Origin of the sequence: Mesorhizobium sp. C277A, assembly GCF_040324395.1 — a bacterium.
Taxonomy (GTDB): Bacteria; Pseudomonadota; Alphaproteobacteria; order Rhizobiales; family Rhizobiaceae; genus Mesorhizobium.
Map to the genome: position 1 here is coordinate 3,375,297 of NZ_JAMYVW010000002.1, position 53,925 is coordinate 3,429,221.

Below are 53,925 nucleotides of genomic sequence, written 5' to 3' on the forward strand. Positions count from 1 at the left end.
CAATGAGCAGTTCGGTCGACGGCATTTTTTGTCCCCTAGCTTGCGGGCCTCGAATAAAGCGGGCCGCTCCGCGGTCTCACTATGGCGTCGTGGTGCTTCATCGACAGCCCGGCTGCCCTCCCTTATAAGGACCGGAAACGCAAGCAACCAGAGGCCTTCATGATCATCGTCACGGGCGGGGCCGGCATGATCGGCTCCAACATCGTCGCCGCACTCAATGCCGAAGGCCATGATGACATCCTCGTCGTCGACGACCTCACCGACGGCCACAAGATCGCCAACCTGGCCGATTTGCAGATAGCCGACTATCTCGACAAGGACGAATTCTTGGCCACCTTGGAAGCCGGCGACCTAGGCCGCGTCGAGGCCGTCTTCCACCAGGGCGCCTGCTCGACCACCACGGAATGGAACGGCAAGTTCATGATGGACGTGAACTACGCCTTCTCAAAGCGCTTGCTGCATGGCTGTCTTTCGCTGCGCATACCGTTCCTCTATGCCTCCTCGGCTTCCGTCTACGGCGGCGGTTCGGAGTTTCGCGAGGATCCCGCACTTGAGCGGCCGCTCAACGTCTACGCCTATTCGAAGAAACTATTCGACGACTATGTCAGGCGCACCGTGTTCGACACCGATCATTCGCAGGTCGCGGGCCTGCGCTACTTCAACGTCTATGGCCCGCGCGAGGCGCACAAGGGCGCCATGGCCTCGGTCGCCTTCCATCTGTTCAATCAGGTCGGGCGCGGCGAAAACCCAAAGCTGTTCGGCGCCCATGACGGCTTCGGCCCCGGCGAACAAAGCCGCGACTTCATTCACGTCGGCGATGTCGCCGACGTCAATCTGTGGCTGTGGAAGCGCGGCTCGAGCGGCATCTTCAACTGCGGCACCGGCCGCGCCCAGCCGTTCCGCGCCATTGCCGAGACCGTGATCGATACGCTGGGCCAGGGCGAGATCGAGTTCATCGAATTCCCCGATCACCTCAAGGGCAGCTACCAGAGTTTTACCCAGGCTGATATGTCCCGCTTGCGCGCAGCCGGCTATAATGGGCAATTCCGCAGCGTGGAAACTGGCGTCAGAGACTATGTCGAATGGCTGAAAGCCCAACGATCCTCGTGATCGGCCCACGCTGGGTGGGCGATATGGTCATGGCTCAGTGCCTGTTCTCGGCATTGAAGGAGCTCCATCCCAACGCCGCCATCGACGTGCTTGCCCCGGCCTGGGCGGCCCCGCTGGTCAAGCGCATGCCCGAGATTCGCCAGCAGATCGATTTCCCGCTGCAACCCGGCGCGCTTGAATTCATCATTCGCCGCCGCTTCGGCCGCCTGCTGCGCGGCCGCTACGACATGGCCTACGTCCTGCCGGGTAGCTGGAAATCGGCGCTGATCCCGTTCTTTGCCCGCATTCCGCGCCGTTTCGGCAATTTGCGCGAAATGCGCTATGGCCTGCTGACCGACATCTTGCCGCTGCCAGATGCCGTCAAACGGCACACCGCGCAGGCCTATTTTGGCCTCGCCCAAGGCGGACATTTCCGGCCGCCGCGGCTCACTGTCGACGCCGGCAATCAGAAAGAGCTGCTCGCTCGCTTCGCACTTCAGCCGGGAAAATTCGTCGCCATGATGCCCGGCGCCGAATTCGGTCCGGCCAAACGCTGGCCTAGCGAAAGCTATGCCGGCCTCGCCAGAGAGATGATGGCGAAAGGATTCAAGGTCGCGTTGTTCGGCTCGAAGAACGATCGCGACGTCACCGCCGAGATCGCAGCACTCGCGCCCGGTGTCGTCGATCTGGCAGGAAAGACGCGGCTGGAGGACGCCATCGACCTGATCGCCGCGGCCAGGCTGGCGGTGTCCAACGACAGCGGGCTGATGCATGTCGCGGCCGCCGTCGGCACGCCGGTCGTTGCCGTCTACGGTTCGACCTCGCCGGAAAACACGCCGCCGTTGGCTGAACAGCGCGAACTGATCTGGTTGCATCTGTCCTGTTCGCCCTGCCACCGGAAGGTCTGTCCGCTCGGCCACCTCAACTGCCTGAAGACGCTGGACGTTGCCCGAGTGGCAGCGGCGGCGGACAGGTTGCTGGAACTCCCGGCCGCCGCATGAAGGTGTTGATCGTCAAGACCTCCTCGATGGGCGACGTCATCCACACCTTCCCCGCCGTCGAAGATGCACGCCGCAAGCGCCCCGATATCGCCTTCGACTGGTGCGTCGAAGAGGCCTTTGCCGGCATCGTCGCGCTGCATCCGGCGATAGCAAAGATCCATACCGTCGCCATCCGGCGCTGGCGCAAGCATCTGTTCAACGCCGGCACATGGCGGGAGGCGACAAGCTTGCGCCGCGCTCTGCAAGCAGGCGAGTACGACCTCGTCATCGATGCGCAGGGGCTGCTGAAATCGGCCCTGGTGGCGAAACAGGCAGCGGCACCAATCGCAGGTTTCGACCGCGCAAGCGCGCGGGAGCCCTCGGCAACGTTGTTTTACCAGCGCAAATACGCCGTGCCGCGCAACCTGCACGCCATCGAACGCACGCGCCGGCTGTTCGGGCTGGCGCTCGGCTACGAGCCCGATCTTTCGGCGCTCGCATCCGGGATTGTGCCGCCTCCCGGCGGCCTGGCCGGCATTGACGGCAAGACGGCCTTCCTGCTGCACGGCACCAGCCGCGAGGACAAGAAATGGCCCGCCGAAGACTGGATCGAAACGGCTCGCCTGCTGGTTGGTAGCGGAATGACGCCGGTCACCACCTGGTCGAACGAGCGTGAGAAGGCGGTGGCCAAGGCGATCTCGAAAGCCGTGCCGTCAACGATCGTGGTGCCGAGATCGCCGCTGGCAGACATTGCCGCGATCCTTGGCCGCTCGACGCTGGTTATCGGCGCCGACACCGGTTTGACCCACCTCGCCAGCGCCTTCGGCCTGCCGACGGTCGCGGTGTTCCTGGCGACCGAGCCGGGTTTGACCGGCCCGCGCGGGCAATATGCCTCAACGTTGCTGGCCGCAGCGGGGGAGCGCCTCATGCCGGCACAGGTGGTGCCGGAAGCAGAAAAGCTATTAGCCCTTAAGCTCCAAGCTTCGGCATAGGACCTTCCAGCAATTCTGAGGTGCTAGATAAATTGCACCTGGACGATCTCATAACCCCTGGCGCCGCCGGGGGCGTTGACCTCGATGGCGTCGCCGACTTCCTTGCCGATCAGCGCGCGCGCGATCGGCGAGGAGATCGAAATACGGCCCGATTTCACATCCGCTTCCTGGTCGCCGACAATCTGGTAGGTCTTCTTTTCCTCGGTGTCCTCGTCGACCAGCACCACCGTGGCGCCGAACTTGACCTTGTCGCCGCTAAGCTTGGTGACGTCGATCACCTCGGCCCGAGCAATATAGTCTTCCAGTTCGTTGACACGGCCCTCATTGAGGCTCTGCGCCTCTTTGGCGGCATGATATTCGGCATTTTCGGACAGGTCGCCATGCGAGCGCGCTTCGGAGATCGCCTCGATGATACGCGGCCGCTCTTGCTGCTGGCGCCAGCGCAGTTCTTCCTTCAATGACGCGAACCCCTCGCCTGTCATCGGGACCTTGTTCATGATGCCTGACCTTTCCTGCCGCCACCCCCGCATTTCGGGGAAAGCCTTGTCGATGGGTATAAAAAGAAAACGGGTCCGGCAGCCTCGGGCTAACGGAACCGTTTCACCGCAATTTTCCCCAATATAGCGATCCTCGCGCGTTTTTCACGCTGAAAAAGCAGGCTTTTTGAAAAATCATGAGCCGACTTGCGCAATTGCCGTCACGGCATGTGCAGCGTGTTGCAGTTGCGACAACAAAAACCGGCTGCGATTGCTCGCAGCCGGCCCAGAGAAGCCGTTGGGGTGGGGTCAGCTTCTCATGAAATGGTAGATCTGTTCGGCCAGCATGCCGTATTCGCGCGAATCTTTGCCCGTCCGCTTCTCGATCTCGGCCAGCTGCGCCTGGGCGCCGGCCAGATCGCCGATCTGCAGATGGGCCTCGCCGAGATATTCGCGCACCAGCGTGTAATCCGGGTTGATGCGGAGCGCTTCCTCGTAATAGCCGAGGCCGACGGTGACACGGCCGGAATGGCGATGCGAATAGCCGAGATAGTTGAGGATGCGTGGATCCTGCTTGTTGGCGGCAAGGCTGAGCACGGCGATCGCCTCATCATAACGCCCGGCCATGGCCAGGTCGTGACCAGCATCGTAGATGTTGTCGTCGTCCAGCATGCCGTACTTCGGCGCGACGCATTTCTGCTTTTTCTTGTCCCAGACCTGCCCCTTCTTGCACTGGGTGGTGGTCTCGGTACCACCGCCACCGCCGCCGGCCGCAAACACCGGAACCGCAAAGAACTGCAGCGCCACAAGCGCCGCAGCCGCCTGGATCAACACTCTTTTATGCATCGAAGCCTCCTTGAGGGATAATGACGATCTTGAGGGATAATGACGATAATGAAAAGCTAACGCCGGGATGCAGACTTTTCATCCCGGAAACCCGCAGCCGCCGAAACTATTTGTGCGGCCGTGCCTAACCTGAATTCGGTCAAAGGCGGGAGCCAGGGATCAGAACATGACGTGACGCGCGCTGCAAATCCGCTATCATTCCGGAAATGATCAGCGGGGGTGCCCGAGAGTGCAACAGCGCCGTGAGCGGGAATGGGAGCTATCGATCGGCCCGGACACCGTGCGCCTGTTCATTCTCAAGGCAAAGGGACTGAGTGCTGCCGTCAACGAAGACTATGCCGACGGTGCCGAGCATGAGGTCGAGCTCGATGGTGAATCACATGCCAATCACCACCATGACGGTCTGGCGGAGGAAAGCGCGGAAGACCTCACCGAGGAAGAGCTGCGCGAGCTGATCAACGACCTCAACGTCGACGAAGCGGCCGAGTTGATCGCGCTGGCCTGGGTCGGCCGCGGCGACTATGACGCAGCGGAATGGTCCGATGCGGTTGCCGCCGCGCGCGACCGCGCCAACAAGCGCACGGCGAAATACCTGCTCGGCATGCCGCTTTTGGCCGACTGGCTGGAAGAAGGGCTGGAAGCGATTGGCGCGTAACGGCGTGGTTACCGTTCGTGATGGGCCGCAGGCAACCTCCGGGCGCTCGCGCCGTTGAGGAGGATGGGGTCGCTTGTACTTTCCCGAACATGCAGAGTTGCACTGGTCATGGTCGTCACGGCTCTGCTGCTGACGCCCCTGCTGACGCAAGCCGACGCCAAACAGCGCAAGAAGCATTACACGCCGCTGTCACAGCGGTTGGAGCAGCTGTTTTCACCGCGGGTCGACTCGCATCCTAAGCCGCGCAGTAAGCACCGCCAGAAGCCCAGTCCAAAGCGGCACATCACGCCAAAGCAGGTGGAACAAAAGACCCCGGATAAAAAGCCCTCGCCCGCCGATGTTCCGGTGCAGCCCTCGCGCGTTGTCCCGCTGCCCGAGGCGCGTCCTTCAGAGGCGCCGAAGACCGGCGCGGCACCGATCGAAAAGCAAAAGGCCGAAGGTCCGAACCCCCTTGGCGCGCCCAACCGGTCCAATGACGATCGATTCAACGAAGAAAAGTCCCGCTTTAAAAAGCAGGCGCGGCCCGGACCGTCAGCCCCGAAGCCGTCGACCGATAGGCAAAGCGAGCCCGAGCCGCCGGCCGCGGCGCCGATTCCGACACAAAAGCCAGACACTTCGGAACCTGAAGCTCAGCCGCCGGCCGTTGCCCCGCAACCACCTGAAAAACCCGATGCCGGCGACAAGAAGATGCTGCCCGATGCGCGCTCGGCCGAAGTGCCCGATGCAAAAATGCCGGCGGCGGAAGTCGCCTGTCGCGAGCGGCTGATGGCCCTTGGTGTCGAATTCGAGGAGCATAAGGCGGAAAGCAATCCCGACATCGGCTGCTCGATCCCCTATCCCCTGGTGCTGAAGTCGCTCGGAAAATCCATCGCCATCGGACCCACGACCGAACTCAACTGCCCGATGGCCGAGGCGGCAGCCCGCTTTGCCGCCGAAATCATCCAGCCTGCGGCGAAAGCCGAGTTCGGCGCCGACCTGAAATCGATCAACCAGGCATCGGCCTTTGTCTGCCGGCCGCGCAACGGCACGCGCCATCTGTCGGAACATGCCTTCGGCAATGCGCTCGATATTGCCAGCTTCACGTTGTCGGATGGCAGAAAGGTCGAAGTCGGTCCAACGCCGCCCGAGAAGGACGGCAAATTCCTCAATGCGGTGCGCAAGGCCGCCTGCGGACCGTTCAAGACCGTGCTTGGGCCGGGCGCGGACCCGGACCATTCCCTGCATTTCCATCTCGATCTCGAACCGCGCCGGAATGGTGGCACTTTCTGCCAGTAATGGCCCTCCAGTGATCGTCATGCCGGTGATGGTCTGGCTGCCGCATTTCGGCCGCAGGCATGAACGTGGACGCTGAGTTTTCCTTTACCCTTGATCGTTAAAATCCCATCGATCAAGGACAGGATTCCGCCCATGGCCGCAATATTTCGCGCCGCCGCGAAGGCAAAAAGCGCAGCGATACTGGCCACCGGTCTTGCGCTGGCCGCCGTTTCGGCTTGCAACACTGGCAGCGTGCTGTCGCTGCAGCCGGCCGTCGATGTCGGCTCGCAGACCGCGGCCGTGCCGCAATATGAAGGCATGCAGAAGCTCGTCCCGTCCAATCCCTATATGACTGCCGCCTATCCGCGCATGGACGAGCCGATGTCGGAGCCGCAGCAGATGCCGGCCAGCGAAACCGATTGCCGTGGCGAGCTGAAGCGCCTTCGCGTCGTCTACACCGATGTCCAGCCGATCCATGAGGGACAGTGCGGCATAGACTGGCCGGTCAAGGTCTCCGCCATCGGCGGCATCCAGATGAAGCCCGCCGCGACATTGACCTGCGACATGGCCGCAAGTTTCGCCGCCTGGACCAGCAACGAACTGGTTCCTTCCGCCCGCTGGCGCTATTTCTCGGGCGTCAAGACCATCCACCAGGGCTCAAGCTATTCCTGCCGCAACATCGCCGGCGAAGGAGTCCTGTCCGAGCACGGCAAGGGAAACGCCCTCGACGTCATGAGCATCGAGCTCAACAACGGCGACGACATCGACGTGCGCAAGCCCGGCCTGTTTGCCTTCCGCACCCGCGGTTTCCTCAACAATGTGCGCGCCGACGGCTGCCAGTATTTCACCACCGTGCTCGGTCCCGGCTACAATTACGATCACCGCAACCATTTCCATTTCGACATCAAGAACCGCAAAAGCGGCTACCGCGCCTGCCGCTAAGGCGTTTCACCGTTCAGAAATCAGTCGGGATTGGCGTTCCCGGTGGAAGCGATGATTTGCTCGGCCACCAGATCCTGGATGCGCCAAAGGTTCCTGTCGCGGATACCGCTCTCTTCCAACTTGCTGACGGTTCGGAACAGGTATTGAGCCGACGAGCCCCAATGCCCGGCAGCCCGCGCCAGCGTGTCGGCAACCTGCTCCAATGGCAGCCGGCCCGCATAGGCCCTGCCGTCTGGCGCGGCGACGAAAGCCAAGGCCCGCAACGGCCCATCCTTGGTCTTGACCTTGATCCAGCATGGCACGTTAGTCGGCGGGTTGGCATCGATCTCGCGGCGCATCAACTGGCCAAGTTGCCCGACATGGTCTTCCGCGGGCAGCCGATAGACGATGCCGTTGCAGCTGCCGCCTCGATCGAGCGCCAGCATCAGCGCCGGCAAATCACGGGTTCCGCGCCAACGGGTCAGCGTCAGGCAGAACGAGCGGTGCCATCCTGGCGCCGTGGCCGGGCGCTGCTCGACATGGGCGAATTCGGGGTTCCAGATCAGCGACCCGTAGGCAAAGACCCATAGCGCTTCAGGCCGATGCTCCGACAGAAGTTGCTCGACAAGACTATCGAACTCCGCGTCCGTATGCTCGGTTGTTCCGGGCTCGGGACCCGCATCCGGTTCGACACGCTCGACCCTTGCGACAAGGTCCGCGGTCAATGCCATCGAGCTGCGACCCACCGGCTTCTTATCCATTGCTGCTCACCCCACGCAAAAACGATGGCCGACGATAGAACGGCTGCTCGCCGCTGGCCATTGATTTTCAGGGTCCGTCAGGCACAGATACCGCACGGATCGAGCCGCTTTCATGAGCCGACGAAGCCTGCAACGACGCGCATTGACCTGGCTCGCCGCTCTTCTGGCGGTCTGGCTGGCCCTCGCCTATGTCGCTGCGCCGGAATTCTGGACGGTTCGCGACCGCGGCTTTCGCACGCAGACTTTCGAGATGGTGACACACACGCCGCAAGGCATTCCGGGCGACCCGATCAATATCGGCCTTGTCGGTACCGAAAAAGAGATGGTCCATGCCTTCGCCATGGCCGGATGGGATACGGCCGATGGCGTGACGCTAAAGACCGCGATCGAAATCGGTGAGAGCGTGCTGTTCGACCATCCCTATCCTGACGCCCCGGTCAGCCGGCTGCTGTTCGAAGGCCGCGCCCAGGATCTCGCCTTCGAAAAGCCGGTCGGCGGCAGCGCCGACCGGCGCCATCATGTCCGCTTCTGGCGCAGCGATGCGACCGGCGACGACGGCCGAACGCTCTGGATGGGCTCGGCCAGCTTCGACCGCGGCGTTGGTCTCAGCCACGATACCGGCGCCATCACCCACCATATCGCCCCTGACATCGACGCCGAGCGCGATCTCGTGATCCACGACCTGTCGGCGGCCGGCATGGTGATCTCGGTGAGCGACATCCCGGGCATCGGCGCCACCAGGACCGGACGCAACGGCGGCGGCGATCCCTATTTCACCGACGGCAAGGCTGTTGTCGGGGTGCTCAGGCAATTCCCCTGAACCACTGTCATTTTCCAAAAATCATCGCGGACTATTTTCCTGCGGCCCGCCGCAATGCTATTGAGCCCTGATGCTATACGTCGAAATCGCCACCGTGGTCGTCCTCATCTGTGTGAACGGCCTTCTGTCGATGTCCGAGCTCGCCATCGTGTCGTCGCGCCCGGCGCGGCTCAAGGCGATGATCGACCGGGGCGTCAATGGCGCCGGGCGTGCGCTGACGCTCGGCTCCAATCCCGGCAAATTCCTGTCGTCAGTGCAGATCGGCATCACTCTGGTCGGCGTGCTGTCAGGCGCCTTCTCCGGCGCCACGCTGGGCGACAGGCTGTCGGTGTACCTGGCCTCGACCGGCATGCGCGAAAACATCGCCGATCCGCTCGGCGTCGGCATTGTCGTTGCGATCATCACCTATTTCTCGCTGATCGTCGGCGAACTGGTGCCCAAGCAGATCGCGCTGCGCGATCCCGAGCGTGTTGCGGCCCGCGCGGCGCCTGCGATGACCATCCTCGCCACCGTCTCGGCGCCGCTGGTGTTCCTGCTCGACATTTCCGGCCGCGCCATATTGTGGTTGCTCGGCCAGCGCGGCGAGAGCGAGGAAAAAGTCACCGACGAAGAGATCAAGATGCTGGTCGCCGAGGCCGAGCACCACGGCACCATCGAATCTGACGAGCGGCGCATGATCGCCGGCGTCATGCGGCTCGGCGATCGCGCCGTGCGCGCCGTGATGACGCCGCGCACCGAGGTCGACTGGATCAATTTGCAGTCCGATGAGGGTGCCATCCGCAAGCTCTTGATGGAGACCCAGCATTCGCGCCTGCCGGCCGGCGATGGCGGCGTCGACGTCATGGTTGGCGTTGTTCAGACGCGCGACGTGCTGGCCGCCCTGCTTGCCGGCCGCGCACTCGATCCGCGCAAGCATGTGCGCGCCGCCCCCATCGTCTACGATCAGGCCGACGCGCTGGATGTGCTGCAGAAGCTGAAGGAATCCGACGTGCCGATGGCGCTGGTGCATGACGAATACGGCCATTTCGAAGGGATCGTCACGCCTGCCGACATTCTCGAGGCCATCACCGGCGTCTTCCGGGCCGATACCGACGCCGGCGACGAGGAAAACGCCGTCAAGCGCGAGGACGGCTCATGGCTGCTCGCGGGATACATGCAAGCCGACGAGATGGCTGACGTTCTCGGTATCGACCTGCCGGAAAATCGCGATTACGAGACCGTCGCCGGTTATGTGCTGTCGCACATGCACCATCTGCCGGCGACCGGCGAATGCGTCGACGCGCAAGGCTGGCGTTTCGAGGTCGTCGACCTCGACGGCCGCCGCATCGACAAGCTGATCGCCACCCGGCTGCCCAGCGGCCATCGCGAAGTGGTGCGTTGACGCTCTGCCGTCAAAGCGAATAGCGCCCTCAGACCGCGGCTTCGATCGGTTCGGCAAGCTTCGGATTGGAGCGCGAGGCGATCAGGCAACTGGCCACGATCAGGGCCGCTCCAGCCAGCGTGGTCCAGGTCGCCGCCTCGTCGAAGAACAGCCAGCCAAACACGATCGCCCAGATGAAGGCGGAATACTCCGTCGGGATTAGATATTGCGCTTCGGCCCGCGCGTAGGACCAGCTCATCAGGAACTGGCCGGAGAGCGACAGCGCCGTCACCCCGGCCAGTGGAAGCAAGAGATTGCCCGGCAGGGCAACCGCGAGCCAGGGAGCGGCGGGGAGAAGGACGGCGGCAACGCACAGGTTCTGGAACAGCATGATCTCGACTGGTTTGGCCACCAGCGCCTGCCGCCGCGAGAGGATCAGATTGTAGGCGTAGAACACCGTCGATGCGAGCACCGCCACCGTGCCAAGCAGGGCATCCCCGGTATAGTTCCCTTGCCCGAACTGTCCGGCCATGATGATGACGACGCCGGCGATGCCCGCCAGCGACGCCCAGATCGCCTGGCGCTGTATGCGTTCGCCCAAAAGCAGCGCCGCCAGCAGGAGAGCGAACAGCGGCGCGACGAAACTAAGCCCGATCCCATCCGCTAGCGGCAATCTGGCAAGGCCCCAGAAGAACGACAGCAGAACGATGCCCACGATCACGGCGCGCAGCGCGTGTAGCCGCAGCACGGAAGGCGTGGGAAGGGAACGCGGCCCCGCCGCCCAGGCCGTGCCCGCGACCACGCTCGCAAGCATGCTTCGCCACAGCACCGTGTTGTAGACACCGACGGCGATGACCAGGATTTTCATCGCCGCATCCATGGCGGACAGAAGGAAGATCGCAAGTGCACAGACCAGCACCGGGGTCATGGGGGAAACGACGCCTGACAGGCTGGGTGACTTCACGGGGCATGCTCATGTGATGGATCGCAGCCGGATATATCAGGGGAGGACGGACAGGCCAGATGGCAGGGCCGTGCATATGGCGGTCCAACCGATCTTCGCAGCCCCTCGATTTGAATTCGGTGCGTTGGCAGCGCCTTTCGCTATCGGCCCCAGCCTGCCCTCACCCATGATTGATCCGCTGGAAGAATGGCAAAAGCAGCCAAAGCCTCTATATCGATTGTCATGGATGCATCGAACGAACACGCGCTAAACGACGAGCTTCTCCAAGATATCCAGCGCCTGTCCTTCGAGTATTTTCTCAACGAGGCCAACCCTGCCAACGGCCTGGTCGCCGACCGCAACACGCCAACGTCGCCTGCCAGCATAGCCGCTGTCGGGCTCGCTTTGTCGTCCTATCCCGTCGGTGTCGAGCGCGGTTTCATGACGCGCGATGCCGCAATCGAGCGGACGCTCGCCACGCTTCGCTTCTTCTGGAACGCCCCGCACGGGCCGGAGCCCGATGCCACCGGCTACAAGGGTTTCTACTATCATTTCCTCGACATGAAGACCGGCCGCCGCGTCTGGAATTGCGAACTGTCCACGATCGATACCGCACTTCTGCTTGCCGGTGTTCTGGCTGCCGGCGCTTATTTCGACGAGGACGATGAGCTCGAACTGGAAATCCGCAAGCTTGCCGATGCGCTCTACCGCCGTGCCGACTGGCGCTGGGCGCAGAACGGCGGCGCCACCGTCACCCATGGCTGGCGGCCTGGAAAAGGCTTTCTGCGCTACCGCTGGGAAGGATTTGACGAGGCGCTGATCCTGTACGTTCTGGGTCTCGGTTCGCCGACCCACTCGCTGCCGCCCGAGAGCTACGCGGCCTGGCTGTCCACCTATAAGTGGAAGACAATCTACGGCCGCGAGATGGTCTATGCCGGCCCGCTTTTCATCCACCAGTTCTCGCATATCTGGATCGATTTTCGCGACATCCGCGATGCTTTCATGCAGGGTCACGACAGCGACTATTTCGAAAACAGCCGCCAGGCGACGTATCTGCAGCGCGATTACGCAATCCGCAATCCGAGGGGGTTCGCGGGCTATGGCGAGAATTGCTGGGGCGTCACCGCCAGCGACGGCCCAGGTCCGATCGCGCGGCGAGCCGATGGACGCCGCTTCTTCGGTTATCTCGCCCGCGGCGCACCGTTTGGCCCCGATGACGGCACGCTGTCGCCATGGGCGGCAATCGCCTCCTTGCCTTTTGCGCCGGAAATCGTGCTGCCGGCGCTGCGCCATTTCCACGAGATGGACCTGCGCGACGGCAACCCTTACGGCTTCACCGCGAGCTTCAACCCGACGATCGCTGCCGACGACGGCCGCGCCTGCGGTTGGGTATCGCCGGACCATGTCGGCATCAACCAGGGGCCGATCGCCCTGATGATCGAGAACTACCGGTCCGACTTCCTGTGGCGATTGATGCGCCGCGTGCCGGCCATCACCACAGGACTGCGCCGGGCCGGGTTTTCCAGCGGGTGGCTGTGACAGGCGGCGATCCTTCGCGCGGGATCGTCAAGGCATCAGCGCGACCTTGCCGGTCCGACTCCACCATCCGGCCAAGGGAGCCGAGAGCGCCTCTTCACGTGAATGAAAAAGGGCGGCGCAAACGCCGCCCTTTGGAAAAATCATCGATCCTTGGGAGGATAAGGCTCAGGCCGCCTGGGCTTCGCCGGCAATCGCGTCGGCCTGACGCGCTGCCTTGAGCACGCGGGCCCACCAGGCAACGTCGTTGACCAGCGCCGTGGCAGCCTGGTTCAGATGCTCGATCTCCTCGAGCTTCTTCTCGCCCTGGCGCACCGCCAGGAAATCGCTCCAGGCAATGTGAACGGCGGATTTGACCGGCGCCATCTGCAATTCGACCGCGGCAAGACGCAAATGTTCGACAGCGCGCGAGCCGCCGACGCTGCCATAGCCGACGAAACCGGCCGGCTTCTTGTTCCATTCATTGGCGGCGTAATCGATGGCGTTCTTCAGCACGGCCGTCGGGCCATGATTGTATTCGGCGGCGGTGAAGATGAAGCCGTCGAACTCGGCGACCTTCTTTTGCCAGCGCTGGGCAACTTCGTTCTGCGACGGCGCCCAGGCGGACGAGGCGACCTCGTCGAAGAAGGGCAGCGGCCAGTCGCGCAGGTCGACGGTCTCGACGTCGATGTCGGCATGAGATTTCGCGATCTTGGCGATCCACTGGGCGGGCACATCGGCGAAACGCGCGGCGCGTGTCGAACCGACGACGATGGCGATTTTGGGCTTGGACATGGGGCTCTCCATATATGCAAAAGCTGGTATCGTTTGGATACCGGCGCTATATGAGATACTGACAAATGGCAGCGCAAGGAGGCACCGTTATGTTACTGAGGCACCCGCACAACACCGAAGACTGCCGCGCCGTCTCGGAAATCCTGCAGCGCGTCGGCGACAAATGGACCGTTCTGGTCGTCGGCAAGCTGGGCGGCGGACCGCTGCGTTTCAATGAGTTGCGCGCCGCTGTCGGCGGCATTTCGCAGAAGATGCTGACCACCACCTTGCGCGGTCTTGAGCGCGACGGCTTCGTCACCCGAACCGTGTTCCCGACCATCCCGCCACGCGTCGACTATGAGCTGACGGAGCTCGGCCATGAGCTGCTGGTGCCGGTCGGCGCGCTCGGCGAATGGGCGCGGAAGAACACCTCGCGGGTCCAGGCGGCGCGTGAAAGATTCGATGGCGTGCACGCCTGAAAACCGTTGCCCAGCAATAGTTTACGGATTTTGCCGTCGACGACGCGTACCCGGGTTTAACTGGATCCGCCCTGGCATCGTTGGTCGCGCCATCGCGACATAGCTGCAGCGTTTCGTTCGCCGGCGCATCATCATTTTGAGGCTGACGAGGTCTTCCGCTGACGGGCCCTCAGGCCTTTGACGCAGGGTTGCTGCAACACACTGCGCCGCACGTCTCTACCCTTGCAGACCGCTGGGCAGTCCGCTCGTTGCCAACGGTCCGGTCGTGCGTGCAGGCAACGCTTGGAAGCTCTTTCCTGATCTCGGTATAAGCGGTCGTGCCAAGCAGGCAGATCACCGCGACGAGGGCCGCCACGAGCCAGCCGTTCAGCATGTGTTGACGCATTGTCTTCCCTCCGCCGCCCGCAGAATCGGATGTGAAGGCAACCATTGGATGTCGCGCAGCGCATCGCCCGCGCGGGGGATGTTACATAAGCGCAAGCTTGGCAGAATCGACGATGTCAACTTTCGGTTGGAATCGGCTTCGGCTTGCCGTCGCTATCCAGCGCCACCATGACGAAATCGGCGTGGGTGACCTTCTCCATCAGGTCGGAGAGGTAGCGTTGCGCCCAGGCCTCGACCTTGAGCGTCATGGAGGTGCGGCCGACGCGCTCGACATGGGTGTAGATGCACAGCGTGTCGCCGATCTTCATCGCCTTGGCGAAGGACATTTCCTTGACCGCCGCCGTCACCACGCGGCCCTTGGCCCGCTCGGCCGCACGGATGCCGCAGGCAAGATCCATCTGCGCCATCACCCAGCCGCCAAAGATGTCGCCGGCCGCATTTGCATCGGCCGGCATGGCGAGCGTACGCAAGGTCAGATCGCCGATCGGCCGTCCGTCCGCGTAATGCACCATCCGAGATTCCCCTAAAGCGATAGCCCTTGATCCCGTAGCGTCACGGGCCCAAGAGGTCAACGCGACGGGCGAGGCTCCCGGCGCAATGTCGGTTCCATGGTGGCTTTTCCGACCAGGCGTCTCACGGTCGCTTTTTTCACAAGCCATGCCGGAAGCCGCAGGGGCGCGGCCAAGCCGTCGCGGATAGGCTGCGCTCAGTTTTGCGGAGCCGCCAACACCAATCATGCAGACTTATGACTTCATCATCGTCGGCTCCGGCTCGGCCGGCTCGGTTCTGGCCGACAGGCTGTCGATTTCGGGCCGCTTCTCCGTGCTGGTGCTGGAGGCCGGCGGCAGCGACCGCCGCTTTTATGTCCAGATGCCGCTCGGCTACGGCAAGACCTTCTTCGATCCGGCGGTCAACTGGAACTACAAGCCCGAGCCGGACCCCGGCCTTGCCGGCAATGTCGACCATTGGCCGCGCGGCAAGCTGCTTGGCGGCTCCAGCTCGATCAACGCCATGGTCTGGATCCGTGGCGCGCGCGAGGACTTTGACGACTGGCGCGATGCCGGAAATCCCGGTTGGGGCTATGACGATCTGTTGCCGGGCTTCAAGGCGCTTGAGGACAATGAGGCCGGCGCCGACAGATGGCGCGGCACCGGCGGGCCGCTGCATATCACCGACACGACGAACGCCGTCCATCCGCTGACCAGGCGCTACCTCGCAGCCGGCCAGCAGGCTGGGCTGCCGCTCAACCCTGACTTCAACGGCGCCGCCCAGGAAGGCGTCGGCGTCTACCAGATCTCGACCAGGAATGGCCGCCGCATGTCGGCCGCGCGCGCCTTCCTGCGCCCGGCGATGAAGCGCGCGAATGTGCGCGTCGAAGCCAATGCGCTGGCGACCAGAATCCTGTTCGAGGGCAAGCGAGCCGTCGGCATCGAATATCTGCAGAACGGCGAGACCAAGACGGCGCGGGCCGGCCGCGAGGTGATCCTGTCCGCCGGTTCGATCAACTCGCCGCAGCTGCTGCAACTGTCCGGCGTCGGCCCCTCGTCACTGCTCAAGGGGCTTGGCATCCCGGTCGTCCACGGCAACGAAAATGTCGGCGCGCATCTGCAGGACCATGTCGGCATCAACTATACCTTCAAGGGAAACGTGCCGACGCTCAACCAAATCCTGCGGCCCTGGTGGGGCAAGCTGCTGGTCGGCATGCGGTACATCCTCACCCGCTCCGGCCCGCTGTCGCTGTCGATGAACCATGGCGGCGGCTTCTTCCGAACCGACCTGGCGTTTTCGCGCCCCAACATGCAGCTTTATTTCCAGGCTTTCTCGACCGTCATTCCGAAGAGCGGCGAGCGGCCGATCCTGACGCCGGATCCGTGGCCGGGCTTTTCCATCGGCCTCTCCAACTGCCGCCCGTCCAGCCGCGGCGAGATCATGATCCGCTCCAGCAATCCGCTGGACTATCCCAGGATCGTCGCCAACGCCTATTCCACCAACGCCGATGTCGACGAGATGCTGGCGGCGGTGAAATTCGTGCGCAAGATAGCCTCGATACCCGCCATGGCCGAGATCATCACTGAGGAGGTTTTGCCGGGCCCATCGATCCAATCGGATGCCGATCTGATCCAGGATTTCAGGAAGCGCTCAGGCACCGTCTATCACCCGGTCTCGACGTGCCGCATGGGGCCGGGCGCCGGGGCCGCCGTCGTCGACCCGCGCCTGAAAGTGCACGGGCTCGCAGGTCTGCGTGTCATCGACGCCTCGATCTTTCCCGCCAACATCACCGGCAACACCAACGCCGCCTCGGTCATGACCGGATGGAAGGGCGCCGAACTGGTTCTGGAGGACCAAAAATGAAGATCACCGACGTCAAGACCTGGGTAGTCGGCAACCCGCCGCCCGGCATCGGCGGCAAGTATTTCATCTTCGTCAAGCTGACCACCGATGGCGGCGTCGTCGGTTACGGCGAGGCCTACAACGCCACCTTCTCGGCTCACATAACAGCGAAGCTGGTCGAGGACATGGCCGAGCGTTACCTGATCGGCCACGATCCGCATGACATCGAGACCTTCTTCCGCCGCGCCTATTCCTCAGGATTTACCCAGCGCCCCGACGTTACCGGCATGGGCTGTTTCTCGGCGCTGGAAATGGCCTGCTGGGACATTGTCGGCAAGGAAGCCGACAAGCCGGTCTACAAACTGCTCGGCGGCCAGGTGCACGAGACGCTGCGCTCCTACACCTATCTCTATCCGCACACCGGCAGCGTCCATTCGGAGGACGCGCCGGACGGCCGGAACGTCTACAATGACCCCGAATTGGCGGCCGCCTGCGCGCTCGAATATGTCGAGCAGGGGTTCAACGCCGTCAAGCTCGACCCGGCAGGCCCCTACACCGCCTTCGACGGCCACCAGCCGCGCCTGATCGACATCGATGTCTCCACCCGCATGGTCAAGGCGATCCGCGAAGCCGTCGGCACCCGCGCCGATATTCTGTTCGGCACGCATGGCCAGTTCACCGCATCGGGTGCGCTGCGCATGGCACGCGCCATCGAGCCCTACGATCCCTTGTGGTTCGAAGAGCCGGTGCCGCCCGACATGCCCGAAGTGATGGCTCAGGTGGCGCGAGGCACGTCGATCCCGATCGCCACCGGCGAGCGGTTGACGACCAAGTTCGAATTCGCCCGAATCATCGAGAACCGCGCCGCCACCATCCTGCAACCGGACCTTGGCCGTTCCGGCGGCATTCTCGAAACCAAGAAGATCGCCGCCATGGCCGAGGCATACCACATCCAGATCGCGCCGCACTGCTATTGTGGGCCGATCGTTGGGGCCGCCAACATCCAGCTGGCGGTGACGCTGCCCAATTTCCTCATCCTGGAATCGCTGAAGCAGTGGGACGGCTTCCACGCGACACTGCTCAAGAAGAAGATCGAATGGCAGGACGGCAATGTCATTCCATCGAAGGAGCCGGGCCTCGGCGTCGAGCTGGACGAAGCGGTCTGCGACGCGCATCCCTACACCGGCAAGGACCTGCATTTGCAGATGATGCAAACGCCGCTGATGCCGTGAGCGAACGCTACGCCTTCATCGGCCTTGGCCATCTCGGCGGCAACCTTGCCGCCAGCCTGTTGCGCAACGGTTTTGTCGTCATCGTCTTCGACCGCGACCCCGCCGCCGTCGAGCGCCTCGTGGCGCTCGGCGCCACGGCCGCGACCAGCCCGGCCGAAGCGGCGGCACAGGCCGGCAATGCCATTACTTGCCTGCCCTCGCCCAAGGTCAGCGAAGCGGTGCTGGCTAATGCCGGCGGCCTGCTCGAGGGTCTGCCCAGGGGCGGCTCCTGGATCGAGATGTCGACCAACGGCCGCGACGAGATCCTGCGCCTCGCCGCCCTCGCCGCGGCCAAAGGCATCGAGACGCTGGAGTGCCCGGTCACCGGCGGCGTGCATCTGGCCGCGGTCGGAAAGATCACCGCGCTTGTCGGCGGCGATGCTGCGCTTTACGAGCGCCATCGTCCGGCCATCGAAGCGATGTGCGCAAAGTCGTTCCTGATGGGTCCGGTCGGCTCCGCGGCGGTGATCAAGGTGATCACCAACATGCTGGCCTTCATCCATCTCGTCGCCGCCGGCGAGGCGCTGATGTTGGCCAAGCAAGGCGGCCTCGACCTCGCGCAATCCTACCACGCCATCGTCGCCTCCTCCGGCAACAGCTTCGTCCATGAGACCGAAAGCCAGCTCATCCTCAACGGCTCCTACGACATTGGCTTCACCATGGACCTGGCACTGAAGGACCTCGGCTTTGCGCTTGCGATGGGCAGAGAGTTCAGACTGCCACTCCAACTGGCGCCGCTTGTGAGTGAGATTTTCCTGATGGGCAAACAGGAATATGGCGGCGGCGCCTGGTCGACCCAGATCGTCAAACTGCTCGAGGATGCCGTCGACATGGATCTGCGCGCGCCCGGTTTCCCAGCCAAGCTGGAAAGCTAAGCCGGGTAAATATGTCCTGCGATTTCAGGCCTTTGGCCGGTTCGCCGGAATCGCCGCTCAAACCACCTGAATCAATCCCTCAACGCCTTGATTCAATATCTCAGCGTCAGCGCTCCGGGCAGGATCTCAAACGTCGCGGGTATACGCCCCGGCGACTCGCCATCTATGTCGACCAGCGCGCCGTTCTTCTCGACATCGCCGATAGGTTCGACCACCACTTTCCGGCCACGCAATATGGTGATGGCCGGATGGTTGCGGTGCCGGCCGCCATAGAGCAGCCGAATATCCCAGATCAGCTTCAGCTTGCCGGCCGCGCGCAGGATGACGATGTCGAACTGGCCGTCGGCGAGTTCGGCGTCCGGGGCGATCATCATGCCGCCGCCGAAGAACTTTCCGTTGGCGACCGCCACCAGCGCCATGCGCGCCTCGACCGGGGTGCCATCGTCGACGGTGATCCTGACGTCCTGGAAGCGGTAGCGGATGAACTCGACCACGGTGCGCCAGAAAAACAGCGCCTTGGCCGACATCCTGCCCTTGCGCTTGTCGGCATTGACCGCACGGTCCGTGGCGCCGGATAGGCCGAGGCTGGCGATATTGATGAAGTGCCGGCTGGCCAGCGCGCCATGGTCGTCGATGTAGCAGATGCGCCCTGCATCGACCTTGCGCGCCTTGGCTTCGGCGATCCGCTTCAGCACCGCATCCACCTCTTTCGGCAGCCCGAGCCCGCGCGCGAAATCGATGCCGGTGCCGCAAGGCAGCAAGGCAAGTTCGGTTGTCCGGCCGCTCTCATCGAAAGCCTGCAGCAATCCGTCGGCCACTTCGCTGGCGGTGCCGTCGCCGCCGGCCGCGATCACCAGCTCGAAGCCGCTTGCCGCGAGGTCGAGCGCCAGCCTTTCGGCGTCGCCCTCGGCCTGCGTCTCGCGCAGCTCGAATTCGCCGAAATGCTTTTTCAGCGAAGCAGCCACCTCCGGCCAATGCCGTTTCAGCCGGCCGCCGCCGGCAATCGGATTGAGCACCACCCCGACTTTCAATGCGCACCCTCCCCGCACCGAGCCGATAGGCTTGATGCTTTGCCGGCATTGAAGCCCGCGCCAGCCGGCGGAGCAAGGGGCACAGCCGATCAGGCGCCAAAAAGCGGGCGGGCTGTCTAATGCAGCTGGAGTCGAAATTCCGAGCTTTGTGGCAAACGATCCCCGATAATCCCGTTATCCACAGGCTCACGCCCATTCCCCAAAACCCTTACCCAGCGTAAGTTTAGCCCATCTCAGGCGGCTACCGATCGCCACGCCGAAAGGCAAAGCGAAAAGGCGGATTTCCTGAGGCCCGTACGGCCCGAAGCGAGAGCAGGCTTGCCTGTTCGAGGGACGGATGCCGAGACCTACGGGGCCGCGGAAAGCGTGCGAACGCCAACGGCGGACCGATGCTGCCATGAAGGACGGCGAAAACCTTCGATGGCGCGCCGAACGAAGCTCGCAAGGGTGGAGAACGGCGTGGTCTGGAACGGGCACTGCCCTCGGGCGGTGACTGGCAGGACCGTCAAAATCAAGGCCGGCATGGCGCGACGACTTCACGGAAGTTGCTGCCGCGACCGTGTCCTGATCTGACAGGGAGGCGCTGGGAGAAATCCCGGCGCCGACTGTCTTTTGGGCCAAGGGTCCGGTCGGCGAAGCGACGCGTAAGAAGCCGATACTTTGCTGGAACGCGATTTCGGCGCTGACGGCACCATCTTCATCACCAGGCGCGGTCAGCAATTCACCGACATGATCCCGCGCCTGATCGACAGAGGCGTGTCCTTCGTCGAGATCGGTGGCAACGACGCGATCATGCTCACCGTGCTTTCGGCGGCAGACTTCGCTCCGCCCGAAGGCGCCCGGGCGCTGTTCAGCCAACCGTTCCGATCGATCCGGCCACCCGTCGCACCGGGCTGATCGTCGCCGTGCGCAAGCTGCACATCGTGCTGCCGGCGCTGTTCGAAGCAGGCGCGAGGCTGGAGCGCGTCTACAACTGAAGCCGCGCCCTGCACCGCGGCCTGCCCGGCGGGCCAAGCTACTTCTTCGGGCCGATGCCCGGGATCAAATTGAGGCCAGCGTTTATATATTCCGGCCGTATGGCGCCGCTGATGAGCGTGAAGGTGGCGAGCATGATGCTGGCCAGCGCACCGTCATGCCATGGCCTGAGGGCCAGCGCGTTTACGGCATAGGCCCAGAATGGGAAGGCGAGCATCGACATGACGATGTTGGCTCCCGGAGCCTCCGCATTGTCGGCTGAATCGCTGACCGATTTCAGATACACCGGCGTCATCGCCAGCGCGACGATCAACATGATCCATGAAATGGTCCAGACGCTGATACCGGCCATTTCAATCTTATAGATGGCTGCCTGCACCTTACCCGGAATGTCCCCCGGATTGCCTTTGGTCTCTTCCGCCACCGCATCGGTCAACGCCTTGGCAACCGGCTGCTCAGTGGCATTGACCAGGATGGAGTTGACGAAGATGAAAAATGCCACGACTTCGGCAGGCACGTACTTCGCCACCCGGTCGAGATAGCCGTCGCCGCCTTTCGATCCTTGATCTTCTTGCTTGTCATCGTCGACGCCGAGCGGAGCATCGCCTGGAATGCCCTCGAGCGTTGAATCCCTTTTCGGCACAGGCTCAGCGGACCGAACAATTCTTCCCATGACAAACCCCTCCTATATTGTTGTATCGCCCCGTGAGTATCGTAGTAGAAAACCGGGCCAAGAAACAGTTGTCGCGGCCATAGCCGACAAGATTTATTCAGGCTTCTTCCTGCAAATGCATCACGCTCCCGCCCTATCTGCTACCGGGTGTCTCGAAATCCACCTATAGTGAGCCGTACCCGAAAAACGCATCCCCCGGCTCATCGCGTGATCGCGGCCAAAATCCCGCCTTGTTCGCGCGCGATGGAAGGACTGGCTGCCGGGGGGCAATCCGAAGGACAAGACCGTGATCAAGACCGCCCTTGTCGCCATGACCATTGTCGGCTGCGACTGCGACGCCAAGCTTTGCGAATATATCGGCGAGACGCCGGCGAAGTGGGCAACTATCGCTGACTGCGAAGCGGCGATGAAAAGCCAGATGCTGCACCAGAAGAACTTCGACTATCCGCTGGTCTCCGGCATATGCCGCAGCAAGGGGTCGGCGTCTTCTTCGCAACTGGCGGCGGCCGCATCCCGCCCGGAACTGAAGCCGGCCAGCCGGAATGTCCAAACCCCGTTGCCGCCGGAACTGAGCCATCGGCCGAGCGTTTCCGTCGGCTCCCCGACGACGGCCATGGAGGCAGCAGCGGCACGGCCCGTCGCCTACGAGCAAGTGGTCGATGGCGGAACAGGCGTGCTCTACCGCACCAGGAACGGCTACGCCGTGGTGAAGACAGATCTCGGCCGCGTCGCGTCGGCAACGGTCGGCATGGCCAAGCGGTCCGCGAACTGGCTGGCAGGGCTGGTGCCGAGCGGGTTGTGAGCGGCCTGCCGCCGGACCATACCACGCTGTCGCACTGCCGTTGAAAACTCCAGATAGATGCATGATGGTGTCAGGCATCGACACGCAGGAGCGCCATTTCATGAAGCATGCAGTTCGAACCATGCTGTCCCTGGTGCTGGCCTTGGCGCCGATTCCGGCCGGTGCGCAGGATTCCGGCCAGGGCGGCGACAAGGTTGTAGGCGTCGCCAGGGACGATCCGGACATGGCGGCGGCCATTGCGCAGGCGCGCGCCAGCCTCGATGAATTCCTGTCCTTGTCGGATGCGCCGCCAGCCGGGACAACCAGCTACAAATTGAAGGTCGAGGTCAGGGACGGAGACGCCTCGGAGCATTTCTGGATCATCCCCTTCCACAAGACCGCGACCGGCTTTGCAGGAACATTGGCCAATGAGCCGCAAGCGGTGCACAATGTCGTGGCCGGCCAGGAACTCGAATTTAACCGGGACGATATTTCCGACTGGGGCTACACCAGAAACGGTCGCCAGGTCGGCAGCTTCACCGTCTGCGTGATGTTCAAGACGATGGCGCAAGAAGACGTCGAATATTATCGCCAGAACTACGGCTTCGACTGCTGACGAGCGGCAGCCTGGCTAATGCATGCGCCCAAACAGGACCGCCGTTTTGGCGCAACGATATGCATGAAAACAAGACCTGAAGCGCGTCGCATGAATTCGTTTCGACGCGCGGCGCTTTAGGCCTCGCCATCCGTCGCGCCGATCTTGCGCACCAGCGCCGCGGTTGCCAGGATCGCGCCCATATCGGCGATCATCGGCGCGATGTGCTTGGTGTAATCGAGCGGCACGGAAATGGCGGGCAGTTCGAAGAAATTCTTCGGCTGCGGCAAGAGCAGGAAACCATCGCTGCCATTAAGCGCCACCCGCGCCGGATCATCGCGCCATGTCTCGTGCAGCCATTTCAGCGCCTGCGCCAGCCGGCCGCTCACCAGCGGCTGCGCGGCGGCGACATTGTCGGTGCGAAATTCGTAGTCGCCGTCGAGCAGCGGATCGCCGCTGGACAGTTCCTGCATCTTGCCGGCGAAGATGCCGCGGAAGAAACCGACCACCGCGTTGCTGCGGCGCGTCGCGACCAATATGCCGGGGAACGGCGCGATTGTCTCGAACGCAACGATGACGCCCTTGAAGACCGTCGACGAGCCTTTGCCCGACCCTTGGCGCAACTCCGCCTCGTAGAGCTCGAACGGAAAATCCTCGTAGCGGCCTGACACGATGTCGTCGAAGCTCTGCCGGTTGAAGGCGCCGACCACGGCGCGCGGCAGCCGGTCGAAGGAATTCGGCGTCACGCTGTGCTGATAGCGCACATCCCTGATGAAGCCGAAGATGATCGGCAGCAGCGTGTCACGGAACGATTGCTGCAGCCGCGTCGCCGGCCTGATCGCCAGGAAGTACAGCAGCAGCGCCGCGAAGAAACCGCCGACATAGAGGAACACATGCGGCGTCGAGAACCATTGCTCGTTCAAGTCGGCGACCTTGTTGAACAGCCAGGCCACCAGCACGACAAAAACCAGCAGCAGCCCCAGAAACACCGGCACCCGCCAGCGCACCTGGCGGTAGGCCGAAGCCCGTCCAGCCTCATAGATCTCGATATTCTTCCTGATGCCGGCGACCACCGCTTCATCAGGCATGAACTCAGCTGCTTCCATCGCCCCCTCGCAAAGTCCTATTATGCCTATGATAACGGGAAAGTTGTCAGTCGCCAAAGATCGCCTTCAGCCTGGCCTGGACCTTGCCCTTCACCCGGCCAGTCAGCGCCTCGACCGGAACCAGCCGCTCATGCCCGCCTGCGCGCAGCCGCATGAAGGGATGCATCCGGTACCCGGCGATCGCACCGCGCATGCCGAGATCTGCGCTGACATCGACGACGAAAATGCCGGCGATGCGGCCGGGCCAGGGCTGCCGCGCCAGCGCCGTGCCGAGGAAGTCGCCAAGCCCGTAAGCCACGAGCGTCTTGCCGACCCATTGCACCGGCTGCACGACATGGGCGTGGTGCCCGGCAATCAGCCCCACGCCGTGACCGGCCAGCAACCTCGCCAGCATTTGCGTTTGCGGCTGCGGAAAATGCCGGAACTCCCAGTCCCAGTGCGGCACCGCACAGGTGAGATCGATGTTCTTGTCGGCCGCGCCTCTCGGCCATGCCGCCGGATCGCCTTGCATCGAGACAAGCTCGGTGAATGGCCCGGCGTCACCATTGCGCCACAGTGTGAAGGCGGCAAAGCCGATCGTCAGCGGCCCGGCCTTGACCTGCTCGACCGGTCCTTTTTTCGCGGTGCCGATGGTGCGGATTCCAAGCCGCTTCAACGCCGCAACGGTCTCGTCGAAACCGGCGACGCCCTGGTCGAGCACATGGTTGTTGGCCAGCGACAGCACGAGCTTTTCACGCGCGATGCCTACGGCGGCAAGCGCCGCGGCAAGAAACCGCTCGCTCATCGCATGGTGAGTGCCAAGCCGCGTGCCAAACGCCACGCTCGGCCGCTCGACGACCGGACTTTCGCAATTGCCGATCACCAGATCGGCTGAGCCCAAGAGCTTTGCGATCGCCGGATCGCACTCCGGCGCACTATGGTTGGCCACCGCCGAAATATCGCCGACAAAGGCCAGCCGCACCTTCCGCCCTGGCGGTGGATCAATGAGTGTCGTCGCCGCGATGGGCGCAAAATCCCTGACATCGCCGCCAAGCGACGGCTTCAGGAAGCGCGGCAGCCATGACAGTTTGTAGGAAAGCGGATAGTTCGACACGCGACGCCCAATCGTTTGCCCAATCGGTTAGCTTGTGTAGACGGTCTGCCCGGGGAGTGTCGACCGTCAGTCCTTGAAACACTGCCGCCGGCAGACACGGCGCCAAATGCGTGTAATGTCTGCGCATCACATAGTGGAGGGATGAGATGACACGTTTTGCAGGCCTGCTGGCGTCCGCCTTCCTCCTGTTGCTGCCGCTATCTTCGGCCCGCGCCGCCGCGCCCGAAGCGGCAACCGCTTTGTTCGAGGCCAAAACGGTGACCGAGCGCAACCGTGCGCTCACAACGCTTGAGTCTGCAGCGAAAGGCGATCCGGCGTCAGCCTATGCCGCCGGCGCCGGCGAATTCTTCACCGCGCTGGAAATCCTCGCCGGCGGTCTGCACCGCCACGGGTTCGAAAGCCCGCAATCCTTCATGCTGCCGCTGATGCGGCTGCCGATTCCGGACAATCCCGCTCCCGAACCGCTGACCTATGAGCAGTTCCGTGCCATTCTGGTCGCCTTCCGCGACCGGCTGGAGACATCCGCGGCCACTCTGGGCTCGGTACCCGCCGATGCCGATATCGGCATGGTCGTCGACCTCACCCATGCCGGCATCGATCTCAACGAAGACGGCGCCATCGCGCCGGATGAAAGCATGGCCGCCATCATGGCCTCGCTGTCGCGCGGCGGCATCTCGTCGGACGGCGCCGCTTCCTCGCTCACATTCCGCTTCGACCGCGCCGACGGTTTCTGGCTGCAGGGCTATGCCGAATTCCTGATGGCGCAGGCCGATTTCTGGCTGGCGCATGATTTCAGGACCATGTTCGACGGCTCGTTCCACATGCTGTTTCCGCGCGCCAAACTGCCGCTGCAGGACATTCTCGTGCCTCCCGCCGGCGACATGGGCAGCAGCATCTTCTCATCGGAATGGCGCATCGCGGATTTCATCTCCATGGTTCACCTCGTCAACTGGCCGGTGGTCGAGCCCGAGCGCCGTCAAGCGGCGCGCCGCCATCTGCTCGAAATCATCCGGCTGTCGCGCGAGGACTGGAAGGCGATCCGCGCCGAGACCGACAATGACCGCGAATGGCTGCCGGGACCGCAGCAGAAGGGCGAGAACCCGCTCACCGGGCTCGAAGTCGGCGAGGAGCAGGTCGAGGCCTGGCTCGCCACTCTGACCATGGCCGAAGACCTTTTGGAAGGCCGCAAGCTGCTGCCGCATTTCCGCATCACGGCCAGCACCGGCCAGGGCATCAACATGAAGCGTTTCTTCGAAGAACCGAAGCCTTTCGACCTCGTGCTGTCGATTACCGGCCCGGCCATCGCGCCCTACCTCGAGAGCGGTGAGATCGTGACCAGCGGCGAGTTCGACCAGATCCAGCGCCAGTTCGGTGGCGGTGGGTTTTTGACCTTCGCGCTGTGGTTCAATTGAGCAGGTGGCCCGGCTTTGCGTGACACAGCTCCTGACACCCTTGTGTCAGGAGCTTCGACCCGCTTAGTGTCCCTTGCCACTGCACTCTTTCCATTTTGGCGGACTCTGCCCATATTTGGGGCATGGCCAAACTTCCCGAGAAAAAGACACCGTCTCCGGCGGGTGACAACAGCGCTTCGCCGCCCAAGCGGCGCAGCCCGTTGACCGATTTCCTCGATGCTTCGGAGCCCTTGCACAAGGGTGGCTTCGCCGAGGCGCCGCAGGCTGACTTCACCGGCACGCCGCTGAGCGGCTCGATTGCCGACTGGGCAGAGCAGATAGAGCAGGAGGCCGAGAAGGAAGGGCGTAGTTCCGGCGGCGCCAAGCCGCCGAAGGTGGCGAAGAAGATTCCGGAACGCTCAACCTCCCCCGGCCGCAGTTCGCGCGGCACCTCGATGGGCGGCGCGGCCACGGCCCGCGAGCGCACCGCCGCCGGCCTCAACCCGGTCGCCGGTCTCGACATCTCGCTGGAAGACGCCGAGACGATGGCCTCGGGCAGCGTCACCGCGACGGTCGCGGCGCTGTCGGCGCTGATCGAATCCGGCAACCCCTTGCACAAGGACGGCGTGCTGTGGACGCCGCACCGCCCTGCCCGCCCGGAAAAATCCGAAGGCGGCATCGCCATCAAGATGGTGTCGGATTTCGAGCCGGCCGGCGACCAGCCGACCGCCATCAAGGATCTTGTCGAGGGCGTCGATAACAATGACCGCACGCAGGTGCTGCTCGGCGTCACCGGCTCCGGCAAAACCTTCACCATGGCCAAGGTGATCGAGCAGACGCAGCGCCCTGCTTTGATCCTGGCGCCCAACAAAACGCTGGCCGCGCAGCTCTATTCCGAGTTCAAGAAATTCTTCCCCGACAATGCGGTCGAGTATTTCGTCTCCTATTACGACTACTACCAGCCCGAAGCCTATGTCCCGCGTACCGACACCTTCATCGAGAAGGAATCCTCGATCAACGAGCAGATCGACCGCATGCGGCATTCGGCGACCCGCTCGCTGCTCGAGCGCGACGACGTCATCATCGTCGCTTCGGTGTCCTGCATTTACGGTATCGGCTCGGTCGAGACCTATACGGCGATGACCTTCCAGATGCAGATCGGCGATCGGCTCGACCAGCGGGCGCTGCTCGCCGACCTCGTCGCCCAGCAGTACAAGCGCCAGGACATCAATTTCGTGCGCGGCTCGTTCCGCGTGCGCGGCGACACGATCGAAATCTTCCCGGCCCACCTTGAGGACCGCGCCTGGCGCATCTCGATGTTCGGCGACGAGATCGAGGCGATCACCGAATTCGATCCGCTCACCGGCCAGAAGACCGGCGAGCTGAAGAGCGTCAAGATCTACGCCAACTCGCACTATGTGACGCCGCGTCCAACGCTCAACCAGGCGATCAAGTCGATCAAGGAGGAGCTCAAGCACCGGCTGGTCGAGCTCGAGCGCGCCGGCCGCCTGCTGGAGGCACAGCGGCTCGAACAGCGCTGCCGCTTCGATCTTGAGATGCTGGAAGCCACCGGCTCCTGCGCCGGCATCGAGAACTATTCGCGCTATCTCACGGGACGCCAGCCGGGCGATCCGCCGCCGACTTTGTTCGAATATATCCCGGACAATGCGCTGGTCTTCATCGACGAAAGCCACGTCACCGTGCCGCAGATCGGCGGCATGTATCGTGGCGACTTTCGGCGCAAGGCGACGCTGGCGGAGTATGGTTTTCGCCTGCCCTCCTGCATGGACAACCGTCCGCTGCGCTTCGAGGAATGGGACGCCATGCGACCGCTCTCCGTCGCGGTTTCTGCGACACCCGGCGCCTGGGAGATGGAACAGGCCGGCGGCGTGTTCGCCGAGCAGGTCATCCGCCCGACCGGCCTGATCGATCCGCCGGTCGAAGTCCGCCCGGCGAAAAGCCAGGTCGACGATGTCGTCGGCGAAATCCGCGACACCACGGCCGCCGGCTACCGCACGCTGGTCACCGTTTTGACCAAGCGCATGGCCGAAGACCTGACCGAATATTTGCATGAGCAAGGCGTGCGCGTTCGCTACATGCACTCCGACATCGACACGCTGGAGCGCATCGAGATTCTGCGCGATCTCCGCCTCGGCGCTTTCGACGTGCTGGTCGGCATCAACCTGCTGCGCGAAGGCCTCGACATTCCCGAATGCGGTTTCGTCGCCATCCTCGACGCCGACAAGGAGGGCTTTCTGCGCTCCGAGACGTCGCTGATCCAGACCATCGGCCGCGCCGCCCGCAACGTCGACGGCAAGGTCATCCTCTATGCCGACCAGGTCACCGGCTCGATGGAGCGGGCGATGGCCGAGACCAACCGCCGCCGCGAAAAGCAGATGGAATGGAACGCGGCCAACGGCATCACCCCGGAATCGGTGAAGTCGCGCATCTCCGACATTCTGGACTCGGTCTACGAGAAGGACCATGTCCGCGCCGATATCTCGCAGTTCACCGACGGCGCCGGTGCGATGATGGGCAACAATCTCAAGGCTCATCTCGACGCCATGGAAAAGCAGATGCGCGACGCCGCCGCCAATCTCGACTTCGAGAAGGCCGCCCGCATCCGCGACGAGATCAAGCGGCTGCGCGAGATGGAACTGTCCATCTCGGAAGACCCTCTGGCCAAATACGCCGACATGGAAAGCCCGGTCTCCGGCCGCGAGAAGGGCAAGCACAACAAGGGCGTGGCCAAGCACCGTACGGCTGAGGAACAGGAGCGTTTTCGCAAGTTCGATGAGGCACGTGCCGCCGAAGAGGCGGCCAGGGCTGCCCGGTCCAACCTCTTCCGCAAGCCGGCGCTCGACGAAATGGGTGCCGAGGGCGCCGTGCCGGTGAAGAAACCGCTATTTGCCAAGCCGTCGATCGACGATATGGGGCCTGGTACCGACATGCCGACACCGTCAGGCGCGGTGTCGCGCTCGCTGTTCAAGAAACAGTCGGCGCAGGAAGCGCACGGCTCCGACTTCGGCATTCCGGGCGGCGCCACCAAGCCACTGTTCAAGAAGAATTCGCTCGACGAGATGACCGTGCGGCGCACGGAAAAGCCGGTCGAAGGGAAAGTGCCGGCCAAGCCCCAGCCAATCTCCCCCCGAGTGGGGGAGATGCCCGGCAGGGCAGAGGGGGGCGCGAAGGAACGCGACGATTCCCCAAAGCCATTCGTTCGCCAGCGCGCCGGCATCGGCTCCTACGAAGACCCAGGCGACGCCCGCCGCGAAAAGCGCCGGCCGGGCAAGACGGGACGGCCGGGGAAATAGCACCTCTTTCCTTCTCCACTTGTGGGAGAAGGAAAGAGCGCTCCACCACCGCCGCATCCGTCGCCCACTTGCCTCCACCCCCGCCTTTGGTGTAATCGCTCCACACACTCAAAGTTTTGTCTTGAAAGGAGGGCTGCGTGTCTATCGATCACCATCGTCAGCGTGGCCCGATTTCTGCCCTGCGAGTTCGCTTGCAGGGCTGACCAGGGACATTACGGGTTTTTTCCCGTTTCGATTTTTTGGTCTGCCCTTCGTGGTGCGCAAAGCTGAGCCTGATGGCCGGCAAGCACACCGTCAAAGTGCATCCGGAGTTGTCTCCGGCAAGACCAGAGAAATCGCAATGGCCTTGATCAGCCTCAAATCCCTCGGCGTCACCATGAGTGCGCCGCTGTTTTCCAATCTCGACCTCACCATCGGCACCGGCGACCGGCTCGGCATCGTTGCCGCCAATGGCCGCGGCAAGTCGACCTTGCTTAAATGCCTGACCGGCGCGCTGGAGCCGACCTCGGGCGACATTTCTCGCACGCGCGGCCTGCGTGTCGGCCATGTCGAGCAGTCGGTTCCACCTGCCCTTCTTAGCCGCACCTTCCATCAGGTGGTGGCCGATGCCTTGCCGGCCGAGCAGGCCGACAGCGAGATGTGGCGCGTCGATGTGGTGCTGGATTCGCTCGACGTGCCCGAGCCGATGCGCGAACGGCCGATGCAGGCGCTGAGCGGCGGATGGCAGCGGCTGGCGCTGATTGCCCGCGTCTGGGTCACCGACCCCGATGTGCTTTTGCTCGACGAGCCGACCAACCATCTCGACCTCGCCAAGATCAGCCAGCTGGAAAGCTGGCTGAACGCGCTGCCTCGCGAGGTGCCGGTGGTCATCGCCAGTCACGACCGCGCCTTTCTCGACGCCGTCACCAACCGCACGCTGTTCTTGCGCCCGGAGGACTCGCCGGTGTTTGCACTGCCCTATTCCAAGGCGAGGCAAACGCTCGACGACCTGGACGCTTCGACGGCGCGCCGGTTCGAGCGCGACATGAAGGTGGCGCAGCAGCTGCGCAAGCAGGCCGCCAAGCTCAACAACATCGGCATCAATTCCGGCAGCGACCTTTTGACGGTGAAGACCAAGCAACTCAGGGAACGGGCGGAGAAGCTGGAAGACGCCGCGGTATCGGCGCATCGCGAGAAATCAGCCGGCGCGATCCGGCTGGCCAACCGCGGCACCCATGCCAAGGTGCTGATTACGCTGGACGACGCCACGGTGGAAACGCCGGACGGCATGCTGCTGTTCAAGACCGGCAAGCGCCACATCTGCCAGGGCGATCGCATCGTGCTGCTCGGCCGCAACGGCGTCGGCAAGTCGCGTTTCGTCGATCTGATCCGCAACGCCATCGCCGAGCCGGACACGGTGCCGAACGTCAAGGTGACGCCGTCGACGGTGCTTGGCTACAGCGACCAGGCGCTGGCCGGCATCAGTGGCGACGACACGCCGCTGGCCCTGGTCTCGCACCGCTACGATGTCGGCGAGCAACGCGCCCGCTCGCTGCTTGCCGGCGCCGGCGTGGTCATCGAGATGCAGGAGAAAAAGATCGGCGTGCTGTCCGGTGGCCAGAAGGCGCGGCTGATGATGCTGGCGCTCAGGCTCGCCAACCCTAACTTCTACCTGCTCGACGAGCCGACCAACCATCTCGACATAGACGGCCAGGAAGCGCTGGAAGCGGAACTGCTGGAACATCAGGCGAGCTGCCTGCTCGCCTCGCATGACCATTCCTTCATCCGCGCCATCGGCAACCGCTTCTGGCTGATCGACAAGCGGAAGCTGACCGAAGTCGAAGACCCCGAGGATTTCTTCCGCTCGGTGGCTGAAACGGTGGGCTGAGGAACTACCACCATGGGCCGCACCGTGTTGCGGTCCATGCTTTCGCATCTCCCGCAAATATTTTCAGCGTTCTGTCGGATCGCCTGAACCTGCTGCGTCCTTGGGATGCCGACACGATGATGCCGGCTTCATCTGAGGAGAACGCATCATGTCCATTTTGTCATCCATAGGCCGCGTCGCCGCCCGTTACGCACAGAACCGCGCCCGCTATCGCAGCGAGCGCGAGCTTCTGGCCCTGCCGATCGAACTGCGCAAGGATATCGGCTGGCCGGAAATCCTCATCGACGCGCAAAACGGCCCGCGGATCTGCAGGGCGCCCTGACCATGCAGTCGGGAAAGATCGATGCAGGCCGCCGCGGGGCGATCGTTGCTCAGTCATGCGTATCGCCCGACAGCGGCGTCGCCTGCATCGATCGACGCTTTTCGAACGCCTCGAACCAGCGCGTCAGCCGCGCCCGCGCGCGAAAGGACGGCAGCTGGCGGAACGCCATCCAGGACAGCGTGGTGGCAAGCGCTATATGGCCGACATGGAGCGGTGTCTCGTCGTCCAGCGCGCTTTCGATCCAGTCATAGCTGGCCTCGATTTTTTCCCGGTAGCCTTCGGCAAGCGCTGCATAGCGCAACTGTTCGGGCCGCCTTTCCGTCTCCCAGCGCAGGCCTATGCCCGTCTGCGCCAGGCCTTGGGCGACCGCCTGCAGCCGCAACGCCTGCCAGCGCGCTTCGCCGTCCTGCGGCAGCAATTTGCGGCCGTCATGCAGCGTATCCAGATAGGCGCAGATGACATCGGAATCGAAGAGCGGCGGCGCATCCGGCCGCAGCAGCACCGGCACCTTGCCGAGCGGGTTTTCGGCGTAGACACGGGCATTGCGCAAGGTCGGGCTGGTCTCGTGATGAATGACCTCGAGCCGGTCGGCAAGCCCGACCTCATGGGCGAAGACGAGCGCTTTGCGCGCAAAGGGCGAATGGGTCTGGTAATAGAGGATCATTGTAGTCTCAGCGGGGTTGAAGGAGCAGTCCCCTTTCTAGCCTGCTGACAGCGAGGATTGCGCTCTGATTGGGCGCCGCCGACGCAAGTTCGTTTCGCCAGAAAATCGCATCAGACATGTAGGATCGCCGCCGGCTCGTTCGTCCTAGGGTTCGCAAGGCCAAACCAAATGCCCAGACCAAACCCAAAGAGGAACAAGACATGACCGACCAGACCCCCATTCAGCCGGCCGCGAAAGTTCTCGGTGGATTGACCCCCTATCTGCAGCTGGACGGCGCCTTCAAGGCCGCCGAATTCTACAAGAAGGCCTTCGGCGCCGAGCAGGTGTTCTTCTATCCGCCCGATGAGCAGGGCCGCACCATGCACATCCATCTCCACATCAACGGCTCGACGCTGATGATTTCCGATTTCTACCCCGAAAACGGCATGCCTGCCGTCAAGCCGCAGGGCTATACCATGCAGCTCCATCTCGGCGCCGACGAGATCGATGACTGGTGGAAGCGCGCGGTCGATGCCGGCTGCGAAGTCGCAGTGCCGCTGCAGCTGATGTTCTGGGGCGACCAGTGGGGCAACATGCGCGATCCCTTCGGGGTCGAATGGGCGATGAACGCGCCGGCGAAGAAAGACTGACCACCGCTGACAAAGCTCCTCACCGGCTGGCGCCGGTAAGGAGCTTTGTGAGATACTCCAAGGAGAACCTGATGTCCTATGTCGATGGTTTCGTGCTCGCCGTGCCGAAGGCAAATATCGATGACTACAAGAAGCTGGCCAACCTCGCAGGCCCGATATGGAAGGAACACGGAGCGCTCGCCTATGTCGAATGTATCGCCGACGACGTGCCCTATGGTGAGTTGACCTCGTTTCCGCGTGCCGTTCAGGCAAAAGACGACGAGATCGTCGTCTTTGCTTGGGCCGTCTATTCGTCCAGGCAAAGCCGCGACGCGGTAATGGCCAAGGTGATGGCCGATCCCCGTTTGACACCCGATTTGGGGCCCATGCCCTTCGATATGAAGCGCATGATCTTCGGCGGCTTCCAGCCCTTCATCGAGCTTTAGCCGCTGCTCAGTCCAGCTTGTCCAGCAGCGGCTTCAACCTGTCGCCATAGCGCTTCCAGAGATCGACCGAGCCCTGATACATCGGCTGGCGCACCTGCGCGGCCGAGGCCGTGCGCACCGGGCGGTCGGTCTCGTGGAACGACAGCGCCTTGTCGTCCCAGGACAGGCCGAGATGCCCGATCAGCGCCCGCGTCTGTCCCTCCTGGTCGGCCACGAAATCCTCGTAACGCACGTCATGGACGACGCCCGGCAGAACATCGTGCCAATGCGTCATGATGTCGGTGTAGATGTTGTGGAAATCGGCGAGCTCGCCCAGATCATAGCCGTAGCGGTGGTTGTCGCCGCGGAAATGCACCTTGTAGATCGAAAGGCAGGTCGCCGCCGCATCGCGCGCGCAATGGATGATCTTGGCTTTCGGCAGCATCATATGGATGAAGCCGATGAGCAGGAAGTTGCCGGGCATCTTGTCGGTGACATGCCTGAAGTTGGGATAGCGCTCATGCAGCATGTCGAGATAGGCTTGGCCCGCCTCCGCAAACTCCGCGTCGGATACATCGACCAGTCCCCAGGGGAAACCTCCCGGCATGGTCAGCGGAAATTGCTTGCCGACCGCGGTTTTCAACATGCTGAGCTCGCCCGCGCCATAGACTTGTGGATGGCTGGCGATGATCTGTTCGACCAGCGTGGTGCCGGAGCGCGGCATGCCGACGACGAAAATCGGCGTGTCGTCGGAGATTGCACTTGGCTTGTGCTTTTCGAAAAAGCCGGCGTTGAACACCGTCTTCATCGCCTCGAATTCGGCCCGCGTCCTGACCGGATCATAATCGATGCCCTTGCGGCGGATCGCATTGCCTTCAGCGAAATAGTCGAAGGCCCTGTTATAGTCCTTCAAATCGTCATTGGCCTTGCCGAGACCGAAGGACAGCTGCATGCGTGCCAGGCTGTCGGCCGGCGCCTTGGCATGCTGGGCCTCCATGCCGGCGAGTTCGGCGTCGCGCTCCTTCTGGCGCTTGACCTGCGTCAGCATCAGCCAGGCCTTTGCCATGCCTGGCGTGATCGCCAACGCCTGCCGAAACAGGTCTGCCGCTTCATCGAGCTTGCCTTTTTCCATCAGCCCGACGCCGAGCCCATGCAACAGGTCGGCATCCTTGGGCCGGATCGTCAGCGCCTCGCGAAAGGTCGCCAGCGCCTCATCCAGACGACCGGCTTCCTGCAACGTTTCGGCAAGCCCGATGCGGGCGCGGACATGGAAGGGATTGCGCCCGATTGTGCCGCGATAGATGTCCTCCGCAGCCTCGAACTGGCCGAGCTGTTTCAACGCCGAACCCAGATTGTCGCGTGCCGCGAGTTGGTCGGGCTTGAGATCTACCGCGCCGCGGAAGAAATCGGCGGCCGCTGCGATGCGGCCGAGATCGCGCATCACCGTGCCGAGATTGTTGAGGAAATCGGGATTCTTCGGCTGCAGACGCACAGACTGCTCGATCAGCTCCAGCCCTTCGGGGTTGCGCCCGGTCTGGTGCAGCAACAGGCCCAGGAAATGCGCCGCTGCCGGGTGATTGGCCTTGCGCGCCAGCACCTGCCGGTACAGCGTCTCGGCCTCCTGCCGGCGCCCGGCCTGATGCAGCTGCAGCGCCTGCTGCACATATTGGTCGAGGCCCAGCGGCGGCTGTCCGCCAGCTCCAGCACCCGCCGCTCTTCTCTGATCTCTGTTGATGGGAAACCTGCCGTGTTTTGTCCGCTTGCCGCGATCTAGGCCATCGGCGCTGCAGGTTCAAGGGAAGAGTGGGCTCGCCAAGGGCGCGGACCTCTTCGAAACTCTAGAGGAATTCCAGGAAAATGTAGCGTTCAAATCAGCCGGTTGCTCTCGGCGAGCCGGCGCTCCCGCCGTTGCGTGCCGTCGGTGTCGGCAATCTTGCGCCGTGCCGCTTCGTCGCTTCTTATCGTCAGGCGCACTGATATTGCCTTGGGGAAGAGGACGATTGGCTCGATTGTTGCGGTCGGACGATCCGGCGTTTTCATGAATCTCATATATTTTTGCCTTTCGCAAAAATAATCTTAGGGGCACCGGAATAATTATTCCGATGCTCTCTAAATAAGAAATTGGCTGATATTGTTCCACGATAGCAGATTTATTAGGGGTTTATACGAGAAATTTTTTATACCGGTCGAGCCGTGACGGAAATCAGCTTGAATAGCCAACAATTTCGGATTATTGATCTGAGATCGTTTTTTGGGTCAAGCTTGGCATATAGCGGCGTCGGAGATACTCGACCCGCCAAACTCATTCCAATCGCCGATGGTTGAGTTCCCGGTTGATGCCGGAAAGCATCGACGAACCAGAGCCAAGCCAATGCCGGATCGCACCACCCGTTCCATCGCCCATTTCGCGGCACCCTTCGTGCTTGGCGGGCTGGAAGGGCAACTGCCGGCCGGCGACTATGACATCGATCACGACGAAGAGCTGATCGAGGGCATGTCGCGGCTTGCCTGGCGTCGCGTCGCCACCTTCATCCATTTGCCGGCAAGGGCGGTGAAGAACCCGGCCACCAGCCAGCTTGTCGCCATCGACTACCTCGAACTCGAAACAGCGCTGAGGCGCGACCAGGAGAACGCAGCATGATCCGCTTCCAGCAGAATGCGCGTCCGCGCACCGACACGCCCTCGCACCTCTTCGCCGTCGGCCAGACCGTGCGCATGAAGAGCCGCAGCGGGCTCGCCCAGAAGACCGCCGAGCTGTTTCAGATCAAGAGCAGATTGCCGGTCAAGGATGGCTCGCCGCAATATCGCATCCGCAGCGAGCAGGAGACCTATGAGCGGGTCACCACGGAAGACAACCTCGAAGTGGCGGACGCCCCGGCTGTCCCCGACAGCCCGGCCGTCTGACACCGCACCCACCCAGCACGTACGAAGGAGCAGACAGATGGCCAAGGGTCAGCAGCGCAGCAATCGCGAAACTCGCAAGCCCAAGAAAGACAAGGTGGTGGCCAAGGCCGCCTCCCCGTTCGGTTCCTCGGTCAAGCAAGCCGAGAGCAGCCTGAAGCCGAAGTCGAAGGGCTGACAAGGCAGGGGCGCGCCTGGCGTACCTGCCAGCAATGGACTGACGATCTCGCGCAAAACTCTGCAACGGAGGCTTGCTTGACGTTCTTCGTCGAGCCGCTCGCGCGACGTCGACGAAGCCACGCTCGACAAGGTATCCTTCTTCCCTTGGAGGTGAGAAGCGGTCCGCGCAGCGGACGAAAAGCCAATTGTTGGCTTTTCGAGTTTCGAACGCCCTGAGCCTGCGAAGGACCAAGGGTGGTCCGGTCCACCCGCCCGGTCCCCGCTGCTTCGCAGGGTCCCGGCATTCGCCGCCTTTTTTATCGTGCCAGTGGGACGGTGAATTCGCCTCCGGCGGACTCACCCGACAGGGGAGAAGGAAAAATCAGCAGGGGCCGTCCTCGACGACGCGGTAGTCGGCGGCACGGGCCTCGCAGGCGTTGGGAAAGGTGCGCAGCTCGCCATGGCGGCGGGCGCAGACCGGGGCGTATTCGCGCGTGCAGAATGTCGGCTCTTCGCCACCACCGCCACCACCGCCGCCGTCGCGGCAAGGGCCGTCGCGAACGATGCGGTAGCCTTCCCGTTCGGCAAGGCAGGCATTGGCGAAGGTCTGGCGGTCACCGCCGCGCCGCGCGCAGACCGGCTCGTATTGCCTGGTGCAGAATTCCGGTTCCGGCCGTGGCGGGCGCGGACGTGGTCCCGGCCCGTCATCGACGACGACGGTGCAGGCCGCAAGAAGACCCGACAGGAAGAGAATAGTAAAACCCTGGCGCGAGAAGATCGTCGCAAGAAATCTCATGAATATGCCTCCCTCGAGACCCCCGTCCCCGGCGCAAAACGCGCCTGTCGATCCTCGCCATTCCCTTGCCAAATGCAACCCCCGTTTGCGGCGCGGGAGCCATGCGATGCCCGGCCCGCGCATTGCTTTGGCCCTGGACCAAACCGCTGGACCATGCGTGGCCGGGCTCTGGCTGATGAACTCTTAAGAACCCAGGTTTATCGAAGCGCCTTCGTTGGGATGCGTCGATGGACGCGGCCCGCGGCGCTATCTTGCAACGATCACGTTTCCGTGCGATAAATTTTGTGTTCGGGCATTTGCGACCCGGAGAGCGGAACGTTTTGGACGACCTTTCCCCGATACTGTGAATCTCTGACGGCCCCATTTTCGGCGGGGGGTTTTACCATGCGCAAATGCAGGACTGCCGAAGCAACCACCGGGACTTGCCCACGATGCCAGGCGGCGGGCAAACCATAAGACTGACACGGGTGAAGGAGTTTCCCCAATGGCCCAGACCGGCACCGTTAAATTCTTCAACGCGACCAAAGGCTTCGGCTTCATCACGCCCGACGGCGGCGCCAAGGATGTGTTCGTCCACATTTCCGCGATCGAGGCCTCGGGCCTGCGTACCCTCGTCGACGGCCAGAAGGTCACCTTCGACGTTGAACCCGACCGCATGGGCAAGGGTCCGAAGGCGGTCAACCTCCGCGCGGCCTGAACCGGCGGTGCCCGCGCGCCCGTCAGGGCGCTCGAAAAAGCACCTAAAGCGTGTTTGAACCGGCTTTGTCAGCCGTCCAGAGTTTCGAAGGCGCGACGTTTCCCGTTGCGCCTTTTTCATGACCGCCGTCGCCGGAGGCAAAGGACGCTTTATCGGTCAATGCCGTGGCTGATCGCCGGAGCAATCGTCTGGCGCGAATTGCCTTCGGTGCCACGATCTATTTGACCAGCCTTCAGCGTTGCCGCCGTCGCCAAAACTTTCTCTTGCCGATAGCGCTAAAATAAAGGACAAATTTCCCTTCGGGCATTTGCCGGCCCGAAACTGGACTTTATGGGATCAAAGGGAGCTTCCCATGCCGCAGACCGGCACCGTCAAATTCTTCAATCATGCCAAAGGCTTCGGCTTCATTACGCCCGACGACGGGCAGAAGGATGTCTTCGTTCATATTTCGGCCGTGCAGGCTTCGGGTCTTTCCGGTCTGGAGGATGGACAGAAAGTGACATTCGACACCGAGCCGGACAAGCGCGGCAAGGGTCCGAAGGCCGTCAACCTGTCGGTCGGCTAAGCTGGCTCAAGACAGTCCGGACGGAGATTGACGAGGCGGAGCGCCTTGCGTACGCGCTTGGTTTTGCCGCAAGAACTGGATCGTATCAGCCAATTCCGTTCAGCCCCCGTTCAGCCACGGTCTTCTATTAATCGTCCCCTAGGCTGGACCGCATCCCCGAAAACTATCCGGGCCGGCACGAAGGAGACCAAAATGAATCGCATTTTCAAGACCGCCATCCTGGGCGCCGCTCTCGCCGCGACCACCCTCGCCACCTTGCCTGCCGCCAATGCCAAGGACTGGAACCGCTGGCATCATGGCCATGGTCGTCATCATAATGGCGACGCGCTTGCGGCCGGTGTCGTCGGCCTTGCGGCCGGCGCTCTGATCGCCGGTGCGCTGAGCAACCCGCAGCCGCGCTACAGCAGCTATGATGACGATTACGACTACCGCGAAGTGCGGCCGGCGCCGGTGCGCCGTTACTATGCCGAACCGCGGGTCGTCTATGCCGACCGCTATGCCGAGCCGTGGACCCGCGACTGGTACGAATACTGCTCGGACCGCTACCGGAGCTTCAATGCCCGCAGCGGCACGTTCACCGGCAATGACGGTGAGCAGCATTTCTGCGTCGCGAATTGAGCTTCCCTGTCCCACAAAAAGCGCTGACCGCAAGGCCAGCGCTTTTTTTTGGCAGAAAGACATCGCTAAGTCAGGAAGGGATTGGTCCGCCTCTCCTCGCCAAAGCGGCCACCCGGGCCGTGGCCGCAGATGAAGCCGATCTCGTCACCGAGCGGCAAAAGCTTGTCCTTGATCGAGGCGATCAGCGCCGCATGGTCGCCGCCCGGCAGGTCGGTGCGCCCGACCGAGCCGCGAAACAGCACGTCGCCGACATGAGCGAACTTCGCCGCGCGATTGTAGTATACGACATGGCCGGGCGCATGGCCGGGGCAGTGCAGCACCTCGAACATATGTGAGCCGAACGAAACCGTCTCGCCCTCTGCGAGAAACCGGTCGGGCACGCAGTTGCGCGCCCCGGCAATGCCGTAGCGCTGGCCCTGGTTCTCGAGATTGTCGAGCAATAGCTTGTCGGCTTCGTGCGGGCCGATGATCTCGATGCCGAGTGCTTCCTTCAGCTCCATGGCGCCGCCGGCGTGATCGATGTGGCCATGGGTGATCCAGATCGCAGCGGCGGTGATCGCATTGTCCTTCAGCACCGCCAGCACCTTGTCGATGTCGCCGCCCGGATCGACGACGACGCCATGCTTGTCATCCATGTCGAACAGGATGGTGCAGTTCTGCTGGAAAGGCGTGACCGGCACGATGCCGGCATTGAGCTGACCCATGATTGTCCTTTCGCTGTTCCAGCGTGATGTAGAGGCGCGGGCGAAGGCCGTCCACTGCTGAAAGGCAAACAGTCCGTCCCAAAACAGAAATGGGCGGCCCAACGGCCGCCCATTTGACGAAGCCTGAGTCTCGAGCAATTCCAGGAAAAGTGTAAAGCGGTTTTCCGTCCGGAATTGGGTAAAACAACAAACTAGATCATTCGCCGTGAAACGGTGAATGATCTAGAGGCTTACTTCTTCATCGCGCCCATGACCGCACCGATGATGCCGGTCAGGATGGCGCCGCCGCCGGCGCCGCCGAGCAGGTTTTTGAGGTTCAGCGTATCGCCCAATCCGCCCGCTGCCGTTGCAGCCGCTGCCGGGTCGGCCGTGCCGCCGAGCAGGCTGCCGAGGATCGCCGCCCCGCCGACGCCGCCAACCGCGCCGCCGAGGATTTTGGTCAACTGGCCCATCGCCGCATTCTTCAGCGCAACGCCGACCGCCTGACCACCGACAACACCTGCAATTACCTGTACAACGAGCGCAATGAGCGTATTCGTATCCATGTACCTAGTCCCTCCATAGCTGCCAGCCTCCCGGGCCGACACCATCATGAGACGCTGAATTGTACGAAAGTCAAATGCACAGATGCTGAAATAAAGGGGCCGGCCTCAAAACCGCCCCTGCTTGCGAAAAAAGCTGTGACTTTCGTTATTCTGCGGCTATCGCATGCTTAGGTTGCACCGCAGCAGAATAGTCGTTCATCAAAGTCTTGGCGATCTCGCCGACCTCGAATCGGTACGGACCGATCTCGGAGACCGGCGTCACTTCCGCTGCCGTTCCGGTGAGGAAGCACTGTTCGAAGCCTTCGAGTTCCTCAGGCATGATGGCGCGCTCGACGACTTCAAGGCCGCGGTCCTTGGCGAGGCCGATGACGGTGCGGCGGGTGATGCCGTCGAGGAAGCAATCGGGCTTCGGCGTGTGGATCTTGCCATCCTTGACGAAGAAGATGTTGGCGCCCGTTGCTTCGGCGACCTGGCCGCGCCAGTCGAGCATCATGGCATCGGCATAGCCCTTGGCCTCGGCGGCATGCTTGGACATGGTGCAGATCATGTAGAGGCCGGCGGCTTTCGACTTCGACGGCGCGGTGCGCGGATCGGGCCGGCGCCATTCCGCCAGATCGAGACGGATGCCCTTGAGCTTCTGCGCCGGGTCGAAATAGCTCGGCCATTGCCAGATGGCGATGGCGCAGTTGATGCGGCTGTTCTGCGCCGACACCCCCATCTGTTCGCTGCCGCGCCAGGCGATCGGCCTGACATAGGCGTCCTGGAAACCCTGCTTCTTCAGAAGCGTGGTCGAGGCGTCATTGAGCTCGGCCACGGAATAGGGAATATTGAAGCCGAGCAGGCGCGCCGATTCATGCAGACGCTCGGTGTGCTCGTTGAGCTTGAAGATGGCGCCGCCATAGGCGCGCTCGCCCTCGAAGACGGCGCTGGCATAGTGCAGGCCGTGGGTCAGCACGTGGATCTTGGCATCGGCCCATTTGACGAACTCGCCGTTGATCCAGATGAAGCCGTCCAGTTGGTCGAAGGGAACGGATGCCATGGAAACCTCCCGCGGGCGGCGACCCGCACATCATTAGTGTTGTTCTTGTTGCGCGCCAGCCGCGTCGGGCGGCCCTTGAAGCGTAAGCGGAGAATCGAACTCTGGCAAACTCAGGAAGTTCCGGAAAAACCGCACTCCCTTGCCTTTTCGTTCGCATTCAGCCGAAAAGCTTGTCAAAAATTACCATTGCGGGGAAATTACGTCAATAGTACTGACATAATTTCCCTCTATGGACGGAGAAATGATGACGGATCGAAGCCCAGCTGCCGGAAAACCGATCAAGACGCCGATCACCGACGAGGACGGCATCGACTTCGCCATCATCGAACTGTTCTTCTTTGCGTATCGCGATTTCACTTCCGATCCGGACCAGATCCTGGCCGATTACGGCTTTGGCCGCGCCCATCACCGGGTGCTGCATTTCGTCAACCGCCGGCCGGGACTGACGGTCGCTGAACTGCTCGACGTGCTCAAGATCACCAAGCAGAGCCTGGCGCGGGTGCTCAAGCAGTTGATCGACACCGACCATATCGTGCAATTGCAGGGTCCGCGCGACCGCCGCCAGCGGGAGCTCTATCCGACAGCCAAGGGGCGCGCCCTGGCGCTGGCCCTGGCGCGGCCACAGTCACGCCGCATCCGTGCTGCATTGGAAGATTCCGGAGCCAGCGAGCGTCCCTTGATCGAACGATTCCTGGAAGCCATGGTCAATCCGGAACTAAGGGCGCAGATCGACATTGTGCCTGCAAACATGTCAGGGAAAAGCCATGGAGACCATTGAGAGGGTGGACCAGCCGACGGCGCCGGACGATGACGCGCCGCATCTGCTTGTGGTCGACGACGACACCCGCATTCGCAATTTGCTCAAGCAGTATCTGACCGAAAATGGTTTTCGCGTCACAGTCGCCGGAAATGCCGGCGAGGCCAGGCGAAAGCTTGCAGGACTCGACTTCGACCTCCTTGTCCTCGACGTCATGATGCCCGGAGAGACCGGCGTCGACCTCACCAAGGCGCTGCGGGCGGAGAAGAACGTACCGATCCTGATGCTCACCGCGCTATCGGAAACCGACAGCCGCATCACTGGGCTCGAGGCCGGCGCCGACGACTATCTGCCCAAGCCCTTCGACCCGCGCGAACTGATCCTGCGCATCAATAACATTCTGCGCCGCGGCGGCCCGGCGACGACGCCCAAGGTCGAGCAGCTGGTCTTCGGCCCCTACACCTTCCAGATCGCCAGGCGCGAGCTGAAGCGGGGCGGCGAGGCGCTGAAGCTGACCGACCGCGAGCAGGAGATCTTGGCGATCTTTGCCGCGCGGGCCGGCGAAACGATCCCGCGTCACGAGCTTGTCGGCGACGATTCGGAAGTCGGCGAGCGCACCATCGACGTCCAGATCAACCGCCTGCGCCGCAAGATCGAGCGCGATCCGTCCAATCCGGTCTGGCTGCAGACGGTGCGCGGTATTGGGTATCGGCTCAGCGTGGAATAGAATGCCGCTGACGGCCGCCCTTGGCCATAGATGTGTGGCCATCGACCAGCGGCCATTGACCCAGCGGAAGGATAAATGGCGACCACGCAACTGGAACGGCCGGAACAAGGCGGCTTTGGCGCGCGCGTATCACGCGCGCTGAAAGCAATGCCGCGTGCCTGGAAGCGGTTCTGGCGGCTGGTTGCGTTCTATATGCCCAAGCGGCTTTATGCCCGCTCGCTGATCATCGTCATCGCGCCGATGATCCTTCTGCAGTCGGTCGTCGCCTTCGACTTCATGGAACGCCACTGGGCAACCGTGACGCAGCGCCTGTCGCAGGCAACCGTGCGCGACATCGCCGCGATCATCGACATGATCGAGACCTATCCGCATGATGGCGACTACGCCAACATCATCCGCATCGCCCAAGACCGCATGCAGTTGAAGGTCGACCTCTTGCCGCCCGACCCGTTGCCGGCGCCTGGACCCAAGCCCTTCTTCTCGATCCTTGACGACGTCCTTTCCACCGAGATCACCCGCCAGATCAACCGCCCGTTCTGGATCGACACGGTCGGCAATTCCAACATCGTCGAGGTCCGCATCCAGCTCGAGGGCAAGGTGCTGCGCGTCTTCGTGCGCCGCAGCCAGGCCTATGCCTCCAACACCCACATCTTCCTGATCTGGATGGTCGGGACGTCACTGGTGCTGCTGACGATTGCCATCCCCTTCCTTCGCAACCAGATCCGGCCGATCCTGTCTCTGGCCGAGGCCGCCGAAAGCTTCGGCAAGGGCCGGCCGATGCCGCGCGATTTCCGCCCACGCGGCGCCGAGGAGGTTCGACGGGCCGGCTTTGCCTTCATCCAGATGCGCGAGCGCATCGAACGCCAGCTGGAACAGCGCACCGCCATGCTGACCGGCGTCAGCCACGATCTCAGAACCATCCTCACCCGCTTCAAGCTGCAGCTGGCGCTGGCTGGCGGCAAGCCCGAGACCAAGGCCGCGCTCAACCAGGACATCGACGACATGCAGTCGATGCTGGAAGGCTATATCGCCTTTGCCCGCGGCGAAGCGTCGGAAGATGCCGGCCATTTCGATCTCGAGGCCTATTTCCAAAAGCTCGGCGAGGAGGCGTCGCTGCACAAGCGCAAGCTATCGACCGTGCTTGCCGGTGATCCGGACGTGCATGTGCGCCCGCACGCTTTCGCCCGGCTGTTGTCCAATGTCGCCGGCAATGCCTTGCGCTATGCCAAGACGGTGGAGATCAGCGCCGATCACGGCCGCGGCTCACTCGTCGTCACCATCGACGATGACGGTCCGGGCATCCCGCCGGAAAAGCGCGAGGACGTGTTCAAACCGTTCGTGCGGCTCGACGAGGCGCGCAACCTCGACGCCAGCGGCACCGGCCTTGGTCTCTCTATCGCCCGCGATATTGCCCGCAGCCATGGCGGCGACATCATGCTGGAAGACAGCCCGCTCGGCGGCCTGCGGGCGGTGATCAAGGTGCCCGCCTGACCAAAGCATGATCTGGAAGGCGGGCTCGGCCAAAAACCACCTTCATCCGCCCGTCATGAAACCATGGTCAAGAGCGCGCATGAAGCGCGCGACCTCAGTTGATTCGGCTCAGCCGCCTTACTTCGACCTCGTGCATGCCCGGGTGCGGTGGAGCGAAGCGAGGGCAGCCGGCCCGTACCGCTATCGCATCAAGGCAACCGTCGACCCGAGCAAAGGACCGCCATGCGCATCCTGATGGTCACCGACGCCTGGCGGCCGCAAGTCAACGGCGTCGTCCACACGCTGGAGCGGCTCACCGAAACGCTGAAAACCTTCGACGTTGCGGTCGACTTCCTGACCCCGAATATCTTTCGCACCTTGCCGTTGCCGACCTACCCCGACATCAGGCTGGCGCTGACCACGCCCGGTCATGTCGCGCGGCTGATCGAGGCTCGCAAGGCCGACCATATCCATATCGTCACCGAAGGCCCGCTCGGCATCATGGCGCGGCGCTATTGCCGCAATGCTGGCCGTCCCTTTACCACCAGCTATCACACCCGCTTTCCCGAATATCTCAGCGCCCGCCTGCCGGTGCCGGAGAGCTGGGCCTATCGCTGGCTGCGTGATTTCCACAATTCGGGACAAGGCACGCTGGTCGCCACCCAGTCGCTGGCGGAGGACCTTGCGTCGCGAGGCTTCACCAAGCTCAGGCCGTGGACGCGGGGCGTCGACACCGATCACTTCCGCCCGGACAAGAAGAAGGACCTCGGCTTTCCCGGCCCGGTATTCCTGTGCGTCGGCCGCGTCGCCATCGAGAAGAACCTGAGCGCCTTCCTCGATCTCGACCTGCCCGGCAGCAAGGTGATCGTCGGCGAAGGACCGGAACTGGCCAGGCTCAGGGCGAAATACCCGCAGGCGCATTTCCTCGGCCATCGCCCGAACGATGAGCTGGCCGAGATCTACGCCTCGGCTGATGTTTTCGTTTTCCCCAGCCGCACCGACACGTTCGGCAACGTCATCATCGAGGCGCTGGCCAGCGGCACGCCGGTGGCCGCCTATCCGGTCACCGGACCGATCGACATTGTCGGCGACGGCATCGGCGGCGCGGTGTCGACCGATCTGCGCGAGGCCTCGCTCGCAGCGCTCAATGTCGACCGCGCCGAGGCGCGCGAACGCGCCATGCGCTACAGCTGGAAAGCCTGCGCCGAAATGTTCATGGACACGGTCGAAGAGGCGCTGAGCACAAGGCGCAAGCTGGCCGCCTGACGCAATCTTCCTAAAACAACCTGCCGCCGTCCGGCACCTTGCGCTCGATGGCGCCAAGGACCACGGCGCCTTCCTCATCAGGGAAGCCGAGCGTGAGCACTTCCGACATGAACGGACCGATCTGGCGCGGCGGGAAATTCACCACCGCAAACACCTGCCGTCCCACCAGCGTTTCCGGCGCATAGTATTTCGTGATCTGTGCCGAGGATTTCTTCACGCCGATCTCAGGGCCGAAATCGATCTTCAGCTTGAAGGCGGGTTTGCGCGCCTCGGGGAAAGGCTCGGCCTCGACGATCGTGCCGGCACGGATGTCAACACGATCAAAATCGGCAAAGCTGATCTCGGGCTTGCGCGCGCTGCTCGAACTCATGGAAGCTCAAGCGTTGCCATAGGTCTCGAACAGGACGCCGGCCAGCGCATCCTTGGCCGAGGTTCCCGACCAGACAACGAACTGGAAGGCCTGGAAATAGCACTCGCAGGCTTCAAGCGCCGACGACAAAAGCACCTCGACCTGCTGGCTCGACGGTTCGACCCCGCCGGCGAGCAGCAGTGACTGGCGAAACATGATCGCGCCCTCCTGCTCCCAGAGATCGAAATGGCCAAACAGCATCTGCTCGTTGATCAGCGACAAAAGCCGCATCACTTCCAGCGCGCGGGCTTCCGGCACCTTGATGTCGAAAGCACAGGCCAGATGCAGCGCCTCGAAGTCCTCCATCCACGAGAAGGAGACGTGATAATCGGTCCAGCTGCCGGCAACCGAGATCGAGATTTCGTCATCGCCGGCCCGTTCGAAGGACCAGTCATTGTTATGGGCGACCTGCTCGATGACATCCACCGGATGGATTTCGCGGGAGAATTCGAGTTCGAGAAGTTCCATGGATGCTTCCTGTGTTCAGGGGAGCGCCACACGCTCCGCGGGGCACACACGACGAACAATCTTGTCTTGAACTCGGACGGCCAGGACTTCACGACACAAAGACCCCGGACCGGACCCCACCGCCCGGCCGCATGACCCTGCTCCGAATCATGCAACAAATTCAGTCTATTGATCGGGAGTCGCGTGAACAGCCTAATTTTTCGCACTGCGTCATCAGCATGTGGAAAGGCGCTGTCACAAAGATTCATGCATTGCCGGTAAACGATTCACGGCAAAGCATTTTTTCGGATTGTGCTTTGTGGAAAAGTTCAAATTTTATTTTTTTGCTTTGGGCTTTGCCGCAGCCACAGGTGCGGCCTGTCCGGTCAATTCGGCAAGCCTGGCCTCGAGCGCATCGATGCGGGCGGCCAGCCTGGTGTTTTCTTCGCGGGCCTTTGCAGCCATGTCGCGGGCAGCCTCGAACTCCTCGCGCTGCACCACATCCATGGTGTTGAGGATGCGCTCGGCCTGCCCCTTGAAGGCAGTCTCCACCTCGCGGCGCACGCCTTGTGCGGCACCCGCGGCATCGGTCATCAGCTTGGCGAATTCATCGAGAATGCGGTTCGGTCCGGTTGACATGGCAAATCCTCGCTTGCTCGAATTGACGTAGTGGCACTGCCTGCGGAATGCAAGAACGTTGAAGCTGGTGCGGCTTCATGTCGGACGCGATTTGGCTCACGGTCCGGCCGACAGATTGCTATTATCGCAAATGGATTCTTGGAACGACGGTTGCCGTGACGGACAGTGCGGACTTGGAGAAGCGCTTTGCAGCACTCGATGCAGCACTCGCAAAAGGCATTTCGGATGCCAGTGCGGGCCGGGTCTAGCCTGGCGACGAGGTGCTGGACAGGCTTGAAGCCAAACACAGGGCAATGGCAGAGAGAACCAAGTGAAGTTACTGGTCTTCACAGACCAGCGGCCTAGTGTTTTCCTCACGACTTGCTCCAGGCAAGAAGTCACTCGCATTCAGGATCAACCAATGGCAACGCCCCCGCGCCGACCGACCAATCCGATGGAAGCCGCTGAAGCGGCCTTCAAGCCAGTCAAGAAACCCGCGCCTCCCATTCGCGAACCCTCCGCCGCACCAAACGTTCGCGAGCTTGTCTCGATCAGGATCGATCGCGCCGTGCTCGACCATTTCCAGGAAGATGGCCCCGGCTGGCAAGACAGGATCAACGATGCGCTCAGGCAATTGGTCGCCGGCAAGCCGCAGGGTTGAGCCCATTATCTCTGACGATCAGGCTGTCGTCACCTTGCCTTGACCCCGCCAAAACCCTGCCGCATGGTCCGCGCCCTAACGCGAGCCCTCCCAGGAGATCCTGTTGAACGACTATTTCCCGCTGCCGATGGCGTCGCTGTCCTTCCCCAACATCGACCCGATCCTGGTTCAGATCGGCCCGCTGGCTGTGCACTGGTACGGCATCGGCTATATCGTCGGCATCCTGTTCGCCTGGTGGTACGCCAAGCGGCTCGTCACCAACACAAGGCTGTGGCCTGATGGCGTCTTGCCGATGAAGCCGATCGACCTCGACGATTTCATCGTCTGGGCCGCCGTCGGCGTCGTGCTCGGCGGACGCACCGGCTATGTGCTTTTCTACGATTTAAAGCGCTATATCGACCACCCGCTCGACATCTTCGCCGTCTGGCAGGGCGGCATGTCGTTCCATGGCGGCCTGCTTGGCGTCATCCTCGCCATGACGCTGTTTTCCCTCAAGCGCGGCATCCGCACCTGGACGCTGTTCGACGTGGTGGCAGCCGGCGTGCCGGTCGGGCTCGGCCTCGTCCGCATCGCGAACTTCGTCAATGCCGAACTCTGGGGTCGCGTGACCGACGTGTCGTGGGGCGTCGTCTTCTGCAACGAGCGTCTCCAGCAGACCGTGGCGGGTTGTGTCGCGGGCCTGGAGCCTCGCCATCCGAGCCAGCTCTACGAAGCGCTGCTCGAGGGCGCGGTGCTGTTCCTGGTCCTGCGCTTCCTCACCCATTCGCGGCTGAAGCTGAAGACGCCGCGCTTTGTCGGCGGCGCCTTCATTTGCGGCTACGGCCTGTCACGCATCTTCGTCGAGTTCTTCCGCGAGCCCGACCAGCAGCTCGGCTACCTCCTCGGCGGCTGGCTCACCATGGGCATGGTGCTGTCGCTGCCGATGGTGCTGGCCGGCATCTGGGCGATGGCCACAGCCAAACCGGCGCCGCAACCACAGCCGGCATGACACGGCTGAAGACCCGCATCGTCGACCTGATCGGCGCGCTCGGCCCCCTCCCCGTCAACGAGTACATGGCGCTCTGCCTGTTCGATCCCAGCGACGGCTACTACACCACGCGCGAGCCGTTCGGCGCCGCCGGCGACTTCGTCACCGCACCCGAGATCAGCCAAATGTTCGGCGAACTCGTCGCCGTCTGGCTCTATCAGGCCTGGCTGGCGATCGGCCGACCCCTGCCGGTCACCATCGCGGAGATCGGGCCTGGCCGCGGCACGCTGATGAAGGACATGCTTCGCACCCTGACGCGGCTCGATCCGGCTATCGCCGCCGGAGCATCCTTCGCTCTGGTCGAGACCAGTCCGCGGCTGACTGAAATCCAGAAGCAGACGCTTGCCGAAACTTCGGTTGAGCTCGGCTGGCACGAAACCATCGCCACACTACCGCAGGCGCCGTTGCTGATTGTCGGCAACGAATTGTTCGACGCTGTGCCGATCCGCCAGTTCATCCGCGCCGGCGCCGGCTGGCGCGAACGGGTGATCGGCCTCGATGTCTCAGACGAGTTGAGCTTCTTCGCCGGCGCCGGCTCGGTCGAGGCGACGCTGCTGCCGGAAGACGCCGCCGAGGCGCCACAAGGCTCTATTTTCGAAATAGCACCGGCCCGCGCGGCACTGATGGCGACCATTGCCGAACGCATAGCCGACCACGGCGGCGCCGGGCTGTTCCCCGATTACGGCCATCTCCAGCCCGGTTTCGGCGACACATTGCAGGCCGTGCGCAGGCACGCCCCCGAAGATGTGCTGGCCAATCCCGGCGAAGCCGATCTCACCGCCCATGTCGACTTCGCTGCACTGGCCGCCGTCGTGCGGGCGCATGGCCTCGATGTGGAATTGGCGACGCAGGGCGACTTTCTGCTTGGCACGGGATTGCTTGAGCGAGCTGGCCAGTTGGGCAGCCAGGCAAGCCAAGAGGCACGACAAACCATTGCCGATGCCGTCGAGCGCCTGGCCGGCCCCGACGGCATGGGCACGCTGTTCAAAATCCTGAAAATCCTGCCGCATCAGCCAGTCTGACCCTCAGAGATCGTTACAAGCCGTCTCGCCATGTCGCTTGTGGTCGCATGCCTGCTTTTGGCCAATGCAAAGTCGACGCGGCAGCACTGTCGCAATCACTCGGCCGAACTTCGCCTTGACGAAAACGCCGGCGCGGACAACAAACCCATCCATGATGAATCAGACCAAACCGGATCCTGTTCGCTCGCCGCTGCTGGAAGCGGCCAAGCCGCGAGGTATCCGCCATGGCTATTTCACCCGTATCGGCGGCGTCTCCGGCGGCATCTATCAGGGACTTAACATCGGCACCGGCTCGGATGACGATCAGATGCTGGTCGCCGAGAACCGCCGCCGCGTCGCTGCCTGGATGGGTGTGCCGGCCAGCCATCTCCTGACCGCGCATCAGGTCCACTCGCCCGATGTCGTTATTGCCAGGGAACCCTTTCCCGGCCCGCGGCCCAAGGCCGACGCCATCGTCACCGACCGGCCGGGCATCGCCATCGGCGCCTCGACGGCCGATTGCGGCCCCGTGCTGTTCGCCGATGCGCAAGCGCGCATCATTGGCGCTGCACACGCCGGCTGGAAGGGCGCTTTCACCGGTGTGCTTGAAAACACCATTGCCGCGATGGAAAGCCTCGGCGCCCGCCGTGAGCGCATCATTGCGGTTCTCGGTCCTTCGATCGGCCCCGACAATTACGAGGTCGGGCCGGAATTCGTCGCCCGTTTCGTCGAAGCCGATGCCGAAAACATCGGCTATTTCGCGCCTTCGGCCAATCCGGCGCATGCAATGTTCGATCTCAACCTCTATACGGTCGACCGGCTGAAGAAGGCTGGCGTGACCGCGCAGGGGCTTGGCCGCTGCACCTATGCCGAGGAGGATCTCTTCTTTTCCTACCGGCGCGCGACGCATCGCAAGGAACCGGACTACGGTCGGCAGGTTTCGGCAATTGTTTTGGAGAACGGATAATGGCGCTGCATTTCGAACGGTCGGAATTTGACGCCCGGCGTGACCGGTTGATGATCGAGATGACGGAAAAGAAGCTCGATGCTGTACTGCTTTTCGCCCAGGAGAGCATGTACTGGCTAACCGGCTACGACACGTTCGGCTTCTGTTTCTTCCAGTGCCTGGTTGTGAAGGCTGACGGCTCGATGGTGCTGCTCACCCGCTCGGCCGATTTGCGCCAGGCGCGCCACACATCGATCATCGACAACATCGTGCTGTGGACCGACCGCGACGGCGCCAACCCGGCGGTCGACCTGCGCAACCTGCTCAACGACCTCAATCTCCTCGGCGCCCGCATCGGCGTCGAATACGACACCCATGGCCTGACCGCCTTCAATGGCCGCCGCGTCGACGAGCAGCTGCAGACCTTCGGCCAGATCGCCGACGCCTCCGGTATTGTCGGCCGTCTGCGCCTGTTCAAGAGCCCGGCTGAAATCGCCAAGGCCGAAAAGGCCGCCAACCTTTCCGACGACGCGCTCGACGCGGCCCTGCCGCTGATCAAGCAGGGCGGCGACGAAGCGCTGATCCTTGCCGCCATGCAGGGCGCGGTGTTTGCCGGCGGCGGCGACTATCCGGCCAATGAATTCATCATCGGCTCGGGCATTGACGCGCTGCTCTGCCGCTACAAGGCCGGGCGCCGCAAGCTGACCAAGAACGATCAGCTGACGCTCGAATGGGCCGGCGTGTTCCATCACTATCACGCGCCGATGATGCGCACCGTGCTGACCGGCAAGGCGTCGAAGCGCCATCAGGAGCTGTTCGACGCCGCCCGCGCGGCTCTTCTGGCGGTCGAGAAGGCGATGACGCCCGGCAACACCTTCGGCGACGTCTTCGACGCGCATGCCCGCACGCTGGAGGCGCACAGCCTGACCAAGCATCGGTTGAACGCCTGCGGCTATTCCGTCGGCGCCCGCTTCACCCCGTCCTGGATGGATATGCCGATGTTCTACCAGGGCAATCCCGAGCCGATCGCGCCCAACATGACATTGTTCGCGCACATGATCATCATGGACTCCGAAACCGAGACGGCGATGACGCTTGGCCGCACCTACCTGACCACCGAATCCCAGCCGAAGCCGCTTTCACGCCATGATCTCGACTTGATCGTACAGTGAATCCATAATGGTTGGTCCACGCGGGGGCGTTCGCGACTAAGGAGTTTTCGGGCAGATGAGACGATCGCATGTGACGACCGTGTCATTGCTCGCAGCGCTTGTGCTGGCCGCTTGCACCAATGCCAAGGACGTCCTTGAGCCGTCCGCCATCACGCCGCCGGCAGCCTCGGCCCAACCGGCTCAGCCCTTGGCTGCCCCGGGCATCGCGCCCGCCGCCACACCAGAGCCGGCCGTCGGCGCCACGACACCCGCCAACCCCGCGCAGAGCGCCGCCGCTTTGTCGAAGACTCGGCTGCAGATCGCGCCGATCGTCGGCGCCTCCGTGGAAGCGGCAACGCCGCTGACGGCCGAACTGCAGACACGCGCCAAGCAGCGCGGCATCACCCTTGCCGGCAGCGCCGACCAGGCCGCCACCCATGTGCTGAAGGGCTACTTCTCGACCATGACGGAAGGCAAGGATACCACCGTTATCTATGTCTGGGACGTCTATGACCCCGCTGGCAACCGGCTACACCGCATCAATGGCCAGCAGAAGGCGCCCTCGGTCAATGCCGCCGAAGGCTGGCCCGCGGTTGCACCCGCTACCATGCAGGCGATCGCCGACCAGACGATCGACCAGTTCGCGGCCTGGCTCGGCGGCAGCGCCGGCTGATCCGCCTGTTACCGGCTTCCGTTCACTGTTGACGTTTTTGAGATTAGCCGGCGGATTCCCGTCAACGAGGCTTGCAATACCGGCACGGCTCGCTACAAGCCCGATTAAGAGGACCTCCCCATCCTTCGCCAGGAACGGTGCATGAAGCTTTTCGCGGGCAATTCCAACCGGGTGCTGGCCGAAGCGGTCGCCCGCTATCTCAATGTCCCGCTGGGCAAGGCCAGCGTCAGACGCTTCGCCGATCAGGAAATCTTCGTCGAAATCCAGGAAAACGTGCGCGGCGAGGATGTCTTCATCCTGCAGTCGACCTCGTTCCCGACCAACGATCATCTGATGGAACTGCTCATCATGATCGATGCCTTCATGCGCTCCTCGGCCAAGCGCATCACCGCGGTCATCCCCTATTTCGGTTACGCCAGGCAGGATCGCCGGGCCTCGGGCCGCACACCGATCTCGGCCAAGCTGGTCGCCAACATGATCACCCGCGCTGGCGTCGACCGCGTTTTGACGCTCGACCTCCATGCCGGCCAAATCCAGGGTTTTTTCGACATTCCGACCGACAATCTGTTCTCGGTGCCGGTGATGGCCCGCGACGTGAAGGCAAAATACAAACAGCTTGCCAATGTCGTCGTCGTCTCGCCCGATATTGGCGGCGTGGTGCGCGCCCGCGCGCTCGCCAAACGCTTCGACGCACAACTGGCCATCGTCGACAAGCGCCGCGAACGTCCCGGTGAATCCGAAGTGATGAACATCATCGGCGCGGTCGCCGGCAAGGATTGCCTGCTGATCGACGACATCGTCGATTCCGGCGGCACGCTGTGCAATGCCGCCGATGCGCTGCTCGCCAACGGCGCTACCAGCGTCACTGCCTATATCACCCACGGCGTGCTGTCGGGCGGTGCGGTCGCCCGGATCAGCGGCTCGAAGCTGCAGGAACTGGTGATCACCGATTCCATCCAGCCGACGCAAGGCGTGCTCGACGCCCCGAATATCCGCGTCATCTCCATCGCCGACCTGATTGGCGAGGCGATTTCGCGCACAGCGACCGAAGAGTCCGTGTCGAGCCTGTTCGATTAATCCATGTTGCCCAAAAGCGTGCCCACGGGCCTGGCTCGGGGGTAATCTCGTTTTTGGAATCTGCCCCAAACCGTCGTGAAAGGAGCGCAGCTGATGCGCA

61 protein-coding genes and 1 pseudogene (2 of these 62 running past the window's edge) are annotated in these 53,925 nt (G+C 62.9%); 40 read left to right on the forward strand and 22 right to left on the reverse strand.

What is annotated here, in order from left to right:
- A protein-coding gene (locus NKK52_RS16665; protein ID WP_023671977.1) for a LysE family translocator crosses the window boundary here: on the reverse strand, window positions 1–25 show its start. Its footprint begins 608 nt before the window's first position; the window shows 25 of its 633 coding nt (coding positions 1–25); the start codon lies at window positions 23–25; its stop codon lies off the left edge, out of view.
- Between the two features lie 134 nt (window positions 26–159).
- Here NKK52_RS16665 and rfaD point away from each other — a divergent pair, with 134 nt between their 5' ends.
- The 3 genes from rfaD to waaC are packed head-to-tail and all read left to right on the forward strand — an operon-like array spanning window position 160 to window position 3,061.
- Window positions 160–1,110 (forward strand): ADP-glyceromanno-heptose 6-epimerase, encoded by a 951-nt coding sequence (gene rfaD / locus NKK52_RS16670; protein WP_023683756.1) that lies wholly within the window; start codon window positions 160–162, stop codon window positions 1,108–1,110.
- Window positions 1,083–2,090: a lipopolysaccharide heptosyltransferase II gene (gene waaF / locus NKK52_RS16675; RefSeq protein WP_023683755.1), complete on the forward strand. Its 1,008-nt coding sequence runs from the start codon at window positions 1,083–1,085 to the stop codon at window positions 2,088–2,090. Before rfaD ends, waaF begins: the two co-directional genes overlap by 28 nt.
- Window positions 2,087–3,061: a lipopolysaccharide heptosyltransferase I gene (gene waaC, locus NKK52_RS16680; RefSeq protein WP_023683754.1), complete on the forward strand. Its 975-nt coding sequence runs from the start codon at window positions 2,087–2,089 to the stop codon at window positions 3,059–3,061. The genes waaF and waaC overlap by 4 nt, the downstream gene beginning before the upstream one ends.
- 23 nt (window positions 3,062–3,084) lie before the next feature.
- Here the strand turns inward: waaC and greA are convergent, their stop codons facing one another.
- Complete coding sequence (gene greA / locus NKK52_RS16685; protein WP_023683753.1) at window positions 3,085–3,558, reverse strand: transcription elongation factor GreA; 474 nt, start codon at window positions 3,556–3,558, stop codon at window positions 3,085–3,087.
- Between the two features lie 288 nt (window positions 3,559–3,846).
- Window positions 3,847–4,383, reverse strand: a complete 537-nt coding sequence (locus NKK52_RS16690; RefSeq protein WP_023683752.1) for a tetratricopeptide repeat protein — start codon at window positions 4,381–4,383, stop codon at window positions 3,847–3,849.
- 229 nt (window positions 4,384–4,612) lie between these two features.
- Between NKK52_RS16690 and NKK52_RS16695 the strand changes: the two genes are divergently transcribed.
- From NKK52_RS16695 to NKK52_RS16705, 3 genes are all read left to right on the forward strand, one after another.
- Window positions 4,613–5,038 (forward strand): DUF3775 domain-containing protein, encoded by a 426-nt coding sequence (locus NKK52_RS16695; RefSeq protein ID WP_023683751.1) that lies wholly within the window; start codon window positions 4,613–4,615, stop codon window positions 5,036–5,038.
- A 198-nt stretch (window positions 5,039–5,236) separates the two neighbouring features.
- Window positions 5,237–6,313: an extensin-like domain-containing protein gene (locus NKK52_RS16700; RefSeq protein WP_023683750.1), complete on the forward strand. Its 1,077-nt coding sequence runs from the start codon at window positions 5,237–5,239 to the stop codon at window positions 6,311–6,313.
- Between the two features lie 132 nt (window positions 6,314–6,445).
- Window positions 6,446–7,234, forward strand: coding sequence for an extensin-like domain-containing protein (locus NKK52_RS16705; RefSeq protein WP_023683749.1), 789 nt, complete (start codon window positions 6,446–6,448; stop codon window positions 7,232–7,234).
- Between the two features lie 20 nt (window positions 7,235–7,254).
- On the opposite strand, the gene NKK52_RS16710 is transcribed toward NKK52_RS16705, so the two are convergent.
- Window positions 7,255–7,974 carry a gamma-glutamylcyclotransferase gene (locus NKK52_RS16710; RefSeq protein ID WP_023683748.1) on the reverse strand — a complete coding sequence of 240 codons (720 nt, stop codon included), beginning with the start codon at window positions 7,972–7,974 and terminating at the stop codon, window positions 7,255–7,257.
- 112 nt (window positions 7,975–8,086) lie between these two features.
- On the opposite strand from NKK52_RS16710, the gene NKK52_RS16715 reads away from it, so the two are divergent.
- Window positions 8,087–8,794, forward strand: coding sequence for an LssY C-terminal domain-containing protein (locus NKK52_RS16715; RefSeq protein ID WP_286440051.1), 708 nt, complete (start codon window positions 8,087–8,089; stop codon window positions 8,792–8,794).
- 70 nt (window positions 8,795–8,864) lie between these two features.
- Window positions 8,865–10,175 (forward strand): hemolysin family protein, encoded by a 1,311-nt coding sequence (locus NKK52_RS16720; RefSeq protein WP_023683747.1) that lies wholly within the window; start codon window positions 8,865–8,867, stop codon window positions 10,173–10,175.
- A 28-nt stretch (window positions 10,176–10,203) separates the two neighbouring features.
- Here NKK52_RS16720 and NKK52_RS16725 read toward each other — a convergent pair whose 3' ends face one another.
- Window positions 10,204–11,082 (reverse strand): DMT family transporter, encoded by an 879-nt coding sequence (locus NKK52_RS16725; protein WP_050587011.1) that lies wholly within the window; start codon window positions 11,080–11,082, stop codon window positions 10,204–10,206.
- A gap of 258 nt (window positions 11,083–11,340) precedes the next feature.
- Between NKK52_RS16725 and NKK52_RS16730 the strand changes: the two genes are divergently transcribed.
- The gene (locus NKK52_RS16730; protein ID WP_023683745.1) at window positions 11,341–12,636 is read left to right on the forward strand and encodes a glucoamylase family protein; all 1,296 of its coding nucleotides are present in this window, start codon (window positions 11,341–11,343) and stop codon (window positions 12,634–12,636) included.
- A gap of 165 nt (window positions 12,637–12,801) precedes the next feature.
- On the opposite strand, the gene NKK52_RS16735 is transcribed toward NKK52_RS16730, so the two are convergent.
- Window positions 12,802–13,407 (reverse strand): NADPH-dependent FMN reductase, encoded by a 606-nt coding sequence (locus NKK52_RS16735; RefSeq protein WP_023671992.1) that lies wholly within the window; start codon window positions 13,405–13,407, stop codon window positions 12,802–12,804.
- A gap of 89 nt (window positions 13,408–13,496) precedes the next feature.
- On the opposite strand from NKK52_RS16735, the gene NKK52_RS16740 reads away from it, so the two are divergent.
- Window positions 13,497–13,865: a winged helix-turn-helix transcriptional regulator gene (locus tag NKK52_RS16740; RefSeq protein ID WP_023683744.1), complete on the forward strand. Its 369-nt coding sequence runs from the start codon at window positions 13,497–13,499 to the stop codon at window positions 13,863–13,865.
- A 500-nt stretch (window positions 13,866–14,365) separates the two neighbouring features.
- On the opposite strand, the gene NKK52_RS16745 is transcribed toward NKK52_RS16740, so the two are convergent.
- On the reverse strand, window positions 14,366–14,761 hold the full coding sequence (locus tag NKK52_RS16745) for an acyl-CoA thioesterase (RefSeq protein WP_023671995.1): 396 nt from the start codon (window positions 14,759–14,761) through the stop codon (window positions 14,366–14,368).
- Between the two features lie 223 nt (window positions 14,762–14,984).
- Here NKK52_RS16745 and NKK52_RS16750 point away from each other — a divergent pair, with 223 nt between their 5' ends.
- The 3 genes from NKK52_RS16750 to NKK52_RS16760 are packed head-to-tail and all read left to right on the forward strand — an operon-like array spanning window position 14,985 to window position 18,726.
- Window positions 14,985–16,601, forward strand: a complete 1,617-nt coding sequence (locus NKK52_RS16750; protein ID WP_023683742.1) for a GMC family oxidoreductase — start codon at window positions 14,985–14,987, stop codon at window positions 16,599–16,601.
- A complete protein-coding gene (locus NKK52_RS16755; protein ID WP_023671997.1) occupies window positions 16,598–17,812 on the forward strand; it encodes a mandelate racemase/muconate lactonizing enzyme family protein in 1,215 nt (404 codons plus the stop codon). The genes NKK52_RS16750 and NKK52_RS16755 overlap by 4 nt, the downstream gene beginning before the upstream one ends.
- Entirely contained in the window at window positions 17,809–18,726 is a 918-nt protein-coding gene (locus tag NKK52_RS16760; protein WP_023683741.1) for an NAD(P)-dependent oxidoreductase, read from the forward strand. Before NKK52_RS16755 ends, NKK52_RS16760 begins: the two co-directional genes overlap by 4 nt.
- A 92-nt stretch (window positions 18,727–18,818) precedes the next feature.
- Here the strand turns inward: NKK52_RS16760 and NKK52_RS16765 are convergent, their stop codons facing one another.
- The gene (locus NKK52_RS16765; RefSeq protein WP_023683740.1) at window positions 18,819–19,757 is read right to left on the reverse strand and encodes a diacylglycerol/lipid kinase family protein; all 939 of its coding nucleotides are present in this window, start codon (window positions 19,755–19,757) and stop codon (window positions 18,819–18,821) included.
- A 660-nt stretch (window positions 19,758–20,417) separates the two neighbouring features.
- Here NKK52_RS16765 and NKK52_RS16770 point away from each other — a divergent pair.
- Complete coding sequence (locus tag NKK52_RS16770; RefSeq protein WP_023683739.1) at window positions 20,418–20,654, forward strand: hypothetical protein; 237 nt, start codon at window positions 20,418–20,420, stop codon at window positions 20,652–20,654.
- Window positions 20,655–20,772: 118 nt separating this feature from the next.
- Here the strand turns inward: NKK52_RS16770 and NKK52_RS16775 are convergent, their stop codons facing one another.
- Entirely contained in the window at window positions 20,773–21,405 is a 633-nt protein-coding gene (locus tag NKK52_RS16775; RefSeq protein WP_155923215.1) for a hypothetical protein, read from the reverse strand.
- 286 nt (window positions 21,406–21,691) lie between these two features.
- Between NKK52_RS16775 and NKK52_RS16780 the strand changes: the two genes are divergently transcribed.
- Both NKK52_RS16780 and NKK52_RS16785 read left to right on the forward strand, forming a co-directional pair.
- The gene (locus tag NKK52_RS16780; RefSeq protein ID WP_023683737.1) at window positions 21,692–22,207 is read left to right on the forward strand and encodes a hypothetical protein; all 516 of its coding nucleotides are present in this window, start codon (window positions 21,692–21,694) and stop codon (window positions 22,205–22,207) included.
- A gap of 100 nt (window positions 22,208–22,307) precedes the next feature.
- Window positions 22,308–22,802: a YegJ family protein gene (locus NKK52_RS16785; protein WP_023683736.1), complete on the forward strand. Its 495-nt coding sequence runs from the start codon at window positions 22,308–22,310 to the stop codon at window positions 22,800–22,802.
- A 116-nt stretch (window positions 22,803–22,918) separates the two neighbouring features.
- Here NKK52_RS16785 and NKK52_RS16790 read toward each other — a convergent pair whose 3' ends face one another.
- Complete coding sequence (locus tag NKK52_RS16790; protein ID WP_023683735.1) at window positions 22,919–23,887, reverse strand: DUF3137 domain-containing protein; 969 nt, start codon at window positions 23,885–23,887, stop codon at window positions 22,919–22,921.
- Window positions 23,888–23,933: 46 nt separating this feature from the next.
- On the reverse strand, window positions 23,934–24,980 hold the full coding sequence (locus NKK52_RS16795; protein ID WP_031197561.1) for a CapA family protein: 1,047 nt from the start codon (window positions 24,978–24,980) through the stop codon (window positions 23,934–23,936).
- Between the two features lie 146 nt (window positions 24,981–25,126).
- On the opposite strand from NKK52_RS16795, the gene NKK52_RS16800 reads away from it, so the two are divergent.
- The 4 genes from NKK52_RS16800 (at window position 25,127) to NKK52_RS16815 (ending at window position 31,874) form a co-directional block, all read left to right on the forward strand.
- Window positions 25,127–26,392 carry a hypothetical protein gene (locus NKK52_RS16800; protein ID WP_023683733.1) on the forward strand — a complete coding sequence of 422 codons (1,266 nt, stop codon included), beginning with the start codon at window positions 25,127–25,129 and terminating at the stop codon, window positions 26,390–26,392.
- Between the two features lie 122 nt (window positions 26,393–26,514).
- Window positions 26,515–29,685 carry an excinuclease ABC subunit UvrB gene (uvrB, locus tag NKK52_RS16805; RefSeq protein ID WP_023683732.1) on the forward strand — a complete coding sequence of 1,057 codons (3,171 nt, stop codon included), beginning with the start codon at window positions 26,515–26,517 and terminating at the stop codon, window positions 29,683–29,685.
- A gap of 340 nt (window positions 29,686–30,025) precedes the next feature.
- Window positions 30,026–31,552, forward strand: coding sequence for an ABC-F family ATP-binding cassette domain-containing protein (locus tag NKK52_RS16810; RefSeq protein ID WP_023683731.1), 1,527 nt, complete (start codon window positions 30,026–30,028; stop codon window positions 31,550–31,552).
- Window positions 31,553–31,700: 148 nt separating this feature from the next.
- Window positions 31,701–31,874 (forward strand): hypothetical protein, encoded by a 174-nt coding sequence (locus NKK52_RS16815; protein ID WP_023672009.1) that lies wholly within the window; start codon window positions 31,701–31,703, stop codon window positions 31,872–31,874.
- A gap of 49 nt (window positions 31,875–31,923) precedes the next feature.
- On the opposite strand, the gene NKK52_RS16820 is transcribed toward NKK52_RS16815, so the two are convergent.
- Window positions 31,924–32,538, reverse strand: coding sequence for a glutathione S-transferase family protein (locus tag NKK52_RS16820; protein WP_352629404.1), 615 nt, complete (start codon window positions 32,536–32,538; stop codon window positions 31,924–31,926).
- 200 nt (window positions 32,539–32,738) lie between these two features.
- Between NKK52_RS16820 and NKK52_RS16825 the strand changes: the two are divergent.
- Window positions 32,739–33,080, forward strand: a pseudogene (locus tag NKK52_RS16825) (VOC family protein); the annotation flags it as partial.
- On the opposite strand, the gene NKK52_RS16830 reads toward NKK52_RS16825, so the two are convergent.
- Complete coding sequence (locus tag NKK52_RS16830) at window positions 32,987–33,352, reverse strand: hypothetical protein (RefSeq protein ID WP_352630522.1); 366 nt, start codon at window positions 33,350–33,352, stop codon at window positions 32,987–32,989. The pseudogene NKK52_RS16825 and the gene NKK52_RS16830 overlap by 94 nt on opposite strands.
- Here NKK52_RS16830 and NKK52_RS16835 point away from each other — a divergent pair.
- On the forward strand, window positions 33,239–33,592 hold the full coding sequence (locus NKK52_RS16835; RefSeq protein ID WP_023683729.1) for a DUF1428 domain-containing protein: 354 nt from the start codon (window positions 33,239–33,241) through the stop codon (window positions 33,590–33,592). The two genes, NKK52_RS16830 and NKK52_RS16835, sit on opposite strands and share 114 nt — an antisense overlap.
- Window positions 33,593–33,599: 7 nt before the next feature.
- Here the strand turns inward: NKK52_RS16835 and NKK52_RS16840 are convergent, their stop codons facing one another.
- Both NKK52_RS16840 and NKK52_RS16845 read right to left on the reverse strand, forming a co-directional pair.
- Window positions 33,600–35,234 (reverse strand): tetratricopeptide repeat-containing sulfotransferase family protein, encoded by a 1,635-nt coding sequence (locus NKK52_RS16840; protein WP_023683728.1) that lies wholly within the window; start codon window positions 35,232–35,234, stop codon window positions 33,600–33,602.
- Between the two features lie 203 nt (window positions 35,235–35,437).
- The gene (locus NKK52_RS16845) at window positions 35,438–35,620 is read right to left on the reverse strand and encodes a hypothetical protein (RefSeq protein WP_023683727.1); all 183 of its coding nucleotides are present in this window, start codon (window positions 35,618–35,620) and stop codon (window positions 35,438–35,440) included.
- A 322-nt stretch (window positions 35,621–35,942) separates the two neighbouring features.
- Here NKK52_RS16845 and NKK52_RS16850 point away from each other — a divergent pair, with 322 nt between their 5' ends.
- Genes NKK52_RS16850 through NKK52_RS16860 form a run of 3 tightly spaced genes read left to right on the forward strand, consistent with a single transcriptional unit; the run spans window position 35,943 to window position 36,650 of the window.
- Entirely contained in the window at window positions 35,943–36,212 is a 270-nt protein-coding gene (locus tag NKK52_RS16850; RefSeq protein WP_023672014.1) for a hypothetical protein, read from the forward strand.
- Window positions 36,209–36,475, forward strand: a complete 267-nt coding sequence (locus tag NKK52_RS16855) for a hypothetical protein (RefSeq protein WP_023683726.1) — start codon at window positions 36,209–36,211, stop codon at window positions 36,473–36,475. Before NKK52_RS16850 ends, NKK52_RS16855 begins: the two co-directional genes overlap by 4 nt.
- 37 nt (window positions 36,476–36,512) lie before the next feature.
- A complete protein-coding gene (locus NKK52_RS16860) occupies window positions 36,513–36,650 on the forward strand; it encodes a hypothetical protein (protein ID WP_023683725.1) in 138 nt (45 codons plus the stop codon).
- 363 nt (window positions 36,651–37,013) lie between these two features.
- Here the strand turns inward: NKK52_RS16860 and NKK52_RS16865 are convergent, their stop codons facing one another.
- Entirely contained in the window at window positions 37,014–37,427 is a 414-nt protein-coding gene (locus NKK52_RS16865) for a Kazal-type serine protease inhibitor domain-containing protein (protein WP_023672018.1), read from the reverse strand.
- Between the two features lie 484 nt (window positions 37,428–37,911).
- Here NKK52_RS16865 and NKK52_RS16870 point away from each other — a divergent pair, with 484 nt between their 5' ends.
- From NKK52_RS16870 to NKK52_RS16880, 3 genes are all read left to right on the forward strand, one after another.
- The gene (locus NKK52_RS16870; protein WP_006202520.1) at window positions 37,912–38,124 is read left to right on the forward strand and encodes a cold-shock protein; all 213 of its coding nucleotides are present in this window, start codon (window positions 37,912–37,914) and stop codon (window positions 38,122–38,124) included.
- Window positions 38,125–38,476: 352 nt separating this feature from the next.
- The gene (locus tag NKK52_RS16875) at window positions 38,477–38,689 is read left to right on the forward strand and encodes a cold-shock protein (RefSeq protein WP_023672019.1); all 213 of its coding nucleotides are present in this window, start codon (window positions 38,477–38,479) and stop codon (window positions 38,687–38,689) included.
- Between the two features lie 192 nt (window positions 38,690–38,881).
- Window positions 38,882–39,307 (forward strand): BA14K family protein, encoded by a 426-nt coding sequence (locus tag NKK52_RS16880; RefSeq protein ID WP_023672020.1) that lies wholly within the window; start codon window positions 38,882–38,884, stop codon window positions 39,305–39,307.
- 65 nt (window positions 39,308–39,372) lie between these two features.
- On the opposite strand, the gene NKK52_RS16885 is transcribed toward NKK52_RS16880, so the two are convergent.
- The 3 genes from NKK52_RS16885 to NKK52_RS16895 all read right to left on the reverse strand — a co-directional run bounded on the left by NKK52_RS16885 (window position 39,373) and on the right by NKK52_RS16895 (window position 41,595).
- On the reverse strand, window positions 39,373–40,011 hold the full coding sequence (locus NKK52_RS16885; RefSeq protein ID WP_023683724.1) for an MBL fold metallo-hydrolase: 639 nt from the start codon (window positions 40,009–40,011) through the stop codon (window positions 39,373–39,375).
- Window positions 40,012–40,241: 230 nt separating this feature from the next.
- Window positions 40,242–40,556, reverse strand: a complete 315-nt coding sequence (locus tag NKK52_RS16890) for a hypothetical protein (protein ID WP_023672022.1) — start codon at window positions 40,554–40,556, stop codon at window positions 40,242–40,244.
- A gap of 145 nt (window positions 40,557–40,701) precedes the next feature.
- The gene (locus tag NKK52_RS16895) at window positions 40,702–41,595 is read right to left on the reverse strand and encodes a branched-chain amino acid aminotransferase (RefSeq protein WP_023672023.1); all 894 of its coding nucleotides are present in this window, start codon (window positions 41,593–41,595) and stop codon (window positions 40,702–40,704) included.
- A gap of 244 nt (window positions 41,596–41,839) precedes the next feature.
- On the opposite strand from NKK52_RS16895, the gene NKK52_RS16900 reads away from it, so the two are divergent.
- The 4 genes from NKK52_RS16900 (at window position 41,840) to NKK52_RS16915 (ending at window position 45,815) form a co-directional block, all read left to right on the forward strand.
- Complete coding sequence (locus tag NKK52_RS16900; protein WP_023683723.1) at window positions 41,840–42,373, forward strand: MarR family winged helix-turn-helix transcriptional regulator; 534 nt, start codon at window positions 41,840–41,842, stop codon at window positions 42,371–42,373.
- Window positions 42,360–43,079, forward strand: coding sequence for a response regulator (locus NKK52_RS16905; RefSeq protein WP_023672025.1), 720 nt, complete (start codon window positions 42,360–42,362; stop codon window positions 43,077–43,079). Before NKK52_RS16900 ends, NKK52_RS16905 begins: the two co-directional genes overlap by 14 nt.
- A gap of 75 nt (window positions 43,080–43,154) precedes the next feature.
- The gene (locus NKK52_RS16910) at window positions 43,155–44,570 is read left to right on the forward strand and encodes an ATP-binding protein (RefSeq protein WP_023672026.1); all 1,416 of its coding nucleotides are present in this window, start codon (window positions 43,155–43,157) and stop codon (window positions 44,568–44,570) included.
- 222 nt (window positions 44,571–44,792) lie between these two features.
- On the forward strand, window positions 44,793–45,815 hold the full coding sequence (locus tag NKK52_RS16915; protein WP_023683722.1) for a glycosyltransferase family 4 protein: 1,023 nt from the start codon (window positions 44,793–44,795) through the stop codon (window positions 45,813–45,815).
- A gap of 10 nt (window positions 45,816–45,825) precedes the next feature.
- Here NKK52_RS16915 and NKK52_RS16920 read toward each other — a convergent pair whose 3' ends face one another.
- The 3 genes from NKK52_RS16920 to NKK52_RS16930 all read right to left on the reverse strand — a co-directional run bounded on the left by NKK52_RS16920 (window position 45,826) and on the right by NKK52_RS16930 (window position 47,310).
- Window positions 45,826–46,185 carry a tRNA-binding protein gene (locus NKK52_RS16920; protein ID WP_023672028.1) on the reverse strand — a complete coding sequence of 120 codons (360 nt, stop codon included), beginning with the start codon at window positions 46,183–46,185 and terminating at the stop codon, window positions 45,826–45,828.
- 6 nt (window positions 46,186–46,191) lie between these two features.
- Window positions 46,192–46,692 (reverse strand): type III secretion system chaperone family protein, encoded by a 501-nt coding sequence (locus tag NKK52_RS16925; protein ID WP_006202532.1) that lies wholly within the window; start codon window positions 46,690–46,692, stop codon window positions 46,192–46,194.
- A gap of 315 nt (window positions 46,693–47,007) precedes the next feature.
- Complete coding sequence (locus tag NKK52_RS16930) at window positions 47,008–47,310, reverse strand: accessory factor UbiK family protein (RefSeq protein ID WP_023672029.1); 303 nt, start codon at window positions 47,308–47,310, stop codon at window positions 47,008–47,010.
- 400 nt (window positions 47,311–47,710) lie between these two features.
- Between NKK52_RS16930 and NKK52_RS16935 the strand changes: the two genes are divergently transcribed.
- The 8 genes from NKK52_RS16935 to NKK52_RS16970 all read left to right on the forward strand — a co-directional run.
- Complete coding sequence (locus NKK52_RS16935; protein WP_023683720.1) at window positions 47,711–47,950, forward strand: BrnA antitoxin family protein; 240 nt, start codon at window positions 47,711–47,713, stop codon at window positions 47,948–47,950.
- Between the two features lie 103 nt (window positions 47,951–48,053).
- Entirely contained in the window at window positions 48,054–48,938 is an 885-nt protein-coding gene (gene lgt, locus NKK52_RS16940) for a prolipoprotein diacylglyceryl transferase (protein WP_023672032.1), read from the forward strand.
- A complete protein-coding gene (locus tag NKK52_RS16945) occupies window positions 48,935–49,999 on the forward strand; it encodes a class I SAM-dependent methyltransferase (RefSeq protein WP_023683719.1) in 1,065 nt (354 codons plus the stop codon). Before lgt ends, NKK52_RS16945 begins: the two co-directional genes overlap by 4 nt.
- A gap of 151 nt (window positions 50,000–50,150) precedes the next feature.
- Entirely contained in the window at window positions 50,151–50,945 is a 795-nt protein-coding gene (pgeF, locus tag NKK52_RS16950; protein ID WP_023683717.1) for a peptidoglycan editing factor PgeF, read from the forward strand.
- Window positions 50,945–52,096 carry a M24 family metallopeptidase gene (locus tag NKK52_RS16955; protein WP_023683716.1) on the forward strand — a complete coding sequence of 384 codons (1,152 nt, stop codon included), beginning with the start codon at window positions 50,945–50,947 and terminating at the stop codon, window positions 52,094–52,096. The genes pgeF and NKK52_RS16955 overlap by 1 nt, the downstream gene beginning before the upstream one ends.
- Before the next feature lie 55 nt (window positions 52,097–52,151).
- Window positions 52,152–52,748, forward strand: a complete 597-nt coding sequence (locus NKK52_RS16960) for a hypothetical protein (protein WP_023683715.1) — start codon at window positions 52,152–52,154, stop codon at window positions 52,746–52,748.
- A 141-nt stretch (window positions 52,749–52,889) separates the two neighbouring features.
- Complete coding sequence (locus tag NKK52_RS16965; RefSeq protein WP_023670050.1) at window positions 52,890–53,825, forward strand: ribose-phosphate pyrophosphokinase; 936 nt, start codon at window positions 52,890–52,892, stop codon at window positions 53,823–53,825.
- A gap of 93 nt (window positions 53,826–53,918) precedes the next feature.
- On the forward strand, window positions 53,919–53,925 hold the 5' end (the start) of the coding sequence (locus tag NKK52_RS16970) for a hypothetical protein (RefSeq protein ID WP_348524866.1). The gene runs 317 nt beyond the window's last position; the window shows 7 of its 324 coding nt (coding positions 1–7); its start codon is at window positions 53,919–53,921; its stop codon lies off the right edge, out of view.

What these genes read in the sequence shown, in the direction of transcription:
- NKK52_RS16735 (WP_023671992.1), bottom strand. Translation starts at nt 13,407, where the DNA reads ATGTCCAAGCCCAAAATCGCCATCGTCGTCGGTTCGACACGCGCCGCG.
- NKK52_RS16710 (WP_023683748.1), bottom strand. Translation starts at nt 7,974, where the DNA reads ATGGATAAGAAGCCGGTGGGTCGCAGCTCGATGGCATTGACCGCGGAC.
- NKK52_RS16855 (WP_023683726.1), top strand. Translation starts at nt 36,209, where the DNA reads ATGATCCGCTTCCAGCAGAATGCGCGTCCGCGCACCGACACGCCCTCG.
- NKK52_RS16835 (WP_023683729.1), top strand. Translation starts at nt 33,239, where the DNA reads ATGTCCTATGTCGATGGTTTCGTGCTCGCCGTGCCGAAGGCAAATATC.
- pgeF (WP_023683717.1), top strand. Translation starts at nt 50,151, where the DNA reads ATGATGAATCAGACCAAACCGGATCCTGTTCGCTCGCCGCTGCTGGAA.
- NKK52_RS16875 (WP_023672019.1), top strand. Translation starts at nt 38,477, where the DNA reads ATGCCGCAGACCGGCACCGTCAAATTCTTCAATCATGCCAAAGGCTTC.
- NKK52_RS16750 (WP_023683742.1), top strand. Translation starts at nt 14,985, where the DNA reads ATGCAGACTTATGACTTCATCATCGTCGGCTCCGGCTCGGCCGGCTCG.
- NKK52_RS16905 (WP_023672025.1), top strand. Translation starts at nt 42,360, where the DNA reads ATGGAGACCATTGAGAGGGTGGACCAGCCGACGGCGCCGGACGATGAC.
- NKK52_RS16915 (WP_023683722.1), top strand. Translation starts at nt 44,793, where the DNA reads ATGCGCATCCTGATGGTCACCGACGCCTGGCGGCCGCAAGTCAACGGC.
- NKK52_RS16790 (WP_023683735.1), bottom strand. Translation starts at nt 23,887, where the DNA reads ATGGAAGCAGCTGAGTTCATGCCTGATGAAGCGGTGGTCGCCGGCATC.
- NKK52_RS16740 (WP_023683744.1), top strand. Translation starts at nt 13,497, where the DNA reads ATGTTACTGAGGCACCCGCACAACACCGAAGACTGCCGCGCCGTCTCG.
- NKK52_RS16900 (WP_023683723.1), top strand. Translation starts at nt 41,840, where the DNA reads ATGACGGATCGAAGCCCAGCTGCCGGAAAACCGATCAAGACGCCGATC.
- NKK52_RS16845 (WP_023683727.1), bottom strand. Translation starts at nt 35,620, where the DNA reads ATGAGATTCATGAAAACGCCGGATCGTCCGACCGCAACAATCGAGCCA.
- NKK52_RS16965 (WP_023670050.1), top strand. Translation starts at nt 52,890, where the DNA reads ATGAAGCTTTTCGCGGGCAATTCCAACCGGGTGCTGGCCGAAGCGGTC.
- NKK52_RS16925 (WP_006202532.1), bottom strand. Translation starts at nt 46,692, where the DNA reads ATGGAACTTCTCGAACTCGAATTCTCCCGCGAAATCCATCCGGTGGAT.
- NKK52_RS16885 (WP_023683724.1), bottom strand. Translation starts at nt 40,011, where the DNA reads ATGGGTCAGCTCAATGCCGGCATCGTGCCGGTCACGCCTTTCCAGCAG.
- NKK52_RS16725 (WP_050587011.1), bottom strand. Translation starts at nt 11,082, where the DNA reads ATGACCCCGGTGCTGGTCTGTGCACTTGCGATCTTCCTTCTGTCCGCC.
- rfaD (WP_023683756.1), top strand. Translation starts at nt 160, where the DNA reads ATGATCATCGTCACGGGCGGGGCCGGCATGATCGGCTCCAACATCGTC.
- NKK52_RS16850 (WP_023672014.1), top strand. Translation starts at nt 35,943, where the DNA reads ATGCCGGATCGCACCACCCGTTCCATCGCCCATTTCGCGGCACCCTTC.
- NKK52_RS16800 (WP_023683733.1), top strand. Translation starts at nt 25,127, where the DNA reads ATGACACGTTTTGCAGGCCTGCTGGCGTCCGCCTTCCTCCTGTTGCTG.
- NKK52_RS16730 (WP_023683745.1), top strand. Translation starts at nt 11,341, where the DNA reads ATGGATGCATCGAACGAACACGCGCTAAACGACGAGCTTCTCCAAGAT.
- NKK52_RS16755 (WP_023671997.1), top strand. Translation starts at nt 16,598, where the DNA reads ATGAAGATCACCGACGTCAAGACCTGGGTAGTCGGCAACCCGCCGCCC.
- NKK52_RS16785 (WP_023683736.1), top strand. Translation starts at nt 22,308, where the DNA reads ATGAAGCATGCAGTTCGAACCATGCTGTCCCTGGTGCTGGCCTTGGCG.
- NKK52_RS16890 (WP_023672022.1), bottom strand. Translation starts at nt 40,556, where the DNA reads ATGGATACGAATACGCTCATTGCGCTCGTTGTACAGGTAATTGCAGGT.
- NKK52_RS16745 (WP_023671995.1), bottom strand. Translation starts at nt 14,761, where the DNA reads ATGGTGCATTACGCGGACGGACGGCCGATCGGCGATCTGACCTTGCGT.
- NKK52_RS16720 (WP_023683747.1), top strand. Translation starts at nt 8,865, where the DNA reads ATGCTATACGTCGAAATCGCCACCGTGGTCGTCCTCATCTGTGTGAAC.
- NKK52_RS16935 (WP_023683720.1), top strand. Translation starts at nt 47,711, where the DNA reads ATGGCAACGCCCCCGCGCCGACCGACCAATCCGATGGAAGCCGCTGAA.
- NKK52_RS16870 (WP_006202520.1), top strand. Translation starts at nt 37,912, where the DNA reads ATGGCCCAGACCGGCACCGTTAAATTCTTCAACGCGACCAAAGGCTTC.
- NKK52_RS16810 (WP_023683731.1), top strand. Translation starts at nt 30,026, where the DNA reads ATGGCCTTGATCAGCCTCAAATCCCTCGGCGTCACCATGAGTGCGCCG.
- NKK52_RS16775 (WP_155923215.1), bottom strand. Translation starts at nt 21,405, where the DNA reads ATGGGAAGAATTGTTCGGTCCGCTGAGCCTGTGCCGAAAAGGGATTCA.
- NKK52_RS16945 (WP_023683719.1), top strand. Translation starts at nt 48,935, where the DNA reads ATGACACGGCTGAAGACCCGCATCGTCGACCTGATCGGCGCGCTCGGC.
- NKK52_RS16920 (WP_023672028.1), bottom strand. Translation starts at nt 46,185, where the DNA reads ATGAGTTCGAGCAGCGCGCGCAAGCCCGAGATCAGCTTTGCCGATTTT.
- NKK52_RS16930 (WP_023672029.1), bottom strand. Translation starts at nt 47,310, where the DNA reads ATGTCAACCGGACCGAACCGCATTCTCGATGAATTCGCCAAGCTGATG.
- NKK52_RS16705 (WP_023683749.1), top strand. Translation starts at nt 6,446, where the DNA reads ATGGCCGCAATATTTCGCGCCGCCGCGAAGGCAAAAAGCGCAGCGATA.
- NKK52_RS16960 (WP_023683715.1), top strand. Translation starts at nt 52,152, where the DNA reads ATGAGACGATCGCATGTGACGACCGTGTCATTGCTCGCAGCGCTTGTG.
- greA (WP_023683753.1), bottom strand. Translation starts at nt 3,558, where the DNA reads ATGAACAAGGTCCCGATGACAGGCGAGGGGTTCGCGTCATTGAAGGAA.
- NKK52_RS16895 (WP_023672023.1), bottom strand. Translation starts at nt 41,595, where the DNA reads ATGGCATCCGTTCCCTTCGACCAACTGGACGGCTTCATCTGGATCAAC.
- NKK52_RS16865 (WP_023672018.1), bottom strand. Translation starts at nt 37,427, where the DNA reads ATGAGATTTCTTGCGACGATCTTCTCGCGCCAGGGTTTTACTATTCTC.
- NKK52_RS16715 (WP_286440051.1), top strand. Translation starts at nt 8,087, where the DNA reads ATGAGCCGACGAAGCCTGCAACGACGCGCATTGACCTGGCTCGCCGCT.
- waaF (WP_023683755.1), top strand. Translation starts at nt 1,083, where the DNA reads ATGGCTGAAAGCCCAACGATCCTCGTGATCGGCCCACGCTGGGTGGGC.
- NKK52_RS16955 (WP_023683716.1), top strand. Translation starts at nt 50,945, where the DNA reads ATGGCGCTGCATTTCGAACGGTCGGAATTTGACGCCCGGCGTGACCGG.
- NKK52_RS16820 (WP_352629404.1), bottom strand. Translation starts at nt 32,538, where the DNA reads ATGATCCTCTATTACCAGACCCATTCGCCCTTTGCGCGCAAAGCGCTC.
- NKK52_RS16690 (WP_023683752.1), bottom strand. Translation starts at nt 4,383, where the DNA reads ATGCATAAAAGAGTGTTGATCCAGGCGGCTGCGGCGCTTGTGGCGCTG.
- NKK52_RS16860 (WP_023683725.1), top strand. Translation starts at nt 36,513, where the DNA reads ATGGCCAAGGGTCAGCAGCGCAGCAATCGCGAAACTCGCAAGCCCAAG.
- uvrB (WP_023683732.1), top strand. Translation starts at nt 26,515, where the DNA reads ATGGCCAAACTTCCCGAGAAAAAGACACCGTCTCCGGCGGGTGACAAC.
- NKK52_RS16910 (WP_023672026.1), top strand. Translation starts at nt 43,155, where the DNA reads ATGGCGACCACGCAACTGGAACGGCCGGAACAAGGCGGCTTTGGCGCG.
- waaC (WP_023683754.1), top strand. Translation starts at nt 2,087, where the DNA reads ATGAAGGTGTTGATCGTCAAGACCTCCTCGATGGGCGACGTCATCCAC.
- NKK52_RS16880 (WP_023672020.1), top strand. Translation starts at nt 38,882, where the DNA reads ATGAATCGCATTTTCAAGACCGCCATCCTGGGCGCCGCTCTCGCCGCG.
- NKK52_RS16815 (WP_023672009.1), top strand. Translation starts at nt 31,701, where the DNA reads ATGTCCATTTTGTCATCCATAGGCCGCGTCGCCGCCCGTTACGCACAG.